The organism is Bacillus sp. TE9106W (genome assembly GCF_054062215.1).
The window spans coordinates 115,344-173,014 of the sequence record NZ_JBSSFA010000004.1 but is presented as its reverse complement, the minus strand read 5'-3'; the positions used below and the strand labels follow the sequence as shown (position 1 = coordinate 173,014).

Below are 57,671 nucleotides of genomic sequence, written 5' to 3'. Positions count from 1 at the left end.
AATAAAAGTTGGCATTTTAATTTACAAGTGCCACGTATTTTGCCTACAGAATTATATGAATTGCTAGAAACAAAGCTTAAGCAATCATTTTCTCATATTGCAAGAACAACATTTGCATTAGAAACAGAGAATAAACAATTTACTGAAGAAGAAGTGAGGGCGTATTGGCCACTTTGTACGGAACGAATTACATTTTCACCTATGTTTGCTTATTTAAAGAAGCAGCTTCCGCAGGTGAATGGAGTGAAGTTACTTATAAATGTGAATAATGAGCTGGAATCTACTGCTTTAAAGAAAAACGTTGCAAAACCAGTAGGGGATCAATACGAGGCTTTCGGATTCCCGCGTTTCCAGTTAGACACACATATACAGCAAAATACAGAAGAAATGCAAAAGTTTCGTGAGCAAACGCAACAAGAAGACCGTGAGCGTGTTATACAAGCTATGGAAGAAATGGCAAAGAAGCAAGCTGAAGAAAGCAGCGTTGTGCATGAAGGACCGATTACACTTGGGTATCTTATTAAGCCGGATGAAGAGATTACACCGATGCGAGAAATTCAAGATGAAGAAAGAAGAAAAACAGTTCAAGGATATGTCTTCCATGTGGAAACAAAAGAACTTCGTAGTGGACGTACGTTATTAACTTTAAAAATAACGGATTATACAGATTCTATTATGATTAAAATGTTCTCACGTGATAAAGAAGATATTCCAATGCTACAATCCTTGAAAAAAGGAATGTGGGTGAAGGCTCGTGGTTCTGTCCAAAATGATACATTTGTTCGAGATTTAGTAATGATTGCAAATGATATTAATGAAATAACAGGACCGTCTCGTAAAGATAAAGCACCAGAAGGTGAAAAAAGAGTAGAGCTTCATCTTCATACTCCAATGAGTCAAATGGATGCTGTTACTCCAGTTTCTAAGCTTGTTGCTCAAGCTGGTAAATGGGGACATGAGGCTATTGCGGTTACAGACCATGCTGTGGCTCAGTCGTTCCCGGAAGCATATTCTGCGGGGAAAAAGGCTGGAGTTAAAGTTATATACGGTGTAGAAGCGAATTTAGTTAATGACGGTGTACCAATAGCGTATAACGAAGCGCATCGTTTACTTGCAGAGGAGACGTATGTTGTTTTCGACGTTGAGACGACAGGTTTATCAGCTGTATACGATACAGTTATTGAATTAGCTGCTGTAAAAGTAAAAGGTGGCGAAATAATTGATCGCTTTGAATCTTTTGCAAATCCACATCAACCATTATCAGCAACGATCATTGAATTAACAGGTATTACAGATGATATGTTGACCGACGCACCAGAAGTAGATGAAGTGTTTAAAAAGTTTGAGGAATGGATGGGTGACCATACACTTGTTGCTCATAACGCAAGTTTTGATATGGGCTTTATTAACGTAGGATTTAAAAAAGCTGGTTTAGAAAAAACGAAAAATCCAGTAATAGATACGTTAGAGCTTGCACGATTTTTATTCCCAGAAATGAAAAATCATCGTTTAAATACGTTATGTAAAAAGATGGACATTGAATTAACTCAGCATCACCGTGCGATTTATGATACAGAAGCAACGGGATACTTACTAGTGAAAATGTTAAAAGATGTGATTGAAAAAGGTTTTGAATATCACGATCAATTAAACGATAGTATGGGACAAGGGGATGCATATAAGCGCGGGCGTCCAAGTCATATGACATTACTTGCTACATCGGATGTTGGATTGAAAAATTTATATAAACTTGTTTCATATTCTCATCTAAATTACTTTTACCGTGTACCACGAGTACCAAGATCACTATTAAAAAAATATCGTGAAGGTATTCTAGTAGGAACAGCTTGTGATAAAGGTGAAGTATTTGAGGCAATGATGCAAAAAGCTCCTGAAGAGGTAGAAGAAATTGCGCAGTTCTACGATTACATTGAAGTAATGCCACCAGAAGTGCTACGTCATTTAGTAGAGCGTGAACTTGTTCGGGATGAGGGGCAATTAAAAACAATTATTTCGAACTTAGTAAAACTAGGTGAGACGTTAGATAAACCAGTTGTCGCTACTGGAAACGTGCATTACTTAGATCCAGAAGATGCAATGTATCGCAAAATTTTAGTTAGTTCGCAGGGCGGAGCCAATCCGTTAAACCGACATTCATTACCACCTGTACATTTCCGTACAACCGATGAAATGTTAGAGTGTTTCTCATTCTTAGGTGAAGACGTAGCGAAAGAAATTGTCGTAACGAATACACAAAAGATTGCATCATTAATTGGCGATGTTCATCCAGTAAAAGATGATCTATACACACCAAAAATTGAAGGTGCAGATGATGAAACGCGTGATATGAGTTATAAAATGGCGCGTAGCATTTATGGTGAAGAGTTACCTGAAATTGTAGAAGCGCGTTTAGAAAAAGAATTAAAAAGTATCATCGGGCATGGATTCGCCGTAATTTATTTAATTTCACATAAGCTTGTGAAAAAATCGTTAGTAGATGGATATCTAGTAGGTTCGCGTGGATCGGTAGGTTCATCATTCGTTGCAACGATGATGGAAATTACAGAAGTAAATCCATTACCACCACACTATGTATGTCCGAAGTGTAAGCAATCAGAATTCTTTAATGATGGTTCTGTAGGTTCTGGTTTTGACTTACCGGATAAAGAATGTCCAACTTGTAATATTCCATATGTAAAAGATGGACATGACATTCCGTTCGAAACGTTCCTTGGATTTAAAGGAGATAAGGTACCCGATATCGATTTGAGTGCGACACGTTCTTAACTGAAAAGGTTAAGCACTAGCATCTGCTAGTAGAACTGCTATTCCGAAGTATGGAATGATGGGGTAACGGCCTGAAACATACTCACTGAAGCTACGGCAAGCGATAGCGATATTGCAAACATCAACATCGTTTGAAGCCCGTTAAAGTAGGCTGAAGTTCACCCTAACGTTAAGACGAGGAAAGGGAGGTAGAAACCTTCTGTGAATGATAGGTCTGGTGTCTATAAAATTCCTATGGTTAGAATCAGTAGAATCACTGGGACGAACCCTCGACTGACTTTTCGTGAATGTCACGTTATAGAAATGTAACGGGGTCCAAAGAGGACTTCCAAGTGTGGATGAGTAAGCGTTTGGTTATGAAAATCCATACTGTGTTACAGGCACAGTCAAGCTTGGCGGAATTTAGGGGGAACCTAAGGGAATTATGTACAGATAGGAATAGTGGAACGTGTGAAGCTTTCGACATAAGAGAAGGTTGCACTTCGATGACGATGGTATGTGGAAAGGCGAATGCTATAACACATTTTACGAAAGTGGCAGTAGTGCCGTAGTACCGCTTACTGAAATGCCGAAGATGACTGAATAACCAATAAGTCGGAGGATAAAAACATTTCAGAGGGAAGGGCACAAGTCGTTAACGTCGAAACAAAACCTACAAAAGTCAGATTCGTGTATGACTAAAGAGAAACGAAAACTTCATAAAGAAGTGATTAGTTGGCTGACTTAATGATTCAAAAATTAAGAAACAATGAATATTTTGGCTTACAATCAACTTTTGATAATCTTTATCAAGAAAGCAAAAAGGGTCGATATTTCAAAAGCATTTATGAGCTGATTGTTTCTGAAGAAAATATTCGATTAGCCTTTCGCAATTTAAAAAGCAACACGGGTAGTAAAACGAAAGGTACAAATGGACACACAATAAAGCATCTTAATAAAATAGATGCCGACAAGCTAATCAAATTAACGAAAAAGAGATTAGAAAACTACATGCCACATGCAGTAAGACGTGTGTTTATACCAAAGCCAAATGGAAAAATGCGACCTTTAGGGATTCCAACGATTGAAGACCGATTAATTCAGCAAATGTTCCTGCAAGTTTTGGAACCGATTGTTGAAGGGAAATTTCATCCACAAAGCTATGGTTTTCGACCAAAACGAAGCACTCATGACGCTTTAGCTAGGTGTTATCATATGGTCAATCACAGTCATCAACATTTTGTAGTGGACATAGATATTAAAGGTTTCTTTGATAACGTTAATCATAAAAAGCTAATGAGGCAACTATGGACAATTGGAATGCAGGACAAAAGAGTTTTATCTATCATCAAAAAAATGCTGAATGCGGAAATTACAGGTGAAGGCATTCCTGTTAAAGGAACTCCTCAAGGTGGTATTTTATCTCCATTGCTAGCCAATGTTGTATTAAATGAACTTGACTGGTGGGTGTCAAACCAATGGGAAACAAAATCGACGAGAGTGCCTTATAAATTGAAACGCAATAAAACGGATGCACTTAAAAAGACAAGGTTAAAACCGATGTATCTAGTAAGATATGCGGATGACTTTAAAATCTTCACAAATTCATACGAAAACGCTAGAAAGATTAAAATAGCGGTTGAAAAATGGCTCAAGGAAAGATTAGGTCTTGAGATAAGTGAAGAAAAAAGTAAAATCACAAACTTACGGAAAAACGGTACAGACTTTTTAGGGATTCGCTTTAGAGCAGTTCAGAAGGGAAATGCTAAAACTGGTTATATTGTAAATTCTAAAATGGACCCGAAAGCGAAAGATAAAGTATTGGGTGTCATTAGGCATCAATTAGTGAAACTAAGAAAAAGTCCTACTCCAGAAAAAGTAATGAACTTTAACTCGAACATTCTCGGTTTGCATAATTATTACAAAATTGCGACCAGAATTTCTCAAGATTTTAATGAGATAAGACATAAAGTTCATCCGAATATAAAATCATTGATGTTTAGAAACATCTTTGTTTATACAAAGGAAACGAACAATGTCATTGATAAATTTTATGGAGATTACAATTGTCCGAGATTTAAAAGTAATGGATTACTCGTTTATCCGATTGAAGCAATCCGACATGATATTCGAGGACAAAGGAAACCTGAATTCACAATTTATTGTGTAAAAGATAGGAAGTCCACCCATAAAGAATTAATACATGTGTCTGTGCGTGAAATCGAAATGTTTCGTAAAGGAATATATAAAGCAAAAAGTGTTCTGTATGAAAACAACCGCTTAAGTAAATATGTTGCTCAAAAAGGATGTTGTGGAATAACAGGAGAACGATTGACTCCTCATAATGCTATATGTCACCACATCAAGCCAACAGCTCAAGGCGGTAGTGATGAATATGATAACTTGATTATTATTAATAAGAAATATCATACGTTAATTCACAATAAAGACCCTCTTGCAAATAAAGGTTACAAAAAACTGTTAGCCAAGTTTGAAAAGAAAGCTTTAAATAAATTAAATAAGCTGAGAACGGAAGTAGGAAATCCAAAACTTAGCTTATAAACTTCGACAAAGTTAACGATGGAACGCCGTGTGAGTGTGAAAGCCTCACGCACGGTGTGGAGTGGGGGAAAAGCTGGAGATAATATCAAATGCTTACCTATCACTATATTTCTCCGGGGAATACCAACCACGTGCCCATAACTATACGAAAGTACTATTCGGTGAAGATTATGTATATCGTGCAGGAACGATTGGTACAGTTGCGGAAAAAACTGCTTATGGATATGTAAAGGGTTATGCAAATGATCATAACTTAACGATTCGAAATGCAGAAATTGACCGCTTAGTAGCAGGATGTACCGGTGTAAAACGTACAACAGGACAGCATCCAGGTGGTATTATCGTTGTGCCAGATTATATGGACATTTTTGATTTCTCACCAATACAGTATCCAGCAGATTCAATAGGTGCTGAGTGGAGAACGACACACTTTGACTTCCACTCTATTCATGATAATTTATTGAAGCTTGATATACTAGGACACGATGATCCGACAGTTATTCGTATGTTACAAGATTTAAGTGGTATTGATCCAAAAACAATCCCAACGGATGATCCAGAAGTAATGAAAATTTTCTCAGGGCCAGAATCGTTAGGCGTAACGGAAGAACAAATTAACTGTAAAACAGGTACACTTGGTATACCAGAGTTTGGTACGAAATTCGTAAGACAGATGTTAGAAGAGACGAAACCGACGACATTCTCAGAGTTAGTCCAAATTTCTGGATTATCACATGGTACGGACGTATGGCTTGGTAATGCAAACGAGTTAATTTATAACGGTACATGTACGCTGAGTGAAGTTATCGGTTGTCGTGATGACATCATGGTATATTTAATCTATCAAGGTTTAGACCCATCATTAGCCTTCAAAATCATGGAGTCAGTACGTAAAGGTAAAGGTGTACCAGAAGAATGGGAAGAGGACATGAAAAGTAATAATGTACCAGGTTGGTATATTGATTCATGTAAGAAGATTAAGTACATGTTCCCGAAAGCCCATGCGGCTGCTTACGTACTTATGGCCGTGCGTATCGCATACTTTAAAGTGCATTTCGCGCTTTTATTCTATGCGGCATACTTTACGGTTCGTGCAGATGACTTTGACGTAGAAGCGATGGCAAAAGGTTCAGCATCTATACGTGCAAGAATTGATGAAATTGCGCAAAAAGGTTTAGATGCAGCACCGAAAGAGAAGAGTTTATTGACGGTACTAGAAATGACACTTGAAATGTGTGAGCGTGGATACTCATTCCAAAAGGTGGATTTATATCGCTCACATGCAACAGACTTTATTATTGATGGAGACTCATTAATCCCTCCATTTAATGCGGTGCCTGGTCTTGGTACAAACGCAGCTTTAAGTATTGTGGAAGCACGTAAAAATGGAGAATTCTTATCAAAAGAAGACTTGCAGCAGCGTAGTAAGATTTCGAAAACAATTATTGAGTATTTAGATAGTCAAGGTTGTTTAGGTGATTTGCCGGATCAAAACCAGTTATCGCTGTTCTGATAGGTAGGAAAAGTCTTTGCAAATCAACATTTGGTATGGTATACTATTAACCGAGATAACCATGTCATGTATATTGTGTGAAAAGAAGAGTGGGGAAACCCACTCTTTCGTGTTACTATCTACATTTTATTGATGTGGAGAGGTAAGAAATTTCTGTCGTATATACATATTTTGTTACAAGTTTTACTTCTTAAATTTGGTAATACTAAGACAGATATTCCCTGCTTAACGGCAGGGGCTTTTGTTAGCTAACGAGAAAGAATAAGATAGACCGTTCTATGGACGGGGTCTTTTCTTGTGAATGGTACATGGCGGCAGGAAGGAGGCTGTTTATGGATAAGAAAGTCACAGAAGTTGTAGAAGCATTTGCGCAGCCAATCGTTGAAGAGTTAAATCTTGAACTTGTAGATGTAGAGTATGTGAAAGAAGGACAAGACTGGTTCTTACGCGTATTCATCGATTCTGAAAAGGGAGTCGACATTGAAGAATGCGGTGCGGTGAGTGAACGTTTAAGCGAAGCTTTAGATAAAGAGGATCCAATTCCTCATCTTTACTTTTTGGATGTGTCATCTCCTGGAGCAGAACGTCCATTAAAGAAAGAGAAAGACTTCCAGCAAGCGGTAGGAAAACAAGTGGCAATTAAAACATATGAGCCGATTGATGGTGAAAAGATGTTTGAAGGGAAAATGCTTTCCTACGATGGTACTACAATTACACTATTATTAACAATTAAAACACGTAAAAAAGAAATCCAAATTCCAATGGACAAAGTTGCAAATGCGCGACTTGCTGTTACGTTTTAGTTAGAAGGGGGATCTTCATGAGCACTGAGTTGTTAGATGCCTTGCTCGTATTAGAGTCAGAAAAAGGAATTAGCAAAGATATTATTATTGATGCGATTGAAGCAGCGTTAATCTCTGCTTATAAACGCAATTTTAACCAAGCACAAAACGTTCGTGTGAGCTTTAACCCACAAGTGGGAACAATCCAAGTTTTAGCACGTAAAGACGTTGTTGATAATGTGTTTGATCCACGTCTTGAAATTTCTGTTGAAGAAGCAAGACAAATTAATCCAAACTATCAAGATGGTGACGTACTAGAAATTGAAGTAACACCAAAAGATTTCGGTCGTATTGCAGCACAAACTGCAAAACAAGTTGTAACACAACGAGTGCGTGAAGCTGAGCGTGGTGTTATTTACTCTGAGTTTAGTGACCGTGAAGAAGATATCATGGTTGGTATCGTACAACGTCAAGATGCTCGTTTCATCTATGTAAGCTTAGGGAAAGTAGAAGCTTTATTACCTGTAAGTGAGCAAATGCCGAACGAACAGTACAAACCACATGATCGTATTCGCGTATTCATTACGAAAGTAGAAAAAACAACAAAAGGACCACAAATTTACGTATCACGTACACATCCTGGTCTTTTAAAACGTTTATTCGAAATGGAAGTTCCTGAAATCTATGATGGAACGGTTGAAATTCGTTCTGTAGCACGTGAGGCAGGAGATCGTTCTAAAATCTCTGTACATGCAGAGAACATTGATGTTGATCCAGTAGGTTCTTGTGTAGGACCGAAAGGACAACGTGTACAACGCATTGTAGACGAACTAAAAGGTGAAAAGATTGACATCGTTCGCTGGTCAAATGATCCAGTAGAATATGTTGCCAATGCTTTAAGCCCATCACAAGTTGTGAAAGTACTTGTAGATGAAGAAGAAAAAGCAACAACTGTTGTTGTTCCAGACCACCAACTGTCATTAGCTATCGGTAAACGTGGACAAAATGCACGTCTTGCAGCTAAATTAACAGGTTGGAAAATTGATATTAAGAGTGAGTCTGATGCGAAACAACTTGGTATTGTAACAGAAGAAGATAGCGTAGTCGCATTCGGATTCGATTCTGTTGAAGACGAAATCGAATAGAGGTGATGAGTATGAGCAATCGAAAAGTTCCGTTACGAAAATGTGTTGCAACGCAAGAAATGAAATCAAAACGAGAGCTCGTTCGCATTGTTCGTTCCAAAGAGGGAGAAGTGTCTATTGATTTAACTGGAAAGAAATCAGGACGAGGTGCTTATTTATCAAAAGATAAAGAAAGCATTCTTCAAGCTCAAAAGAAAAATGTTTTGGAACATCATCTAAAAGCGAAAATCGACAGTTCTCTTTATGAAGAGCTTCTTGAGCTTGTTGAGAAGGAGTCGAAATAAGTGTCCGATTGGAAATCGTTTTTAGGACTAGCAAACCGGGCTCGAAAAATTATTTCGGGTGAAGAACTCGTTTTAAAGGAAGTACGAAGTGGCAAGGCAAAACTTGTGTTGCTCTCTGAGGATGCGTCAGTAAATACTACAAAGCGTATCACGGATAAAACGACGTACTACAACGTACCAATGAGAAAGGTCGAAAATCGACAACAATTAGGGCATGCGATTGGGAGAGATGAGCGAGTCGTTGTAGCTGTGTTAGATGAAGGCTTTGCGAAAAAGCTGCGTAGCATGCTCGATACAAATTACCGGGGGTGAAGGTATGAGTAAAATTCGAGTGCATGAATATGCGAAAAAACATAATATCTCAAGTAAAGATCTTATGACAAAACTAAAAGAAATGAATATCGAGGTTTCGAATCATATGACAATGTTAGACGATGAAGTAGTAAACAAATTAGATAATGAGTATCAAGCTGAAAAACCTTCTGTTGCAGATGAGTTTGAAGTAGAAGAAAAAGTTGTTCGTAGTAAAAAGAACAGCAATAAGAAAAAGAAAAAAGGCAAAGGAAACGAAGACAAGCGTCAAGAGAACTTTGCTGGAAGACAACAAACACAAACTGTAGAAACACCAGATAAAATTACTTTCTCTGGAAGCCTTACAGTAGGTGACCTTGCTAAGAAATTAAGCAAAGAGCCATCTGAAATTATTAAAAAGCTCTTCATGCTTGGAATTATGGCAACAATTAACCAAGACTTAGACAAAGATACAATTGAGTTAATTGCTAACGACTACGGTATTGAAGTAGAAGAAGAAGTAATTGTTAGCGAGACTGAGTTTGAAACATTCATCGATGAGCAAGATGATGAAGAGAACTTAAAAGAGCGTCCAGCTGTAGTTACAATCATGGGACACGTTGACCATGGTAAAACAACATTACTTGACTCTATCCGTAACTCTAAAGTAACTGCTGGCGAAGCAGGTGGAATTACTCAGCATATTGGTGCATACCAAGTTGAAGTAAATGACAAGAAGATTACATTCTTAGACACACCTGGTCACGCGGCGTTTACAACGATGCGTGCTCGTGGTGCACAAGTAACGGATATTACAATCCTTGTTGTTGCAGCTGATGACGGTGTTATGCCACAAACAGTTGAAGCAATTAACCATGCGAAAGCAGCAGGAGTACCAATTATTGTTGCTGTGAATAAAATGGATAAACCAGCAGCAAATCCTGATCGCGTAATGCAAGAATTAACAGAATATGAATTAGTTCCAGAAGCATGGGGCGGAGACACAATTTTCGTACCAATTTCTGCAATTCAAGGTGAAGGAATTGACAACTTACTAGAAATGATTCTTCTTGTGAGTGAAGTAGAAGAATATAAAGCAAATCCAAACCGCTATGCAACTGGTACTGTAATTGAAGCACAGCTTGATAAAGGTAAAGGAACTATCGCGACATTACTTGTTCAAAACGGTACGCTTCGAGTTGGAGACCCAATCGTTGTTGGTACTTCATTCGGACGTGTTCGTGCAATGGTAAGTGATATTGGTCGTCGTGTAAAAGTTGCTGGTCCATCAACTCCTGTCGAAATTACAGGTTTAAACGAAGTGCCACAAGCGGGAGATCGTTTCATGGCATTCGCTGATGAGAAGAAAGCTCGTCAAATCGGTGAATCACGTGCGCAAGAAGCGTTACTTGCTCAACGTGGTGAAAAATCTAAATTAAGCCTTGAAGATTTATTCCAACAAATCCAAGAGGGCGATGTAAAAGAAATTAACTTAATTGTGAAAGCAGACGTACAAGGTTCTGTAGAAGCAATGGCAGCATCACTTCGTAAAATTGATGTTGAAGGTGTTAAAGTTAAAATTATCCATACAGGCGTAGGTGCGATTACAGAATCTGATATCATTTTAGCTTCTGCATCTAATGCAATTGTAATTGGATTTAACGTACGCCCAGATGTGAATGCGAAGCGTACAGCTGAATTAGAGAACGTTGATATTCGTTTACACCGCATTATTTATAAAGTAATCGAAGAGATCGAAGCAGCGATGCAAGGTATGTTAGATCCAGAATTCGAAGAAAAAGTAATCGGTCAAGCAGAAGTACGTCAAACGTTTAAAGTAACAAAAGTTGGAACAATCGCAGGTTGTTACGTAACAGACGGTAAAATTACACGTGATAGTGGCGTGCGTATTATCCGTGATGGCGTAGTAATTTTCGAAGGACAACTTGATACGTTAAAACGTTTCAAAGACGACGTAAAAGAAGTTGCACAAAACTATGAGTGTGGTATTACAATTGAGAGATATAATGATCTTAAAGAAGGGGACATTATTGAAGCATACATTATGGAAGAAGTGAAGCGATGATTATCGCTTCACTCTCATTCGAGTGTATGATTTACGATGTGCATTCTTTAAAAGAGAAACGAGCAATTTTGCAACGGGTGCTAACTCGTGTGAAACAGCGTTATAACGTAGCTGTTTCAGAAGTAGGGCATCAAGATGTATGGCAACGTACGGAAATTGCAATTGTTTCTGTATCCTCTAATCGTGTTATTTGTGAAAAAGAAATGAATCGTGTACTTGAGTACATCGATTCATTTCCTGAAATTGAACGTACGATAACACAATTGGAATGGTATTGAATGAGGTGAAGAGTTATGAAATTACGTGCAAACCGTGTAGGCGAGCAAATGAAAAAAGAATTAGGCGACATCATCAGTCGTAAAATTAAAGATCCACGTGTCGGATTTGTTACTGTAACAGATGTACAAGTGAGTGGAGATTTACAAATTGCTACAGTGTATATTTCTGTTTTAGGTGATGAAGAACAGAAAGAAAATACACTAAAAGGTTTAGCGAAGGCAAAAGGCTTCATTCGTTCAGAAATTGGCCAACGTATTCGTCTTCGTAAAACGCCTGAAATTTCCTTTGAATTTGATGAATCTATTGGATATGGTCATCGAATTGATACACTTTTACATGAAATTAATAAAGAAGGTAAACGTGAAGAATAATGGATAGACATTTGTCTATCCATTTTTTCAATGTAAAATAAGTTTTGAATAAGTATTATGAAAGAATTACGATGAGGTGAGCATATATGGAAGGTGTAGTATTATTACATAAGCCAAAAGGCATGACATCACACGATTGTGTATTTAAATTAAGAAAGATATTGCGTGAAAAACGAATTGGTCATACAGGAACATTAGATCCAGATGTAACAGGAGTATTGCCGATTTGTGTTGGGCGAGCAACAAAAATTGCACAATTTTTAACGAGTGAAACGAAAACATATGAAGGTGAAGTGACATTAGGGTTTTCAACAACAACTGAAGATGCTTCTGGTGAAGTTGTGGAAACGAAATATGTAGACCGTGTTATTACTCGTAAAGAAGTGGAAGAGGCTCTTGCGACATTAACAGGTACGATTGAGCAAATGCCTCCGATGTTTTCGGCTGTAAAAGTTAACGGGAAAAAATTATATGAATATGCAAGAGCAGGACAAGAGGTTGAACGTCCAGTTCGTACAATTACAATTCATGAATTTGTATTACTAGATGACCGTGAAGTGTTTGAAGGAGAAAATATTTCATTCCGTTTCCGTGTAACGTGTAGTAAAGGAACATATGTAAGAACATTAGCGGTAATGATTGGTGAAAAACTTGGTTTTCCATCACATATGTCTCACCTTGTAAGAACGGCTTCTGGTGAATTTTTATTAGAGGATTGCATATCATTTGAAGAAATTGAGGAAAACGTGCAAAATGGAACAGTAGAGTCTATCTTCATTTCAATTGATGAAGCATTAAGTAAATTCCCAAAAATGGTTGTAGATGAAAAGCAAGCAGAAAAAATAAAGAATGGTATGTTCTTAAAAAATGAATTGCAAATAACGGCGCCATTTATAACAGTGTTTGATAAAAACGATCGCTGCCTTGCAATTTATGAGCACCATCCAAAGCACCCTGGTATGCTAAAGCCGATGAAAGTACTTGTGAATAATCAAGAACTAAAGCTATAATGAATTATTGGAAGGATTATTACAGAAAAAGGTGAATTCAAGCGTGAAACTTATTCATTTAACTCATCCACATGAACAAAATAAATTAGAATTACCACCTACTGTAATGGCATTAGGATTTTTTGATGGCATTCATTTAGGACATCAATGTGTGATTCGAACTGCGAAACAAATAGCGGATGAAAAGGGATATAAAAGTGCAGTGATGACATTTTATCCGCATCCATCTGTTGTTTTAGGTAAAAAAGAAGCGCATGCCGAGTATGTTACACCAATGTGTGATAAAGAAAAAATAGTCGAGAGTTTAGGAATCGATATATTATATGTTGTTAAATTTGATGAATCATTTGCAGGCTTATTGCCGCAGCAATTTGTAGATGATTATATTATTGGTTTAAATGTAAAGCATGTAGTAGCAGGGTTTGATTATTCATATGGACGTTTAGGAAAAGGAAAGATGGAGACTTTACCATTTCATGCAAGAGGGGAGTTTACACAGACTGTGATTGAAAAAGTTGAATTTCAAGAAGAGAAAGTAAGTTCTACAGCATTACGAAAGTTAATTCGAAATGGCGAAATGGAGCAAATTCCATCTATTTTAGGTAGAGCATATACGGTAGGGGGAACGGTTGTACACGGTGATAAACGTGGACGTCAAATTGGTTTCCCAACAGCTAATGTAGGTTTAAGTGATGAGTATCTATTACCACCTGTAGGTGTTTACGCAGTGAGATTACAAGTTCACGGTGAATGGTACGACGGTGTATGTAATATTGGATATAAACCAACTTTTAAAGAAGATGAGCGTCAACTATCTATTGAAGTGCATTTATTTGAATTTAACAACGACATATATGATCAAAATGTTACGGTAGAGTGGCATATGCGTATAAGAGAAGAGAAGAAATTCAATGGCATTGATGAGTTAGTTGAACAAATCGCAAAAGATAAGAAAACAGCACAAGAATATTTTGCGAACGAAAAGAATATACTTGCTTTTTCAAATGAAAAGTAGTATTCTATGTTATGTACTTTATGACAACCATTGCTTGGCATTGCGACTCACCGACGCTTGCTAGGTAATCGGGGGTTTAATTAATAGGAGGTGAAATAGGATGGCTTTAACACAAGAGCGTAAAAATGAAATCATTGCACAATTTAGAACTCATGAGACTGATACTGGTTCTCCAGAGGTTCAAATTGCTGTCCTAACGGAGCAAATTAACACTCTAAACGAGCACTTACGTACTCACAAGAAAGATCATCATTCACGTCGTGGTCTATTAAAGATGGTTGGTAAACGTCGTAACTTACTAACTTACCTTCGTAATAGCGATATCACACGTTACCGTGAATTAATCACAAAGCTTGGCTTACGTCGATAGTCAAAGAAGCGGGAATATTCCCGCTTTTTTGTTAGGTAAAAATATATCTTCTACTCTTTATAGCTTACTTCATTTTCGGTAATACTAGAGGTAGAATATTGTGATATACTATCCATTTACATAGAAGAATTGAATACTTTAAATTGAGAGGGGTACTTAAATGAGTCAAGAAAAGCAAGTCTTCTCGATAGATTTAGCTGGTCGCCAGCTAACAGTTGAAACAGGTCAGCTTGCAAAGCAAGCGAACGGAGCAGTATTAGTAAGATATGGCGATACAGCGGTTCTATCTACAGCAACTGCATCAAAAGAAGCAAAAAATGTAGATTTCTTCCCACTTACAGTAAACTATGAAGAGCGTTTATATGCAGTCGGAAAAATTCCTGGCGGTTTCATTAAACGTGAAGGTCGTCCAAGTGAAAAAGCAATTTTGGCAAGTCGTTTAATCGACCGTCCAATTCGTCCGCTTTTCGCTGATGGTTTCCGTAACGAAGTACAAGTTGTCAGCATCGTAATGAGTGTTGATCAAGATTGTTCTTCTGAAATGGCAGCTATGCTTGGTTCTTCATTAGCATTATCGATTTCAGATATTCCATTTGAAGGTCCAATTGCGGGTGCAACAGTTGGTCGTATTAACGGCGAATTCGTTATCAACCCAACAGTAGAACAGCAAGAACAAAGTGATATTCACCTTGTTGTAGCTGGTACGAAAGATGCAATTAACATGGTTGAAGCAGGAGCAGATCAAGTGCCTGAGGAAACAATGTTAGAAGCAATTATGTTTGGTCATGACGAAATTAAACGTCTAATTGCATTCCAAGAAGAGATTGTACAAGCTGTAGGTAAAGAGAAATCAGAAGTGAAACTTTATGAAGTTGACGCTGATCTTAACCAAGCTGTACGTGAAATGGCTGAGAAGGATATGCATTCTGCAATTCAAGTACATGAGAAACATGCACGTGAAGATGCAATTAACGAAGTGAAAAAGCGTGTAATTGAGCATTACGAAGCGCAGGAAGCTGACGCTGATACTTTAGGACAAGTAAATGAGATTTTATATAAAATTGTAAAAGAAGAAGTACGTCGTCTTATTACAGTTGAAAAAATCCGCCCAGATGGCCGTAAAGGTGACGAAATCCGTCCATTAGCATCAGAGGTTGGCATTTTATCTCGTACACACGGTTCTGGTTTGTTCACTCGTGGACAAACACAAGCATTAAGTATTTGTACATTAGGTGCATTAGGCGATGTGCAAATTTTAGACGGTCTTGGTGTAGAAGAATCAAAACGCTTTATGCACCATTACAATTTCCCATCATTTAGTGTTGGTGAAACAAGACCGATGCGTGGACCAGGTCGTCGTGAAATCGGTCACGGTGCACTAGGAGAACGTGCTCTTGAGCCTGTAATTCCATCTGAAAAAGACTTCCCATACACAGTACGTCTTGTGTCTGAAGTATTAGAATCAAATGGTTCTACTTCACAAGCAAGTATTTGTGGTAGTACTTTAGCAATGATGGATGCTGGTGTTCCACTTAAAGCTCCAGTTGCAGGTATTGCAATGGGGCTAGTTAAAACTGGTGAGCATTACACAATTTTATCTGATATTCAAGGTATGGAAGATCATTTAGGTGATATGGACTTTAAAGTAGCAGGTACAGCACATGGTGTAACTGCATTACAAATGGACATTAAAATCGATGGTCTATCTCGTGAAATTTTAGAAGAGGCATTACAACAAGCGAAAGTTGGTCGTGTGCACATTCTAAATCATATGTTATCTGTTATTGCAGAGCCACGCACTGAATTATCAGCGTACGCTCCAAAGATTATTACAATGACAATTAACCCAGATAAAATCCGTGACGTTATCGGACCAAGCGGTAAACAAATCAATAAAATTATTGAAGAAACTGGCGTTAAAATTGACATCGAGCAAGATGGTACAGTATTCATTTCTTCAATAAATCAAGAAATGAACGACAAAGCTAAGAAAATTATCGAAGATATCGTTCGCGAAGTACAAGTAGGTGAAATCTACGAAGGAAAAGTGAAACGTGTTGAGAAATTCGGTGCTTTCGTTGAATTATTCAGCGGTAAAGATGGATTAGTTCACATTTCTGAACTTGCACTTGAGCGTGTAGGTAAAGTAGAAGACGTTGTGAAAATCGGTGATGTAATTACAGTTAAAGTTATCGAGATTGACAAGCAAGGTCGCGTGAATCTATCTAGAAAAGTATTGCTAAAAGAAGAGCAAGAAAAAGAAGCTGCTAAAGAAGAAAATAAACAAGAGCAGCAATAAGCAAAAGCCAGTTTAACTGGCTTTTTTTGTTATGTAAAAATATGATTTACATATATTTTTATGTCAGTATAGGTATAGTTTTCATTATAACGCTCAAATTAACAAAGATAAGAAGAAAAATGGTTTTTATATAGTTAATGGGAGGGTTTATATGAAAGCTCGTATATTGGCATACATATGTATATTCTTTTTATATGTCAGTGTAGGCTCTTATTCCGTTTTTGCACAGGATAACTTATATGAAGAAATTCAAAAGCATGCAAAACAATATGAGATTGCACCGCAAAATGCGATGATTGATAAGATATGGAAAGCAACACCAGGATATAATGGAAGACAAGTTGATATTGAAGCATCCTATAATAATATGAAGAAGTTAAAGAAATTTGATCAAAAACATCTTGAATTCAGGGAAGTATCGCCGAGTGTCCACTTAGAAGATTTATCACCAGCGCCAATTTATAGAGGGCATCCAAATAAAAAGATGGTGGGATTAACAATAAATGTGGCATGGGGAAATGAATATTTGCCTCGTATATTAGAGATATTGAAAAAACATGATGTGAAGGCAACTTTCTTTTTAGAAGGACGTTGGGTGAAAGAAAATTTACGATTTGCAAAAATGATTGTCGATGCAAAGCAAGAAGTCGGAAATCATTCTTATACACATCCGAATATGAAAACGCTATCGTCTGATGAAATACGAGATCAGTTACAAAAAACAAATCGAATGATCGAAGCAGCTACGAATCAACAGGTGAGATGGTTTGCTCCACCGAGTGGAAGCTTTCGGGATGAAGTCGTGAAAATTGCAGATGATTACCAAATGGGAACGATTATGTGGACTGTCGATACAATCGATTGGAAGCGACCTGAGCCAGATGTACTATTGCAGAGAGTAATGAGAAAAATACATCCAGGTGCTATCGTATTAATGCACCCTACTTCGTCAACAACAGAAGCTTTAGACACAATGATTACAAAATTGAAGGAACAAGGATATAAAGTAGGGAATATAACAGAATTACTGGATGAAAAACGTGTGGATTAAATACATTTGCATGACATTCATCCTTAAACTTGTTATCATTAAATAATAGCATTTATTTAGAGAAACTGGCAGTAGGAGGAAAGTTTTTGATTAAAAAATATACTTGTAAAAATGGTGTAAGAATAGTTATGGAGAATATACCAACTGTAAGATCGGTTGCGATTGGTATTTGGATCCATGCAGGATCAAGAAATGAAAATGAAAAAAACAACGGGATTTCTCACTTTTTAGAGCATATGTTCTTTAAGGGGACGGAAACTCGTAGTGCACGCGAAATTGCAGAATCATTTGATAGCATTGGTGGACAAGTGAATGCTTTTACTTCAAAAGAATACACTTGTTACTATGCAAAAGTGCTAGATGAGCATGCTAAATATGCTTTAGATGTATTAGCAGATATGTTCTTTAATTCAACATTTGATGAAGAAGAATTGAAAAAAGAGAAGAATGTCGTATGTGAAGAAATTAAAATGTACGAAGATGCTCCAGATGATATTGTGCATGATATGTTAACGAAAGCAACATATGAAACGCATCCGCTTGGATATCCTATTTTAGGAACAGAAGAAACGCTTAATACGTTTACAGGTGATACGCTACGCCAATATATTAAAGATCATTACACACCTGAAAATGTAGTTGTATCAATTGCAGGAAATATTGATGAAGCCTTTTTACAAACGGTAGAGCAATATTTCGGTAGTTATGAAGGAACGACAAACCGTGAACAAGTACATAGCCCAATTTTCCACTTTAATAAGGTAGCACGTAAAAAGGAAACAGAACAAGCTCATTTATGTTTAGGATATAAAGGCTTACAAATGGGACACGAAGATATTTATAACTTAATTGTATTAAATAACGTTTTAGGCGGTAGTATGAGTAGCCGTTTATTCCAAGAAGTACGTGAGCAACGCGGGTTAGCTTACTCAGTGTTTTCTTACCATTCTTCTTATGAAGATACAGGTATGTTAACGCTGTATGGTGGAACAGGTAGCCAACAATTAGATACACTGTATGAAACAATGCAAGAAACATTAGAAACATTGAAAAATACAGGTATTACAGAAAAAGAGCTTATTAATAGTAAAGAGCAATTAAAAGGAAACTTAATGTTAAGTTTAGAAAGTACGAATAGCCGTATGAGCCGTAATGGTAAAAATGAATTGCTACTTCGTAAGCATCGTTCACTTGATGAGATTATTGAAAGTGTAAACACTGTAACAAAAGAAAATGTAGATGAATTAATTCGTAACATGTTTACAGATGAATTCTCTGCAGCATTAATTAGTCCAGATGGAAAACTTCCAAAAGGAATAAAACTATAATTGCTATATATGATTTAAAAATAACCGTATCTCTTTTAAACGAGATACGGTTATTTTTTGTGGATATATAGAATAGGTACTAATTATGGATAACTTAAATGAATAATTTTGGTAGGGGGAGAGTATATGCGATTAAGTGAATTAAGTGGTAAAGAGATTGTAAATTTAGAAAGAGCAGAAAAAATGGGAGTTTTAGGTTATGTGGATTTAGAGATTGATGAGAAGGATGGCCGAATACAGACTCTTATTATACCTGCTGGAAAATGGGGAGGGTTTAAAAAGGAACCACAAGAAATAAGAGTAGCGTGGAATCAAATAAAGAAAGTCGGGCATGATATGATCCTTTGTGAAATTATGAATCGTTCAAATTTGAAGTGAAAGATGGCCATTTTGGTCATCTTTTTTTGTTCATTCTTTTCTGAGTAAAAACTCAAATGAATTGAGCTTTACCCAGCAATCAATTGCTCGTATCATGTCCTCTCACATGCGGAATTTTGAAGTGGGGATCTTCCTGCATACAAAGAGCGGGATAAATCATACGTGCTTTTTGTTTTTCAATCACCTAAAACTCGTACATTACATATGATGTGGAGGAAAAAGAAAAAGTAGGCACTTTTCTTATAAATGACAGAAAAAGAAGGTGAATTAGGGAATGTTGACTGAGATGCATATTGCTGTCATAGGAGGAGATGCAAGACAGCTAGAAGTAATTCGCAAGCTCGTTGAATTGGATGCGAAACTTTCATTGATAGGGTTTGATCAGTTAGATCATGGCTTCACAGGGGCAGCAAAAGAAAGTATACAAAATTTAGATTTCACTTCTTTAGATGCAATTATTTTGCCAGTTGCAGGTACAAATGCTAAGGGAGAAGTAGATACTATTTTTTCAAACGAAAAAGTTTCTATAACGAAAGAACAAATTGAAAATACACCAGAACATTTTACTATATATTCAGGTATTGGTACGCCTTACTTGGAAAATCTCATATCTACTACAAACCGCAAACTTATTAAATTATTTGATCGTGATGATGTGGCAATCTACAATTCTATTCCAACTGTAGAAGGTACATTAATGATGGTAATTCAACATACCGACTATACGATTCATGGTTCTAATGTAATGGTTTTAGGATTTGGTAGAACAGGGATGAGTGTTGCCAGAGCATTTCAATCATTAGGAGCCCATGTCAAAGTTGGAGCAAGACGATCGGAACATATTGCACGTATTACAGAAATGATGTTTTCTCCTTTCCATATGCAGAACATTGAGAAAGAAGTAGGGAATATCGATATTGTCATTAATACAATTCCGCATCTCGTTGTGACGGCAAATGTTATTTCAAAAATGCCGGCTCATACGTTAGTAATTGATTTGGCTTCTAAACCAGGTGGTACCGACTTTAGATATGCGGAAAAAAGAGGAGTCAAAGCGCTGTTAGCACCTGGATTACCAGGTATTGTTGCTCCAAAAACAGCCGGACAAATTTTAGCGAATGTTCTTTCTCAGTTACTGGCAGAAGACGTAATCGCAAGAAAGGAGAATGGGGAATGAATTTAAAAGGGAAAAGAATAGGGTTTGGTTTTACTGGTTCACATTGTACGTACGAAGAAGTAATGCCTCATTTAGAAAAATTAATTGCTGAGGGAGCAGAAGTACGTCCTGTTGTTTCTTACACTGTTCAATCAACAAATACGAGATTTGGAGAAGGGGCAGAGTGGATTAAAAAGATTGAAGAAGTAACAGGATTTAAAGCAATTAATTCAATTGTTGGCGCAGAACCATTAGGACCTAAAATTCCACTAGATTGTATGGTAATTGCACCGCTCACAGGAAATTCTATGAGTAAATTTGCAAATGCAATGACAGACTCTCCAGTACTAATGGCAGCGAAAGCGACGCTAAGAAATGGCAAGCCTGTCGTATTGGCTGTTTCGACGAATGATGCTTTAGGATTAAATGGCGTCAACCTCATGCGCCTAATGGCCACAAAAAACATCTACTTCGTCCCATTCGGTCAAGATGCACCAGAGAAAAAACCAAACTCAATGGTAGCTCGCATGGAGCTGCTTGAAGATACAGTGTTAGAAGCTCTGCAAGGTAAGCAATTGCAACCGGTTGTCGTAGAAAAATTCAGATATATGAATTAAAAAACGAAAAAAAACGGACAATTTTTGATGAAACCATCATTCTTACTGTAGAATATGATAAAATTAACGTTATTAAGATTAGAAGGGGTATTCTATACTCCTTCTGATTCTAAGTTATAGAAGGATTGGTATCTAGAAAGGGGCATAGTGATGGAAAAGCAAAAAACTTTTCATGTCGCTGTAGTTGGAGCAACCGGCGCAGTTGGTGAACAAATGTTAAATACTTTAGAGAAACGAGAATTTCCAATCGGGAAGTTAACGTTACTTTCATCTAAACGATCTGCAGGTAAGAAACTTGTATTTAAAGGCGAAGAATTTACAGTTCAAGAGGCAACTCCTGAAAGTTTTGAAGGAGTAGATATCGCACTATTTAGTGCAGGTGGATCTGTATCAAAACAATTAGCGCCAGAAGCAGCAAAACGCGGTGCGATTGTTGTTGATAATACAAGTGCATTCCGTATGACAGAAAACGTGCCACTTGTTGTACCTGAAGTAAATGAAAACGACTTAAAAGAACATAATGGTATTATTGCAAATCCAAACTGTTCTACAATTCAAATGGTAGTAGCTCTTGAGCCAGTTCGTCAGCAATATGGTTTAAAACGAGTAATCGTTTCCACATATCAAGCTGTATCAGGTGCTGGTGCGGCAGCGATTGAAGAACTTCATGAACAATCACAAGCAATCTTAAATGGCGAAGAAGTGAAGGCGAATGTTTTACCTGTATCAGGTGATAAGAAACATTTCCCAATTGCTTTCAACGCGATTCCACAGATTGATAAGTTCCAAGATAATGGATTTACGTTTGAAGAAATGAAAATGATTAATGAAACGAAAAAAATTATGCATATGCCTGAATTAGAAGTAGCGGCAACATGTGTACGTTTACCAGTTGTATCAGGTCACTCTGAGTCTGTTTACATTGAAGTAGAAAAAGAAGGCGTAACAGTAGAAGAATTAAAGAGCTTACTTGCAAATGCGGAAGGTATCGTTCTGCAAGATAATCCAGAAGAGCAGCTATATCCAATGCCAGCTACTGCAGTAGGTAAAAACGAAGTATTCGTGGGAAGAATTCGTAAAGATTTAAATAACGATAAAGGATTCCATCTTTGGGTCGTATCTGATAACTTATTAAAAGGCGCAGCATGGAATTCTGTTCAAATTGCAGAGCGCTTAGTAAAATTACAATTAGTGTAAGCGGCTAAGAGAAGGTGCAAAATATGAAAATTATTGTTCAAAAATTTGGTGGTACATCTGTACGTGATGAAAATGGACGTAAGCATGCGCTTCATCATATAAAAAAATCGCTAGATGCGGGTTATAAAGTAGTTACTGTTGTATCTGCTATGGGCCGTAAAGGTGAACCATATGCAACGGATACGTTGTTAAGTCTTGTAAATCAAGAGGAATCTCATATTTCTAATCGTGAGCAAGATTTATTATTATCATGCGGAGAATTAATCTCAGCAATCGTCTTCTCTAATATGTTAAATGAGAACGGTATAAAAGCAGCAGCGTTAAATGGTGCACAAGCTGGTTTTGTAACAAATGATGATTTTACGAATGCTAAGATTATTGAAATGAATTGCGATCGTATACATGAAGAGTTAGAAAATGTAGATGTAATCGTCGTTACAGGATTCCAAGGGCAAACGAAAAAAGGTGATACGACAACACTTGGACGCGGAGGTAGTGATACTTCAGCTTCAGCGTTAGGTGTTGCGCTTCATGCTGAATATATCGATATCTTCACAGATGTAGAAGGTGTTATGACTGCGGATCCTCGCATTGTAAAAGATGCACGTCATCTTCAAACTGTAACGTATAACGAAATTTGTAACATGGCTTACCAAGGTGCAAAAGTCGTTCATCCACGTGCAGTGGAAATTGCGATGCATGCGAAAGTACCACTTCGTGTACGCTCTACGTATTCTGATAGTGAAGGTACGCTTATTTCAGCATCTGACGGTGCTACAAAAGGCCGTGATGTAGAAGAACGTCCTGTTACAGGTATCGCACATGTATCAAATGTAACGCAAATTAAAGTGCTTGCAAAAGAAACGGCATATGATTTGCAGCAGCATGTGTTTAAAGAAATGGCAAATGAAGGAATAAGTGTCGATTTAATTAACATTTCACCTACTGGAGTAGCTTATACGGTGAGTGATAATGTATCAAATCGTGCAGTTGAATTATTACAGAATCTTGGATATGAGCCGATTGTGACAGAGCATTGTGCAAAAGTATCTATTGTAGGAGCTGGAATGGCAGGATACCCAGGGGTTACTGCAAAAATCGTTACAGCTTTAGCTGAAAAAGGTATTCAAATTCTGCAATCAGCAGATAGTCATACGACAATTTGGGTTCTTGTAAAAGAAACTGATTTAGTGGAGGCTGTAAATGCATTACATAGTGCGTTTGAGCTTTCAAAAGAAAAGCAACTGGAACAATAAGGAGTGAGACCATGATAGATTTTGGGACAATTGCAACCGCGATGGTAACACCGTTTGATATAAACGGTAATATCGATTTTGCAAAGACAACGAAATTGGTAAATTATTTAATTGATAACGGTACAACAGCAATCGTGGTAGGAGGAACGACAGGTGAATCTCCTACATTAACTTCAGAAGAAAAAGTAGCGTTATATCGCCATGTCGTATCTGTTGTCGATAAAAGGGTGCCCGTAATCGCTGGAACAGGTAGTAATAATACGCATGCTTCTATTGACTTAACTAAAAAGGCAACAGAGGTTGGTGTTGATGCAGTAATGCTAGTAGCACCGTATTATAACAAACCGAGTCAAGAAGGAATGTATCAGCACTTTAAAGCAATTGCTGAAAGCACGCCGCTTCCGGTTATGCTATATAATGTTCCAGGACGATCTATTGTACAAATCTCCGTTGATACAGTTGTTCGTTTATCAGAAATAGAAAACATTGTTGCGATTAAAGATGCAGGCGGCGATGTGTTAACAATGACAGAAATCATTGAAAAAACAGCGGACGACTTTGCAGTATACAGCGGTGATGACGGTTTAACGCTACCAGCTATGGCAGTTGGAGCGAAAGGTATCGTTTCTGTAGCATCTCATGTTATTGGAAATGAAATGCAAGAAATGATTGCAGCATTCCAAGCAGGAGAATTTAAGAAGGCGCAAAAATTACATCAATTACTTGTAAGAGTAACGGATTCATTATTTATGGCGCCAAGCCCAACTCCAGTAAAAACAGCGTTACAAATGGTTGGATTAGATGTAGGTTCTGTACGTTTACCACTTCTTCCATTAACAGAAGAAGAAAGAGTAACGTTACAATCTGTTATGCAATCTATCCCTCGTTAATAAAAAATGACCTAGTGTAGAACTAGGTCATTTTTTATTTGTATGAAAATTTTTTCCTCTCTTTTCTTATCTTACCTATATGTGTTTTTATAAGATCATTAACCAGTTCTTCATTATATATTGCAACATGTAAAAGAAAATAATTGTAATCCTTTAAAGGAATTAAAAAGTCATAGTTATTATAGAATGAACACTTATATAAACGTAATAAAATACCAACTCTATTTTTCGAAGTAATTGCTTCAAATATGACGTAATTCATAAAAAAACTTCATTTTATAAGTATTTTTGTTCAATTCTAGAAAAATAAGTCTTGAAAATCCGTATTATGAAATTAATTTAGAGTATTTATAGCTATTTCTTCAAAAAAATATGGAGTACAAAGTCGGAGTAAATATAAAGGACATGTGTTCGATATGTTTGTTGGAAATCCGTTCTTTTCCTTTTTCTTTCGCACGATTTAACTTGTGTTCTATTTCTTGTATCAGGTATAATATGGCTAAGTAGCTTAGTACGGGTATGCTTAGCAAAATTGGTAAAAATTATAATTTGATTACATTTTCATATCATATCGAATAAGATATTTGATTTATATAATGAAAGAGAGGTGAAACCTGGTTTAAAAAATAAACAAGGACATGATATCGCATAACGGTAAGGACATTCGTCTTGGACGGTGAATATATGGTGGTTGTAGAGTTTCCCCTGGTGTCTCTACGATTTTAGTGAAATCAGTGTTTGAAAGATTTTTAAACCAGGCAACAACATGAAGAGAAAAGAGAATGAGTCTGTTAAAGTATTTGCTCTTGGTGGAGTAGGTGAAATCGGGAAAAACATGTACTGTGTTGAAATTGATTCTGAAATCTTTATTGTAGATGCAGGGTTAATGTTCCCGGGAGATGAAATGTTTGGAATTGATATCGTTATTCCTGATATTACATATTTAGTGGAAAACCAAGAGCGAGTAAAAGGTTTATTTATTACTCACGGTCATGAAGATCATATTGGTGGTATTGTTTACGTACTTCGTAAATTATCTATTCCAGTGTATGCAACGAAATTAACAGTAGGACTTATACAAGAAAAACTTGGCGAAGCGGGTATGTTAGGCCGTGTAGACCTAAAAACAATCGATTCAAATTCAACAGTAGAATTTAATACTACAACGGTGTCATTCTTTGGAACGACACATAGTATTCCAGATTCTGTTGGTGTTTGTTTCCATACATCAAAAGGTGCGATCGTATATACGGGAGACTTTAAATTCGATCAAACTCCAATTGGAAATAGTGGAGCAGATCTTGGAAAAATGGCTCAAATCGGAAATGAAGGCGTACTATGCCTATTATCTGATAGTACAAATGCTGAGCGTCCAGGCTATACAGGTTCTGAAAAAGAAGTTGGTGTAGAAATTTCTAAAGTATTCTACGGCGCAGAAGGACGTATTATCGTTGCTTCATTTGCATCGAATGTACATCGTATTCAACAAGTATTTGATGCAGCTGCTGAAACAGGACGAAAAGTCGCGGTTGTAGGACGTAGTATGGTGAAAGTAGTAGATATCGCAAGACGCCTTGGTTATTTAGATGTTCCAGAAGGTATGGTTATTTCACTACAAGAAGTAGACAATTTCCCAGAGAAAAAGGTAGCTATTTTAACGACAGGTAGCCAAGGCGAACCGATGGCAGCCCTTTCTAGAATGGCGAAGCAAGCTCATAAACAAATTTCAATTCGTAAAGGTGATACGGTTATTATTGCGGCTTCTCCAATTCCGGGTAATGAAATATCTGTATCGAAAATTATTGACTTGTTATTTAGAGCTGGAGCTGAAGTTGTTTATTATGGTGAAAGAAAAGTTCACGTTTCAGGTCATGGTAGCCAAGAAGAATTAAAACTAATGTTAAACTTAATGAAACCGAAATATTTTGTACCCGTACATGGTGAGTTTCGTATGCAAAAAGCACATGCATACTTAGCTGAAGATGTAGGTATTGCAAGAGAAAATATCTTTATCGTAGAAAAAGGCGATGTAATTGGTTTTGGTGACGATGAAGCAAATTTAGTTGGTAAAGTGCAAGCGGGCAATGTATTAATTGATGGATTAGGTGTAGGTGACGTTGGTAATATCGTTCTTCGAGATAGAAAAATGTTATCTCAAGATGGAATATTAGTAGTTGTTGTAACACTTGGTAAAGATGAAAAGAAAATTATCTCTGGTCCAGAGATCATTTCACGTGGATTTGTATATGTTCGTGAATCAGAAGCGTTAATTGACCGTTCTACAGAGATTGTACGTATGATTGTTGAGCAATCAATTAAAGAATATTCAATTGAATGGTCTATGTTAAAACAAAATATTCGTGAATTATTAGGACAGTTCTTGTACGAAGAGACAAAGAGAAAACCTATGATTTTACCGATTATTATGGAAGTATAAAAAAGATCACCTTTACGGGTGATCTTTTTTCTTTTTAAACTCTATCGAATGAAATTTATAACTTAAGAAATAATAGTGATATACGAGTGAAAGGGGATGCGATATGACAGAACGTGATCGTTATACAAATGAAGAGAAAGAGGCTGAACCGAAAGAAACTGGAAAAGAAGCTTCAATAGTGGAAAAAATTCAACAGCTTGGACAAACGAATGTACCGCAAATGAATGAATCACGTATTCATTGTTTAACAATTGTTGGACAGGTGGAAGGTCATGTTCAGTTGCCGCCGCAAAATAAAACAACAAAATATGAGCATATTATTCCACAAATTGTTGCGATTGAACAAAATCCGAAAATTGAAGGTTTGCTTTTAGTGTTAAATACAGTTGGAGGTGACGTTGAAGCTGGGCTAGCAATTTCTGAGATGGTCGCTTCACTTTCAAAACCGACAGTATCTTTAGTTTTAGGCGGAGGGCATTCTATCGGTGTACCGATTGCCGTTTCTACAGACTATTCATTTATTGCGGAAACTGCGACGATGACAATTCATCCGATTCGTCTAACAGGTCTTGTTATAGGTGTGCCGCAAACATTTGAGTATTTAGATAAAATGCAAGAAAGAGTCATTCGATTTGTGACGAAGCATTCAAAAGTAACGGAAGATCGTTTTAAAGAGCTTATGTTTGCGAAAGGGAATTTAACGCGAGATATTGGTACGAATGTAATTGGTGGAGATGCAGTGAAGTATGGTCTTATAGATGATGTCGGTGGTATCGGAAATGCGATTCGAAAATTAAACGAATTAATAGATGCTCGCGCGGATGATAGTACAGAAGGGACAATGTTACAATGATTTTATATACAATTATGCCAGAACAACTCGTGTATCCAGCCGATTATTCGCAATGTGAAAGTCAAAAAGTCGTAAATATAAACGGTGTTGAATTAATGGTTTCTGAAGAAGAACATGGGTATTATTCTATTGTACGTGTGTTAAGTACCGATCCGTTTCACTACTTAGAATTTGAGCCGGGACAGAAAATAACCTTTTAGCAAAAAGAAGGATTTTGTTTAGAAGCTATGGTATAATATAAAAAACAAGACGGTTGAGCAGCCATGAGAGGGCTGCTTTCTTCTGTTTATTTAACATTTTACAGGAAGTGTAAAAATAGAAGAGATAAAGACCTGAAAAAATAGAGAAAACAAACATATAAGCAGAGTTTTTTAGGAAGTTTTACTTATATGTAGAACACGAGGTGAAGAAATGGCAAAACAAAAGCAAAGAGGGACGAAGGCAAAGGCAAGACGTACGATAAAGCCAACTTTGTATTATGAAATCGTCGGTTTAACTCTTTTTGCACTTTCAATCATTACGATTTTACAGCTAGGCGTTGTAGGGAAATCGTTTGTGTTATTTTTTCGCTTCTTCTTTGGTGAGTGGTACATAATTGGTGTGTTAGGTGTAATAGCTTTATCAGTTTCATTCGTTATAAAACGTGGATGGCCGAACCTTTTAAATAAACGGTTAATCGGTTTTTATTTAATAGTATTGGCGATATTAATGTTTAGTCATATTACATTATTTAACCTTCTTACGAAAGATGGAGCAGTGCAAAATACTTCTGTTATTGTGAGTACGAAAGATAATTTCTTTCTTGAAATGAAGAAAGGCCCAGATAGTGTTCATTTAGGTGGTGGCATGTTTGGTGCGCTTATGTTTGCGACATGTTACTTCTTATTTGACGAAGTAGGAGCTTATATTATTGGTATTATTTTAGTTATTCTCGGTATACTTTGTATAACAAATAAGCATATTGGAGAAGTATTAGCTCCAGTTGGTAGAATCCTTAGAAGTCAATTTCAAGTGATGCAAGGGGACTATAAAGACTGGAGAGCGAAAAGAACGGCTGAACAAACAGAAAAGAAAAAAACAACAAGAAGCACAAGGAGCAAACGTGCTACAGAACAAGAAGAAATTATTGAGCCGATGGAAGAAATTTCAATTGATCCTCCGATTATTTCAAATTTCACTGAGAATTATCCAGTAAATGAGCAAGAAGATAAACGAATTGAAGTAGAGCAAGAAGAGTTAATCACTTCACCGTTTATTGAAGAGGCTCCACCAGTTGAAGAGCCGAAGAAAAAGCGTGGAGAAAAAATCGTTGAATCGCTAGAGGGTGAAACACAAGCACCTCCTATGCAATTTTCAAATGTAGAAAATAAAGATTATAAGCTTCCTGCACTTGATATATTGAAGTTTCCAAAGAATAAGCAAGTTACAAATGAAAATGCGGAAATTTATGAGAATGCTCGTAAATTAGAACGTACTTTCCAAAGCTTTGGAGTGAAAGCGAAAGTAACAAAAGTACATAGAGGTCCTGCAGTTACAAAATATGAAGTGTATCCTGATATGGGAGTAAAGGTAAGCAAAATTGTCGGTTTAAGTGATGATTTAGCACTTGCTTTAGCTGCGAAAGATATTCGTATTGAAGCACCTATTCCCGGGAAATCAGCTGTAGGAATTGAAGTTCCGAACTCAGAAGTTTCTATGGTAACGCTTAGAGAAGTTCTTGATTCTAAAGCTAACAATCATCCAGAAGAGAAGTTGCTGATTGGTCTTGGACGAGATATTACAGGTGAAGCTGTATTAGCCCGCTTAAATAAAATGCCCCATTTACTGGTGGCCGGTGCGACAGGTAGCGGGAAAAGTGTATGTATTAACGGTATTATTGTTAGTATTTTAATGCGTGCAAAGCCGCATGAAGTAAAATTAATGATGATTGATCCGAAAATGGTAGAGTTAAATGTATATAACGGTGTGCCTCATTTATTAACACCAGTTGTAACTGATCCGAAAAAAGCATCACAAGCGTTGAAAAAAGTTGTAAGTGAAATGGAGCGTCGTTATGAGTTATTTGCTCATAGTGGCACGCGAAATATTGAAGGATATAATGATTATATAAAAGAGCATAATAATCAATCGGAAGCGAAACAACCGGAATTACCTTATATTGTCGTAATTGTGGATGAGTTAGCAGATTTAATGATGGTTGCTTCGTCGGATGTAGAGGATGCGATTATGCGTCTAGCGCAAATGGCTCGTGCTGCCGGTATTCATTTAATTATTGCAACGCAACGTCCATCAGTTGATGTAATTACGGGAGTTATTAAAGCGAATATTCCGTCACGTATTGCATTCGCTGTATCATCTCAAACAGATTCTCGTACAATTCTTGACGGCGGTGGTGCAGAGAAACTGCTAGGTCGTGGGGATATGCTATTTATACCAATTGGTGCATCGAAGCCTGTACGTGTACAAGGGGCGTTTTTATCAGATGATGAAGTTGAGAGAGTTGTAGAATATGTTATTGGTCAGCAAAAAGCGCAATATCAAGAAGATATGATCCCGCAAGATGTTCCTGATACGAAGCAGGAAGTAGAAGATGAATTATATGATGAAGCAGTTCAGCTCGTAGTGGAAATGCAAACAGCCTCTGTTTCTATGTTGCAACGTAGGTTTAGAGTTGGTTATACCCGTGCTGCCCGATTAATTGATGCAATGGAAATGAATGGTGTAGTAGGACCGTATGAAGGTAGTAAACCACGAGAAGTGCTCATTAATGATGTACAAGAAAAAAGTTCATAAAAAAAGCCTAATTGTTTTTACAATTAGGCTTTTTTATATGCTGGTTTTGTTATATACTATATTCAGCGTTAAAGAAAGGGCTTACATTTGAGGTGGTTCTTTAGAATACGAATACTTTTGTGTGGTTTTTTGTGAACGTTCGATATTTAATGTAGAAAAATGTTAAATTTTGTTGACACGTATGGGAGCAAGTGGTAAGATTACTTCGAAAAGAATCACTGCCTCATATAATCTTGGAGATAAGGTCCATAAGTTTCTACCTGGCAACCATGAATTGCTAGACTATGAGGGGAAAAGTGTGTAACAAAGGATGTAAGAGATCTTTGTGCCGAACTTTTTCTCGCTATGAGGAATGTTTATGGTGCAAAGTTTTTTTTATGCAGTAAAGAGTGAAAATTTCATCTTAAAAAATTATTAATATTTATTCGACAATTATGTTTATTTTTAGTGTGTAGCAATTTTTATTATGTTGTAAGTTGAAAAAAGAGAAAAGAAGTCTTACATCAGAGGTCGAATAATTGAAATGCGGGGGAGTCTTATGTCAGTAAAATCCGATAGTCGTCACCTATATTTACGGGTGATTGATCACATCAAAGAAAAGATTAAAGATGGGGCTTACAAAGAAAGGCAAAAGTTGCCATCAGAGTTTGATTTAGCGAAAGAACTTGGCGTAAGTAGAGCGACTTTAAGGGAAGCGCTGCGTATTTTAGAAGAAGAAAATGTTGTCATTCGTAGACATGGTGTAGGAACATTTGTAAATGCAAAACCGCTATTTTCTTCTGGGATTGAACAACTTTCTAGTATTACAGATATGATTTCTAGTGTGGGGAAAACACCAGGAACTATCTTTTTATCATCATCTACAACAAGTTTAACAGAAGAAGAAAAAGAGAAGTTTAATAGTGAAGATGGTTTTAATGCAGTGATGATTGAGCGTGTGCGTACAGCAGATGGGGAACCTGTTGTATATTGTATCGATAAACTTGCAAAAGAAATCTTGCCAGATTTATCGGGATACAACGAAGAATCATTGCTTACAGTGATACATAACAATACGCACAAACGTATCACATACGCAGTTGCTCATATTGAGCCAATTGGCTATCATCCGAAAATCTCACCGATTTTAGAATGTGAACCGGAAACGGCACTGCTAGTATTAAAACAAATGCACTATGATCAAAATGATGAGCCAATCTTATATTCTATCAATTACTTTAGAGCTGATAAGTTTAGCTTCCACGTACTAAGAAAACGTATGTAGGTAAGTTCCTTTTTAGGGAGGTGACAGCAAGAAGTTAGGGACAGCAGCGTATAAAAAATAGACAAATCATTTCAGGAGGGGTTTCTAGTATGAAGAAAAAAACAGGTCTTTTATTATCATTAACATTAGCAGCAAGTGCGGTTTTAGGTGCGTGTGGTAACTCGGATAAAGCGAGTAGCGACAAAAAAGAGTTTAAAGTTGGTATGGTTACAGATGTTGGGGGCGTTGATGACAAATCATTTAACCAATCAGCTTGGGAAGGTTTAACGAAGTTCGGTAAAGACAATGACTTAAAGAAAAATGAAGGATATCGTTATCTTCAATCAAGTAAAGACGCGGATTATATCCCAAATTTAACGAAATTTGCGAAAGATCATTATAACACAACATTTGGTATTGGTTACTTGATGGAAAAATCAATTGCAAAGGTAGCTGAACAATATCCGAAAGAGCAATTTGCGATTGTAGATACAGTTGTAGAAAAGCCAAACGTAACAAGTATTACATTTAAAGACCACGAAGGTTCATTCCTAGTTGGTGCTGTAGCAGCAATGACGACAAAATCAAATAAAGTTGGCTTTGTTGGTGGCGTGAAGAGTCCATTAATTACAAAATTTGAATCAGGTTTCAAAGCTGGTGCAAAAGCAGTAAACCCAAATATTGAAATCGTATCGCAATATGCTGATGCATTTGATAAGCCGGAAAAAGGATCAGTATTAGCTTCAGCAATGTACGGTGGAGGCGTTGACGTAATTTATCATGCATCTGGTGCAACTGGTAACGGTGTATTCACAGAAGCGAAAAACCGCAAGAAAAAAGGTGAAAATGTTTGGGTAATCGGTGTTGACCGTGACCAAAATCAAGAAGGTATGCCTGAAAACGTAACTTTAACTTCGATGGTAAAACGTGTTGATGTTGCAGTAGCAAAAGTAGCACAAGAAGCGAAAGATGGTAAGTTAAAAGGCGGTAAAGTAGAAGAGTTTGGTTTAAAAGATGATGGCGTTGGTATTGCGAAAACAACTGATAATGTGAAAAAAGTAAACCCAGAAATTTTAACTAAAATAGAAGATTTTGAGAAGAAAATTACTGCTGGTGAAATTAAAGTACCTGCAACTGACGAAGAATATAAAACATATGAAGCTTCTCTAAAGAAATAATAATAGAGAAATAGCAAAGGTTAGTTCGTAGAACTAACCTTTGCATATATAAAAATACTTTTAATAGAGTGTAATTAGGGAGTGTTCCCTGCTAAAAGGAGGAACAAAATGGAATACGTAATTGAGATGAACAATATTACAAAAGTATTCCCAGGCATTGTAGCGAATGACGATATTACGCTGCAAGTAAAACAGGGAGAGATACATGCTTTACTTGGAGAAAATGGTGCAGGGAAATCAACGCTGATGAATGTGCTGTTCGGTTTGTATCAACCAGAACAGGGAGAAATCAAAATTAAAGGGAAACCTGTTGAAATTACGAATCCGAATATAGCAAATGACCTTGGTATTGGGATGGTCCATCAGCATTTTATGCTTGTTCATAATTTTACAGTTACAGAGAATATTATTCTTGGAAATGAGCCGAAGAAAAACGGAAAAATTGCTGTTGAAGAGGCTGCAAAAGAAATTAAGCAATTATCGGAACAGTACGGTTTAGCTGTTGATCCACATGCGAAAATTGAAGATATTTCTGTTGGGATGCAGCAAAGGGTTGAAATATTAAAGACTCTTTATCGTGGTGCGGAGATTTTAATATTTGATGAGCCAACCGCGGTGTTAACTCCTCAAGAAATTCATGAGTTGATTCAAATTATGAAAAAGCTTGTGCAAGAGGGGAAATCTATCATTCTTATTACACATAAGTTAAAAGAAATTATGGAAGTTTGCGATCGTTGTACGATTATTCGTAAAGGTAAGGGGATTGGTACTGTTAATGTAGTGGAAACTGATGAGCATAAACTTGCAGAGTTAATGGTCGGACGTCAAGTGAATTTTAAAACAGAAAAAATAGAAGCTAAACCAAAGGAAGAAGTACTATCTATTGCAAACCTAATTGTTCATGATACGCGCAAGTTACCTGCTGTAAAAGGCCTTGACTTAACTGTTCGTGCAGGAGAAATCGTTGGGATTGCAGGGATTGATGGAAATGGTCAAAGTGAATTAATAGAGGCGATTACTGGTTTACGAAAAGTTGAGTCAGGTTCTATTGCAATTAAAGGAAAAGAAATAACAAATTGGCCTGTTCGAAGAATAACAGAAGAGGGGATTGGTCATATTCCTGAAGACCGTCATAAACACGGACTTGTTCTCGATTTTTCTGTTCGGGACAATATTGTATTACAAACATACTATAAAAATCCATTTTCAAAGAAAGGGATTTTAAATTTTAGTAAAATCACACAAAAAGCAAAAGCGCTTATTGAACAGTTTGATGTACGTACACCTAGTGAACAAACGTTAGCTCGCGCTCTATCTGGTGGAAACCAACAAAAGGCAATTATTGCACGTGAAGTAGATCGTAATCCAGATTTATTAATTGCAGCGCAGCCAACCCGTGGTTTAGATGTAGGTGCCATTGAATTTATTCATAAAAAATTGATTGAGCAGAGAGATAATGGTAAGGCAGTATTGCTTTTATCTTTAGAGCTAGATGAAATTTTAAATGTAAGTGATCGAGTTGCTGTTATATATGAAGGGAAAATTGTAGCAATTGTGGATGCAAAAGAGACAAACGAACAACAGCTTGGATTATTAATGGCCGGCGGGACAGGGAAAGAGAAGGTGAACACAAATGGCTAAAAAGTTTTTAACAGAGCGAACAATTAATATTTTAGTACCTGTGTTATCCGTAGTTTTCGGTTTACTTGTTGGTGCCATTGTAATGTTAGTTAGTGGATATGATCCGATTGTTGGATATGCTGCGCTTTGGGAAGGAATGGTTGGAAATCCACAAGCTATCGGTGAGACGTTGCGTACGATGATTCCGCTTGTATTAGCTGGTCTCTCAGTAGCATTTGCATTTCGTACAGGTCTTTTCAATATTGGGGTGGAAGGACAGTTATTAGTTGGGTGGCTCGCTGCTGTTTGGTTTGGATATGCAGTGTCGTTACCAGCAATTTTGCATATTCCGCTATCTATTTTAGTGGCGGCAATTGCCGGCGGTTTATGGGGTTTTATACCCGGATATTTAAAAGGAAAGCTTAAAGTAAATGAAGTAATTGTTACAATTATGATGAACTACATTGCACTTTATGTTACGTATGACCTTATTAAACGTTTTATTCATGAAGGTAATGAGAAGTCTTATGATGTACAAGCAAGTGCTTCGTTAGCTTCTGAGTGGTTATCTTCATTGACAGATGGATCGCGTTTGCACTGGGGAATTGTTGTAGCTATTATCGTTGCAATTGTAATGTGGTTCTTATTAGATAGAACAACGTTAGGGTATGAATTAAAGTCGGTTGGTTTTAACCAAAATGCCTCTCAATATGCAGGGATGAAAGTATCGCGTAATGTTGTATTATCAATGACAATTGCTGGTGCTTTTGCTGGAATTGGTGGAGCTATGGAAGGATTAGGGACATTCCAAAGTATGACGGCGATGTCGTCGTTTACTGGTATCGGATTTGATGGGATTGCGGTAGCGCTTCTAGGAGGAAATAATCCATTTGGTATATTATTAGCAGCTTTACTGTTCGGTGGTTTGAAAAGTGCAGCTCCACAAATGAATTTTGAAGCAGATGTACCTTCTGAGTTAATTAACGTTATTATTGCATGTATTATTTTCTTTGTTGCGTGCAGTTATGTTTTACGCTGGGCACTTACACGCATGAGCAAGGAGGGAAAATAAATGAGCTTTTTAGATATTTTAGCCATTCTTGTGACGGGTACGTTATATACGGCAGCGCCACTTATTTTTACGGCGTTAGGTGGAGTGTTCAGTGAACGTTCTGGAGTTGTAAATATAGCGTTAGAAGGTTTAATGTTATTTGGTGCATTTATTGGTATTGTTACAACGTTATTAATGGGTGATACGTGGGGATCGATGACTCCTTGGATTGCGCTATTATTAGCAGCGATTGGTAGTGGCTTATTTGCACTTCTTCACGCAGTAGCATCTATTACATTCCGCGCAGATCAAGTAGTGAGCGGGGTAGCGATTAACTTCTTAGCTCTTGGTTTAACAGTATTTGCGATTAAGAAAATCTTTGGCAAAGGACAAACTGATTTCATTCAATACCGTATTGAAAAAATCGATGTTCCGGGTCTTTCGGATATTCCAGTAATCGGAAAAATCTTTTTCTCAAATGTACCGTTAACATCGTATATTGCTATTATTTTAGCGTTTGTCGTTTGGTATGTCATTTATAAAACGCCGTTTGGCCTTCGTCTTCGTGCGGTTGGAGAACATCCAATGGCAGCAGATACGATGGGGATCAATGTATATAAAATGCGTTATATTGCAGTTGCTATATCTGGAATGTTTGCCGGAGTTGGTGGAGCAGTCTTCGCTATGTCGATTTCTGGTAATTTCTCGGGTGCTACAATTACGGGACAAGGTTTCTTAGCGCTAGCAGCTATGATTTTTGGTAAATGGAATCCACTTGGTGCTCTTGGAGCGGCTCTGTTCTTCGGGTTTGCTCAATCACTAGGAATAACAGGTGGTACAATCCCTGTACTAAAAGAAATTCCAAGTGTATTCTTAACAATATTACCATATGTATTCACAATATTAGCACTTGTTGGTTTTGTAGGTCGTTCTGAAGCTCCGAAAGCATTAGGAACTCCTTATGAAAAAGGAAAACGATAAGTATAAAAAAGCTCGCACATTAGTGCGGGCTTTTTTACATAGACTATATTTAATACGGAATTTTACTATGTTCCTTACATATTACAGTTTTTAGAAAGGGCCTAATGTAAGTATAGTGAGGAAGAAAAGTTGATTTTTCATTTCTAAAAACTGTATATTGAAGAGGAATATTCCTATATACGTAAAGGAGGGCTATAAATGAAACTGATGGAACAACAGTTACATGAGTTAGGTGGTTTGCGAGTACATATTATTCCAACTGATAAATATAAAACAAATACATTTGTATTTCGTTTGAAAGCACCTTTAAATGAGGAGACGGTGACAGAGCGTGCCCTATTGCCATACGTATTGCAAAGTGCGACAGAAAAGCTTCCTTCTGTAATTCGTCTTCGTCAATATTTAGAAGAATTATATGGATCTTCTTTGGCAGTAGATGTAAGTAAAAAAGGAGAAGATCATATCATCTCTATTTATGTAGACATTGCAAATGAAGTATATTTACATGATGCACCACCGTTATTTGAAAAAGCGCTTTCTATGTTGTCAGATATCGTTTTACATCCAGCAACAGAGGGGAATGGTTTTCTGCCTTCTATTGTAGAAAGTGAAAAGAGAGCGCTCTTGCAACGAATTGAAGCGACTTATGATGATAAAATGCGTTATGCAAACGAGCGTTTAATTGAAGAAATGTGCAAAGTAGAACCGTATCGTTTAAGCGCAAATGGGAAAAAAGAGAGTGTTTCTTCTATTACAAATGAAAGTTTGTATCAATATTATCAAAAAGTATTAGCTGAAGATGAAATGGATCTATACATTATTGGTGATATTTCAGAAAATGCAGTTGATCTTGTAAGTAAGTATTTTTCTATTTCAGCGCGTCCTGTGAGGGAAAGAAATGTACTTCTTCATAAGAGAAATAATGAAGAAAAAGAAGTTGTGGAAAAACAAGAATTAAAACAAAGTAAATTACACATCGGTTATCGTACGTTTATTACGTATAAAGACGAAGATTATTTTGCACTGCAATTGTTTAATGGATTGTTTGGAGGATTTTCTCATTCGAAGTTATTCGTTAATGTTCGTGAAAAAAATAGTTTAGCGTACTATGCAGCATCCCGCTTTGAAAGTCATAAAGGCTTATTGTTTGTTATGTCAGGAATTGAAGCGAAAAATTATGAAAAAGCTGTTGAGATTATTAAAGAGCAAATGCTTGCAATGCAAAATGGTGATTTTTCTGAAGAAGAGATGCATCAAACGAAAAGTGTCATTCAAAATCAAATATTAGAAGCAATTGATACACCGCGCGGATTTGTGGAAATGCTGTATCATGGTATTATTTCAGACCGTACGCGTCCGGTTGAAGAATGGCTTACAGGCATTGAAAGTGTGACGAAAGAAGAGATTGTGAAGGTTGCTAAAAATATTGAACTAGATACAATTTACTTTTTACACGGAACGGAGGGAGAATAAATGGAGAAAATTGTTTATGAGCAATTAAAAGAGACACTCTATTATGAAAAACTTCCTAATGGATTAGATGTATATATTTTACCGAAGCAAGGGTTTAATAAAACATTTGCAACGTTTACGACAAAATATGGTTCTGTGGATAATACATTCATACCACTAGATAAAGAAGAAATGATTCGTGTGCCTGATGGGATTGCTCATTTCCTTGAGCATAAATTATTTGAAAAAGAAGATCATGACGCTTTCCAATTGTTTAGTAAACAAGGGGCATCGGCAAATGCTTTCACATCTTTCACAAGAACAGCTTACCTTTTTTCATGTACATCAAATGTAGAACAAAATTTAAATACATTGTTAAACTTTGTACAAGAGCCTTACTTCTCTGAAAAAACCGTTGAAAAAGAGAAGGGTATTATTGGGCAAGAAATTCAAATGTATCAAGATAATCCAGATTGGCGCTTATATTTTGGATTAATTGATAGCTTGTTTGTAAAGCACCCGATTAAAATTGATATTGCAGGGACGATCGAGTCTATTAGTAAAATTACGAAAGACCTACTATATGAATGTTATGAAACGTTTTATCATCCAAGCAATATGTTAATGTTTGTTGTAGGTGCAATTGATCCAGAGAAAACGATGGATTTGATACGTGAAAATCAAGCGAAAAAAGATTATAAAAACCAACCAGAAATAGTACGTTCATTCGAAGAAGAACCAGATGAGGTAAATGAAAAGAAGAAAATTATTTCAATGCCTGTACAAACTCCGAAATGTTTAGTTGGTATTAAAGCGACAAACTTAAAAGAAAAAGGGGAAGCCCTTTTAAAACAAGAAATTGCGCTTACGTTACTTTTAGATTATTTATTTGGGAAAAGCTCCGTTCATTACGAATCTTTATATAATGAAGGGCTCATTGATGATTCGTTCTCGTATGATTATACAGAAGAGAATAACTTCGGTTTTGCAATGGTTGGCGGCGATACGAAGCAACCTGATGAGCTGGAAGAGCGTTTGAAAGGTATTTTATTAAATACAAATTATGATCAATTAGATGAGGCGGCATTAGAACGAGTAAAGAAAAAGAAAATAGGTGGCTTTTTACGTTCCTTGAATTCACCGGAATATATTGCAAATCAATTTACACGATATGCGTTTAATGAATCGAGTCTGTTTGATGCATTGACTGTATTAGAAAGTCTAACGGTTCAAGATTTACAAGAAGTAGCTCAATTACTATTATCAGAAGAGAAAATGAGTGTTTGCCAAGTTTTACCGAAAAAATAAAAGGTTTTATAATAATCCCCTCATCTTATCATTGATAAATTGTAAGATGAGGGTATTATTTATTTGTAGGGAAACGATTTTTTTGAGACAAGAGAGGAATTGTATGAAAAAGTATGCATTAGTAACTGGAGGAAGCGGAGGGATTGGCTCTGCTATTTCAAAACAATTAATTCAAGATGGATATACAGTATATGTTCATTATAATAACAGTGAAGAGAAAGTGAATGAGTTGCAGAAAGAATGGGGTGAAGTAATTCCTGTTCAAGCGAATTTAGCTTCTACTGATGGGGCAGAGCAATTGTGGAAACAAATTGAACATCCGCTTGATGTTATCGTATATGCAGCTGGGAAGAGTATTTTTGGACTCGTAACAGATGTAACGAACGATGAATTGAATGATATGGTAGAACTTCAAGTAAAGAGTATCTATAAATTATTATCGATGGCATTGCCAGCTATGATTCAACGGAGAAGCGGTAATATTGTACTTGTTTCGTCTATATGGGGACAAATTGGCGCGTCATGTGAAGTGCTTTATTCGATGGTAAAAGGTGCGCAAAATTCATATGTGAAAGCTTTAGCAAAAGAGGTTTCATTAAGTGGAATAAGAGTGAACGCGGTGGCGCCAGGTGCAATTGAAACGGAAATGTTAAACGTATTTTCAGAAGAGGATAAGAATGAAATTGCGGAAGAGATTCCGTTAGGACGATTAGGATTACCGGAAGAAGTAGCAAAAACTGTGTCATTTCTCGTATCACCAGGTGCATCTTATATAACTGGACAAATTATTGGAGTAAATGGCGGGTGGCATTGCTAAAAATTTCTTACATAAAAAATGAAAAACTGTACAAATTAAGCATGATTCTATTACTAAGTAGTGAGGTGCTTACACATGTCAGTTTTAGATAATTTTGATCAATGGAAGAGCTTTTTAGGAGAACGTTTAGAACAAGCGCAAGGAAAAGGTCTTGATGGTGGTGCTGTATCAGATATGGCATTTCGTGTTGGTGATTATTTAGCAAATGAAGTAGAAGCACGCAACGATCAAGAGAAATTATTAGCTGAACTTTGGAAAGTTGCTGACGAACAAGAGCAACATACAATCGCAAACTTAATGGTAAAGTTTGTACAACATAAGTAAAAAATAGAGAGGAGATTCTCCTCTCTATTTTTTTTGTATAATAATTGAAAGGGATAGATTATACATTTAGCTTCCCTATTAAGGGGAAATCATATAATATAGTACGTAGGTGTAAAGTAAGCAAGGGGAGTGATCTTGGATGATTGAATGGTATTTTGAATATGAAATACATAAAAACCGACCTGGCTTGCTTGGTGACGTTTCTTCGTTAATCGGTATGCTTGGCATTAATATTGTCACAATTAATGGTGTAGATAATGCACGACGTGGATTACTCCTTATGTGTGATAATCAAGAGCAAATCTCTAGACTTGAATCAATTTTAAATACGATGGATAACATAACGGTAACGAAATATCGTCCGCCAAAGCTAAGAGATAAGCTAGCGGTTAGACATGGTAGGTACATACAACGAGATGCAGATGATAAGAAGACATTTCGGTTTGTGCGTGATGAATTAGGGTTACTTGTAGACTTTATGGCTGAAATAATGAAAAAAGAAGGTCATAAACTAATTGGTATACGAGGAATGCCTCGTGTTGGAAAAACAGAATCCATTGTTGCTGCAAGTGTTTGCGCAAATAAAAGATGGTTATTTGTATCATCTACTCTTATTAAGCAAACTGTTCGTAGTCAATTGATTGAAGACGAGTATAGCGACGACAATATTTTCATCTTAGATGGAATCGTGTCAACAAAGCGTGCTAACGAAAGGCATTGGCAGCTTGTTCGTGAAATTATGAGGTTGCCTGCAACGAAAGTTGTGGAACATCCTGACGTATTTGTGAGTCAGTCAGAATACACATTGGATGATTTTGATTATATTATCGAGTTGCGTAACGATTATGATGAAGAAATTCAATATAATTTAGTAGATGAAATTGAGCAAGGTACGCAAAATAATTTCTCTATGTTTGACTTTTAAAGAAATATTGAGGTGTTAGTAGTGACAGAATTAGGACAAAAGCTGAAAGAAGCAAGAGGAACGAAAGGCTTGTCTATTGATCAGCTGCATGAGATTACAAAAATTCAAAAACGCCATTTAGTAGCAATTGAGGAAGGCAATTATGATGTATTGCCAGGAGCTTTTTATGCGCGTGCATTCATTAAACAATACGCAGATGCGGTTGGATTAAATGGAGAGGAACTACTTGTAGAATATCAGAGTACGATACCACAATCTGAAAAACGTGACGTTCCACAAGTATCAACAGGACAAAAAACGCAAGAAACAATGCAAAAATCTTCATCATGGCCAATTGCAGATCACATGCCGAAAATTTTAGTTGCGCTGTTAGTAATCGCAGTTGGAGTGGTAATTTGGTTTGTTTTTCAAGCGTTAACTGGAAAAGATGATGAGAAAGTTCCGAATACTCAAAGTGAGAAAATTGAAGTTAAAAAAGCGGAAAACTCTCCGTTAGATACGAAGAAAGATGAAGTGAAAGCGGAAGAGCCGAAAAAAGAGGAACCAAAGAAAGAAGAACCGAAGAAAGAGGAACAACCAGCACAGCCAACTGGACAACAAGAAGTGAAAGTAGTTGGGACAACTGGTAAAGTATCTACTTTGGAAATTCATAATAATAAAACATTAGAACTGGAAATATCGGGTAAAGGTGCGAGTTATGTAGATGTTAAAGATGATGCGGGTAACGAAGTTTTAAACACTACAATACAAGATGGTCAAACAGAAAAACGAGATTTATCAACAGCAAAAGAAGTGCGACTTAATATTGGAAATGCAACGAATGTTGAAGTTAAACTGAATGGCCAAGTGGTCGCTTATCCATTGGATCCAGAAAAAGAACTTCACCAAAGATTGGTGATAAAAAACCAAGGGATAGAGCAACCTGCACAATAACAGTCATCGCTTCGATGACTTTTTTCAATGAACAAATGTTTTTGATATGATGGAGGAATAGCTGTGAATTTACCAAATAAAATTACAATATCTAGAATCTTCTTAATTCCAATTTTTATGGTAATTATGTTAGCACCCTTTGATTGGGGTTCATACAGAATTGGTGATGTTGATTTACCAATTCAACATTTAGTAGGAGCACTTATCTTTATTGTTGCTTCGGCTACAGATTGGATTGATGGACATTACGCAAGAAAGTATAATCTTGTAACGAATTTAGGAAAGTTCCTTGACCCGTTAGCTGATAAATTACTTGTTTCAGCAGCACTTATCACGTTAGTTGAGATGCAATACGTACCTGCTTGGATCGTTATTGTCATTATAAGCCGTGAGTTTGCGGTAACTGGTTTACGTCTTGTACTTGCTGGAACAGGGGAAGTAGTTGCGGCAAATCAACTAGGGAAAATTAAGACATGGACACAAATCATCGCGATTGCGGCATACTTATTACACGATGTACCTTTAAATTTAATCCATATTCCAGTTGCTGATATCTTTATATGGATTGCATTAATTTTTACTGTTATTTCAGGATGGGATTATTTCTGGAAAAATAGAGCTGCTTTTGTAAACTCAAAATAGAAGTTTATGGGGGAATTGGGATGAACGCTGAAATCATTGCGGTTGGAACAGAATTATTACTTGGACAAATTGCAAATACGAACGCCCAGTTTTTGTCTGAAAAGTTAGCTTCAATTGGAATTAACGTGTACTACCATACTGTAGTTGGTGATAATAACAAGCGACTGCAGCAGGCGATTGAAGTTGCAGAGGAACGTGCGGATATGCTCATTTTCACAGGTGGATTAGGACCGACAAAAGATGATTTAACGAAGGAAACAATAGCGTCTAGCTTAGCGGAAGAGCTTGTATATGATGAAAAGGCATTAGCATCAATAAGCGATTACTTTAAGCGAACAGGTCGAGAGTTCACGGAGAATAATAAAAAGCAGGCGCTCGTTTTGGATGGAGCAACTGTATTTGCAAATGATCACGGTATGGCACCTGGTATGGGATTAAATAAGAACGGAAAAGTTTATATTTTATTACCAGGACCACCGAAAGAAATGAAACCAATGTATGTAAGTTATGTGGAGCCTTTTTTACGTAACTTTACAACAGGAGAAAACATTTATTCTCGCGTGCTTCGCTTTTTCGGAATTGGGGAATCTCAATTAGAGGTGAAAGTTCAAGATTTAATTGATGGACAAACGAATCCGACAATTGCCCCGCTTGCGAATGATGGAGAAGTGACATTACGTTTAACTGCTAAACATCAAAATGTTGATGAAGCAGAGAAACTCATTCAGCATGTGGAAGATTTGATTTTAGAAAGAGTAGGAGAATTTTTCTACGGGTATGACCAAGAGTTTCTGCATTATAAGGCGATAGAGTTATTGAAGAAAAAAGGATTAACTTTAGCGTGTGCGGAAAGTTTAACAGGTGGTCTCTTCGGTAATCAAGTAACAGAAAGTGCTGGTGTGTCTTCCGTATTTAAAGGCGGTGTCATTTGTTATCATAATGATGTGAAGCAACATGTTTTACATGTACCTGAGGAAGTGTTGTCTACTGACGGTGCTGTTAGTAAAGAATGTGCTCGTTATCTTGCTGAAAATGTTAAAGAATTATTAAAAGTGGATATCGGAATTAGTTTCACTGGGGTAGCAGGACCGGATGCTTCAGAACATAAAGAACCGGGAACAGTATTTGTTGGATTGGCGATTAAAGATGAACCAACTGTAGTCTTTCCTCTTAATTTAAGTGGAAGTCGCCAACAAATTAGAGAACGCTCAGCGAAATATGGATTTTATCATTTATATAAAAAGCTAGAAGAAATATAAGTTTCTTCTAGCTTTTTTTAATGGTTAAATGTAGTTTTATTTAATGGAAAATAAAAAAACGAATAAATGTTCGATTTTTGTTGGCAAATTGAATTGAAAATAGGTATAATAAGATTAGCAATTCAGTTAAGGAGGAATTTTGAATGAGTGATCGTCAAGCAGCGTTAGATATGGCGTTAAAACAAATAGAGAAGCAATTCGGTAAAGGTTCAATTATGAAATTAGGAGAACAAGCGGAGCGTAGAGTTTCTACGGTTTCTAGTGGTTCTTTAGCACTTGATGTGGCACTAGGGGTAGGCGGATACCCACGCGGCCGTATTATCGAAATTTACGGACCTGAAAGTTCAGGTAAAACAACAGTTTCATTACATGCAATTGCAGAAGTACAGCGCCAAGGTGGACAAGCAGCGTTCATCGATGCTGAGCATGCAATGGATCCTGTATATGCACAAAAACTAGGTGTTAACATCGATGAATTACTATTATCACAACCTGATACAGGGGAGCAAGGTTTAGAAATCGCAGAAGCACTTGTACGAAGTGGCGCGGTTGATATTATCGTAATTGACTCTGTAGCAGCTCTTGTACCGAAAGCTGAGATCGAAGGAGACATGGGTGACTCACACGTAGGTCTACAAGCGCGTTTAATGTCTCAAGCGCTTCGTAAACTTTCAGGTGCAATTAATAAATCAAAAACAATTGCAATCTTTATTAACCAAATTCGTGAAAAAGTTGGGGTTATGTTCGGAAATCAACTACAAGTTGCTTAATCAGAATGTAGTACTTGAATCTTTATTTGTCTTCTTCATTTAAGTCTTTATAAGGGATTTCTTATAAGGAGAGATTAAAGTGGCAGTGACAATTGGAAATAGAACTTATCGAAATATAGAACAATGGCAAGTGGATTTTATCGTGACACATGCGGAGAGAAAATTAAAAGATATAGGTAAAGAAATTAATCTTGATGAAAGGCGAGTAGGTGAAATATTAAAGTTACTCGGAATTAAAAGAACCAGACATAGGAAGATTTACTTACCTAAAACCGCAGAAGTTGAACATGAGTTGAAAAATCCATATTTATCACATGTTGAAATTGCTGTTAAGTATGGCGTATCCGATACATGTGTTGCTAAAAGGAGAAAAGAGCTTAATGTAAAGGTCAGAAAGAAAAATTATGATACTTTACTGGAACAACAGGTTGAACAGATATTGTTAAACTTAGATTTGGCGTTCATTAAGCAAAAAAGAATCGATAAGTGGTCTATTGATTTCTACTTGGGTAGAAAATATTGTTTAGATGTTCATGGGAAATGGGCACACTCACTCAAAAAAATAAAAGAACGAGATAAAAGAAAACTTTTATTTATGGAAAAGAGCTGCTATAAATATCTTGTTATACATGAAGAAGAGCTAGCAAATAAAGAAAAAGTCGCACAAAAGATTAAGGAGTTTACCATGGGTTTCCCTTGCTAGTGATAGCATGTTAAAAAACCTTGTGAACCTTATTGCCTAAGGGTGTAACTATTCATATAGTTGCTAACGGTGAAGCCCACCATTATTTAGGGTAATACCGTGCCAAGCTCCATATTTATATGGGGAAGGTGTAGAGACTACCGAAAAGGACTTTTTGTTAACTGAGTAGGGTACGGCAGATGATAGGCTACTGCTGGAAGTGCAAGGCTCTCTGTAAAGAGATGAAGAGATAGTCCGGACTATAGAGATGGAAAATCTATAGATAGTGCCAGAAACAACTCCAGGTGGTCGTGCGTTGAAATTCTATTCAACTGTTCGTCTTGAAGTGCGTCGTGCGGAGCAATTAAAGCAAGGTAACGACATCGTTGGTAATAAAACAAAAGTAAAAGTAGTTAAAAATAAAGTGGCACCACCATTCCGTGTTGCGGAAGTTGATATTATGTACGGAGAAGGTATTTCAAGAGAAGGCGAGATCTTAGATATGGCTTCTGAACTTGATATCGTTCAAAAGAGTGGTGCTTGGTACTCTTATAATGAAGAACGCTTAGGACAAGGTCGTGAAAATTCGAAGCAGTTTTTAAAAGAAAATACGGATTTAAGAGAAGAAATTGCCTTCTTTATTCGTGAGCATCACGGAATTAGCGAAGATTCTGGTGCTGAAGGTATGGAAGATCCAAATCTTCTTGATTAAAAATAAAAGACACGGCTTCGTGTCTTTTATTTTTGTATCATTATGAAAGCGTTCTATATCGTTGGAGATAAAATATTTAATCTACCTAAAAGATTATGTATAAAGAAGGATATATGCACGTTTTACATGAATAAACTGGAATTTACTAAGGTTTTCCAGGATAATATGCTGTCTGCTTTTTAAATTCATATATGAATTAGGACTGAAGGTAAAGAAAGTAAAAGTAGACAACGCTTGACAATGAAAATTGCGATAGATACAATGAGAATGTATATTTTTTCTTATATACGAAACACTCTTCTCAAGAAGAGAAGTAATATTCGGAGTAAGACTTAAATCTTGCCGAAATAATAATATGACATTTTAATTGTGAAATGAAGAAAGTCCCTTAAAAAAGCGGGACGACGGTCTTTGCTGTATGTTGGTATTCAATGTACATGCCGACAGTCTTTTTTCATTCATAGCAAGGGGAGGTGAAATCATGAGTAGTACAGTTTGGATACTCATCTCCATTTTGCTTGCAACAGTCGGTGCAGTTGTTGGCTTTTTTGTTCGAAAGTCTATTGCTGAAGCGAAGATTAATGGTGCAGCCAATGAAGCGAAACGTATTCTAGACGAAGCGAATCGTGAGGCTGAAGCACTTAAGAAAGAAGCGCTATTAGAAGCAAAGGATGAAATTCATACACTTCGTACAGAAGCTGAATTAGAAATTCGTGACCGTAGAAGCGAATTACAAAAACAAGAAAATCGTTTAATGCAAAAAGAGGAGAACCTTGATCGTAAAGACGAAACGCTCGATAAACGCGAGCTACAGTTAGAAAAGAAAGAGGATTCTCTTGTAGCGAGACAACAACAGATTGAAGAGTTGGAAAGCAAAGTGGGAGAGTTAGTTCAAAAGCAACAAACAGAATTAGAGCGCATTTCCAATCTGACACGCGAACAAGCGAAAGCAATTATTCTTGGTAAAGTAGAAAGTGAAGTTTCTCATGAAATTGCCGTAATGGTAAAAGAAAGTGAAGTTCGTGCGAAAGAAGAAGCAGATAAGAAAGCGAAAGAGATTTTATCTCTTGCAATGCAGAGATGTGCAGCTGATCATGTTGCTGAAACAACCGTTTCGGTTGTAAATCTTCCAAATGACGAAATGAAGGGACGTATTATCGGACGTGAAGGTCGAAATATTCGTACGTTAGAAACGTTAACAGGTATTGACCTAATTATCGATGATACACCAGAAGCGGTTATCCTTTCTGGATTCGACCCAATTCGTCGTGAAACAGCTCGTATCGCTCTTGATAAACTGGTACAGGACGGACGTATTCACCCAGCGCGTATTGAAGAGATGGTCGAAAAATCAAGACGTGAAGTGGACGAGTATATTCGTGAAGTCGGAGAGCAAACAACGTTTGAAGTGGGTGTTCACGGTTTACATCCAGATTTAATTAAGATTTTAGGTCGTTTAAAATACCGTACAAGTTACGGACAAAACGTCTTAAAACATTCTATGGAAGTTGCATATTTAACTGGACTTATGGCAGCAGAGCTTGGTGAGGATGAAAAACTAGCAAGACGTGCTGGTCTATTACATGATATCGGTAAAGCGATTGACCATGAAGTAGAAGGTAGCCACGTTGAAATTGGTGTTGAACTCGCAACGAAATATAAAGAGCATCCTGTAGTTATAAACAGTATTGCATCTCACCATGGAGACACAGAACCAACTTCTATCATTGCAGTTTTAGTTGCAGCAGCAGATGCATTATCAGCTGCAAGACCTGGAGCTCGTAGTGAAACACTTGAGAACTATATTCGTCGTCTTGAAAAGTTAGAAGAGATTTCAGAGTCTTATGAAGGCGTAGAAAAATCTTTCGCAATTCAAGCAGGACGAGAAGTTCGTATTCTGGTAAAACCAGATACAATTGATGATTTAGAAGCTCATCGTTTAGCTCGTGATATTCGAAAACGTATTGAAAATGAACTGGATTACCCAGGACATATTAAAGTAACTGTTATTCGTGAAACACGTGCAGTGGAATACGCAAAATAAAGTGGTGAAACACCACTTTATTTTTTTGTGTTGGAATGGGTTAAAATAAAGGAAATTAGTTATATCTAGCATACAAGTGAAACAAACTTATACTAAATATATTGTAAGGAAATCACTTGAAGCTATAGTAATAAAAAAATGTAGTACATAGGAAGGGTAAGACATATGAGAATATTATTTGTTGGAGATGTAGTAGGATCTCCTGGTAGAGGTATGATTCAACAATACGTACCGGCACTAAAGAAAAAATATACACCTACAGTAACTATTATTAATGGAGAAAATGCAGCAGGTGGCCGTGGAATTACGGAAAAAATATACCGAAACTTTTTAGAATGCGGAGCACAAGCGGTTACACTAGGAAATCACGCTTGGGATAACCGTGAAGTATTTGAATTTATTGATGATGCAAAATACCTTGCAAGACCAGCTAACTTCCCAGAAGGAACTCCAGGAAAAGGGCTTATTTTTGTGAACTGTAACGGAACAGAAGTTGCAGTTATTAACTTACAAGGACGTACATTCCTTCCTCCAATTGATTGTCCATTCCGTAAAGTGGATGAATTAATTAACATTGCGAAAAAACGTACGAATATTATTTTTGTTGATTTCCATGCGGAAACGACAAGTGAAAAACAAGCGTTAGGTTGGTATGTAGATGGTCGTGCTACAGCGGTAGTAGGTACACATACGCATGTTCCTACAGCAGATAATCGCATTTTACCGAGCGGAACGGCATATATCACAGATGTTGGTATGACAGGACCGTACGATGGTATTTTAGGTATGGACCGAGAAGCAGTATTGAAGAAGTTTTTAACAAACTTACCAGTGCGATTTGAAGTGACAAATGGTAGAACACAATTAAGTGCAGTGCTAATTGATGTGGATCCTAATACAGGAAAAGCTAAGAAAATTGAGCGTATCTTAATTAATGATGATCAACCATTTTTTGAGTAATTCTCATTAAAATTTAGATAAGTTATTATTTTTTAATTTTTTAGAAAAATTACAGAAAATTAGCAGGAATACGTGTCATTCCTCGTGAATATAAGTTAAAGTGAAATAATTGCTAATACTTTTTATAGAAACGAGGAGGAAACGCGGAATGGAAATATTAAAAGTTAAAGCAACGTCGGTCCCTAATTCTGTAGCTGGTGCACTTGCAGGTGTTATTCGCGAACGCGGAACAGCAGAAATTCAAGCCATTGGTGCAGGTGCATTGAACCAAGCGGTAAAGGCAGTAGCAATTGCAAGAGGATTTGTAGCGCCTAGTGGTTTGGACCTGATTTGTATCCCAGCGTTTACGGATATTATGATTGATGGGGAAGAACGTACAGCAATAAAATTAATTGTAGAACCTCGTTAAGTTTAAACAACCTGTTTGCAGTATGCAAACAGGTTGTTTTTATAATGGAGGAATGAAAATGAAAATTTTTGATGCTCATTGTGATGTGCTTCTTCAGTTATGGAGTGCACAAGGGAAAAAGGATTTTAAACACGATCCGCAATTACATATTACATTTGAACAGTTAAAGAGAAGAAAAGGAAGTATACAATGTTTTGCTATATATGTGCCAGAAACAGTGGCATATGAAAACCGATTTGAAGTAGCATTGCAAATGGTAGATATTTTTTATAATGAAATTTTATCCCTACCGGGTGTGAAGTTTATTCAGACAAAAGATGATATTAACATGTTAAAACAGGACGAGATTGGGGCGATATTGACACTAGAAGGATGCGAAGCAATTGGAAAAGATGCAATGAAATTACGGTTGTTGTATCGCCTAGGAGTACGTTCTTTTGGACTAACATGGAATTATGCCAATCTATTAGCTGATGGTGCGTTAGAGACACGTGGGGCGGGTTTAACGACTTCTGGTAAACATGTTGTACAAGAACTGAATGCGTTACATGTATGGACTGATGTGTCTCATCTGAATGAAAGAAGTTTTTGGGATGTGATGGAAATTGCAAAAAATCCTATTGCTTCCCACTCAAATTGTATGAAACTTTGCGAGCACCCACGTAATTTAAACGATGAACAACTTAAAGCTCTTATAAAGCGAAATGGCATGATCGGTGTCACTTTTGTACCACAGTTTCTAACAAATGAAAAACAAGCGAATGTAGCAGATATAATAAGACATATCGAATATATTTGTTCATTAGGTGGAGAGAATAATATAGGGTTTGGTTCAGATTTTGATGGGATATTAGAAACAGTTGTAAATGTATCAGCGTATCGAGATTATGAAAATGTAATGAATGAGCTTTGTAAACACTATGCTGCATCTACTGTAGAGCGATTTTTATATGATAATTTTGTTGAACATATAAGCTTTTAAGATTTTTGTTTTAAAAATCCAGAAAAATTAGAATTAATTCATTTTATATTATTGCTTTTTTTAAGACCTAATACTAGAATGAAAAACAAAATAGCTTTATACTAAAGATTCAGGGAAATCAGAAGAGGCATAATTTGCGTCCATTGTAGTTTATTTGCATAAAAAATGCTAAACTATTACTGTAAAAAAATACACTACAATGAATGCAGCCAAAAGGGGTGTAGGAGATGATTAGTCAACTTTCATGGAAAGTTGGAGGCCAACAAGGTGAAGGAATTGAAAGTACAGGAGAAATCTTCTGTATTGCATTAAACCGATTAGGATATTACCTATACGGTTACCGCCACTTCTCATCACGTATTAAAGGCGGCCATACAAATAATAAAATTCGTGTAAGTACAACAGAAGTACGCGCGATCTCAGATGATTTAGATATTTTAATTGCTTTTGATCAAGAAACAATTGATTTTAACTTCCACGAACTACGTCCAGGTGGAATTGTAGTTGCAGATGCGAAATTTAATCCGACAATACCTGACAATACAGATGTAAATCTATATGTGATACCGTTTACAGATATTGCTTCAGAATTAGGTACATCGTTAATGAAAAACATGGTTGCTGTTGGGGCATCAAGTGCGGTATTAGGATTAGATGAAACAGCTTATTTAGATGTTGTTGAAGAAATCTTTGGTCGTAAGGGAGAGCAAGTTGTTCAAAAGAACATGGACGCAATTAAGCGTGGCTCTCAATATATGAAAGAGTTACTAGGTGAGAAAGTAAACATGATGCAGCTTGAAAAAGCTGATGGTCAGAAACGCATGTTTATGATTGGAAACGATGCAATCGCATTTGGTGCAGTAGCTGGTGGTGCTCGCTTTATGTCTGCATATCCAATTACACCTGCATCTGAAATTATGGAATACTTAATTAAAAAATTGCCAAAAGTCGGCGGCACAGTAATCCAAACTGAGGATGAAATCGCAGCTTGTACAATGGCAATTGGTGCAAACTATGCTGGTGTTCGTACATTAACTGCATCTGCTGGTCCGGGTCTATCTTTAATGATGGAAGCGATCGGTTTAGCGGGTATTACAGAAACACCATTAGTAATTGTTGATACACAACGTGGTGGTCCAAGTACAGGATTACCAACGAAACAAGAGCAGTCTGATTTAATGGCAATGATTTACGGTACGCACGGTGAAATTCCAAAAATCGTAATGGCGCCAAGTACAGTAGAAGAAGCTTTCTATGATATTGTAGAAGCGTTTAACTTATCTGAAGAATATCAAGTACCTGTTATTTTCTTAACTGATTTACAGCTTTCTTTAGGGAAACAAACGGTAGAACCACTTAAGTTAGATAAAGTGGAAATTCGTCGTGGTAAGCTTGATTTAGAAGTGGAATTACCAGAACGTGAAAATAAAGCATACTTCAAGCGTTATGAAGTAACAGAAGATGGCGTTTCACCACGTGTTTTACCTGGTATGAAAAATGGTGTTCACCATGTTACAGGTGTAGAACATGATGAAACTGGTAAACCATCTGAATCAGCAATAAACCGTAAAGATCAAATGGACAAACGTTTCCGTAAAATGGAGAACTTGAAGTTTAATACCCCTGTTTATAAAAATGTTAAGCATGAAGAAGCAGATGTATTGCTTGTTGGATTTAACTCAACTCGTGGTGCGATCGAAGAAGCGATGGAGCGCTTAGAACAAGAGGGTATGAAAGTAAACCATGCTCATGTGCGTTTAATTCACCCGTTCCCAACAGCTGAAATCGATCCACTTGTGAAAAAAGCGAAGCGTGTTGTAGTGGTAGAAAACAATGCAACAGGTCAACTTGCTAACATTATGAAAATGAATCTTGGTAACGGTGAGAAAATTTCTAGTCTTTTAAAATATGATGGGAACCCATTCTTGCCGAAAGAGATTTACAACGAATGCAAAAAAGGGGTTGTATTAAATGGCAACATTTAAGGACTTTCGTAACAGTGTAAAACCAAACTGGTGCCCAGGTTGCGGAGACTTCTCGGTGCAAGCTGCAATTCAACGTGCGGCAGCTAACGTTGGCTTAAACCCAGATGAACTTGCTGTTATTTCTGGTATCGGCTGTTCAGGTCGTATTTCAGGTTATATTAATTCATATGGTGTGCATAGTATTCATGGTCGTGCCCTTCCAATTGCACAAGGTGTGAAAATGGCAAACCGTGATTTAACAGTTATCGCATCAGGTGGTGACGGTGATGGATTTGCGATTGGTATGGGACATACAATCCATTCTATTCGTCGTAACATTGACATTACGTACATCGTAATGGATAACCAAATTTACGGATTAACAAAAGGGCAAACTTCACCACGTAGTGAAGCTGGATTTAAAACGAAAAGTACACCACAAGGTTCTATTGAACCGTCACTAAATGTTATGGAAATGGCTTTAACAGCTGGTGCAACATTTGTGGCGCAAAGCTTTTCAAGTGATTTAAAAGAATTAACACAAATTATTGAAGCTGGTATTAATCATAAAGGATTTTCATTAATTAACGTGTTCAGCCCATGTGTTACTTACAATAAAGTAAATACTTACGATTGGTTTAAAGAGAATTTAACAAAACTAAGTACAGTAGAGGGATATGATCCGTCTAATCGCATGATGGCTATGCAAACCTTAATGGAAAATAACGGATTAGTAACAGGTTTAATTTATCAAAATACAGCGCAACCTTCATACCAAGAACTAGTAAAAGGCTATAGTGAGAAGCCTTTAGTGCAATCTGATTTAAATATGGATCAGAAAATGTTTGATGAGCTTGTTGCTGAATTTATGTAATGTAAGAAGAGGAGGTTGCCATTTGGCAACCTTTTTTAATAAGTAAAAATATAAGGTAGTTTTATTTACTTAGAAAATTCAGAATGGTAAAATAATATATAAATCGTTGTATGAAAATTGCATGTTCATTAACTAGGAAATGTAATAATAGGATAAGCCTTCTTCTTTGTAAAAATTGGCGAAACGCTTCATACTATGGTAATGTTTATAGGGATAAAGCAATATGCTTTTGAGTAGGACAAAAGAAATACAAAAAGGGAATGTCTATTTGTGTGGGGAAGACTTCATTCTTATAGATGATTAGATTGATTACTCAAGTTTCAAAGGACAAGTTATCTCTCAAGCTATCTAACCATTTTTGAGGTGGGTCTAAGCACATTAAAATGGACTATAGAGTGTGTATAGTTAAGGGTGAAAGGAGATTACCAATGAACGAGCAACAACGATTAGCAAGTCAACAAGTGAATTCCTCTACGAAAAAAGAAGAGAAAGATTATAGCAAATACTTTGAAAGTGTATACCAACCACCTTCCTTAAAAGAGGCGAAAAAGCGAGGGAAAGAAGAAGTTAAAATTGAACGGGATTTTGGCTTGCCTGAAGAGTTTCGTAATTTCGGTACAGGAAGAAAGTTCTATATTCGTACATATGGTTGTCAAATGAATGAGCATGATACAGAAGTAATGGCTGGTATTTTTACTGCACTGGGGTATGAACCAACCTTTTCAACTGAAGACGCAGATGTAGTATTATTAAATACTTGTGCCATCCGTGAAAATGCTGAAAATAAAGTGTTCGGTGAACTAGGTCATTTAAAGGCACTAAAAAGACGAAATCCAGACCTTTTAATTGGTGTATGTGGTTGTATGTCTCAAGAGGAATCTGTTGTAAATAAAATTATGCAAAAAAATCAGCATGTAGATATGGTGTTTGGAACGCATAATATTCATAGATTACCGTACATTCTAAAAGATGCAATGTTCTCGAAGGAGACGGTAGTTGAAGTTTGGTCCAAAGAAGGAGACGTAATTGAAAACCTTCCGAAAGTACGCCGTGGTGATATTAAAGCTTGGGTAAATATTATGTATGGCTGTGATAAGTTCTGTACATATTGTATCGTACCGTATACACGCGGAAAAGAGCGAAGCAGACGTCCAGAAGACATTATCCAAGAGATTCGTCATTTAGCTGCGAATGGTTATAAAGAAATTACGTTACTTGGACAGAACGTAAATGCATATGGTAAAGACTTTGAAGATATAGAATACGGTCTTGGCGATTTAATGGACGAACTCCGTAAAGTTGATATTGCCCGTATTCGTTTTACAACGAGCCATCCACGCGATTTCGATGATCACTTAATTGAAGTGCTTGGAAAAGGCGGAAACTTAGTAGAACATATTCACTTACCAGTTCAATCTGGAAGCACAGAAATGTTAAAAATTATGGCGCGTAAATATTCACGTGAGCATTATTTAGAGCTTGTAAGAAAAATTAAAGAAGCAATTCCAAACGCGGTATTAACAACTGATATTATCGTCGGTTTCCCGAATGAAACAGATGAGCAATTTGAAGAAACGATGTCGTTATATCGTGAAGTAGGATTTGATACTGCCTTTACCTTTATTTATTCTCCGCGTGAAGGTACACCAGCTGCAAAAATGAAAGACAATGTACCGATGGAAGTAAAGAAAGAACGTCTTCAACGCTTAAATGCATTAGTAAATAAATTGGCAATTGAAAAGAATGATCGTTATAAAGGTCAAATTGTAGAAGTGTTAGTTGATGGGGAAAGTAAAAATAATCCAGAAGTACTTGCAGGTTATACTCGTACGAATAAACTTGTAAACTTCGTTGCTCCAAAGTCTTTAATTGGTCAGCTTGTGAAAGTAAAAGTAACGGATGCAAAAACTTGGTCTCTTAACGGAGAATTAGTTGAAGAGCCGATTGAGGTGGAATAATAGATGAAAGTATATTCGAAAGATGAAATTGTTGAGCAAGCGAAAGAATTAGCAAAAATGATTTCTGAAACAGAAGAAGTTGATTTCTTTAAGAAAGCAGAGGCGCAAATTCATAAAAATGAAAATGTAAAGCGCGCAATTGATGAAATTAAAGCATTGCAAAAACAAGCAGTAAACTTGCAACATTACGGGAAATGGGAAGCTTTGAAAAAAGTAGAAGCTGAAATTGATGCCTTGCAAGATAAGTTAGATAGTATCCCAGTTGTACAAGAATTTAAATCTTCACAAACATATGTAAATGACTTACTACAGCTAGTTGCAAGTACGATTTCTAACAACGTAACAGATGAAATATTAATTTCAACTAATGGCGATGTATTAAAGGGTGAAACGGGCGCAGCGGTAGAAAGTAAAAAAGGAAATTGTGGTTGTTAAAGAGATGTCGAATTGACATCTCTTTTTTTAGTGGATTAAACGTAAGTTCTTCTCAAAAAAAGAATGACACATTCCGCTATTGTCACGCATATGATTAAGTGAATAGTGATTGAGGAGGGTTACGAATGTCCGAATTTAGAGAGATTATTACAAAAGCAGTGGTTGGAAAAGGACGTAAGTATACAAAGTCAACGCATACATGTGAATCGAATAATGAGCCAACAAGTATTTTAGGGTGCTGGGTAATTAACCACTCGTATGAAGCAAGAAAGAATGGAAAACATGTGGAAATTGAAGGTTTCTATGATGTGAACACATGGTATTCATTTGATGGCAATACAAAGACAGAAGTTGTAACAGAACGTGTGAACTACACGGATGAAGTAAGTATTGGCTATCGTGATAAAAACTTTTCTGGTGATGATTTAGAAATTATTGCTCGTGTCATTCAGCCGCCAAATTGTTTAGAAGCTCTTGTATCACCAAATGGTAATAAAATTGTTGTAACGGTAGAACGTGAATTTGTAACAGAAGTAGTTGGCGAAACGAAAATTTGTGTAAGTGTAAACCCTGAAGGTTGTGTAGAATCAGACGAAGATTTCCAAATCGATGATGATGAGTTTGAAGAGTTAGATCCGAACTTTATCGTTGATGCAGAAGAAGAGTAATAGAAAGCTAGGGAGAAGTTCTTCCTAGCTTTTTACTTTACATAAGTGATGCTTGAATGAACATGAATCCTAATGAAATGTGCTATAATGAAGAAAGACTCCTGAAATAGGAGATATGGATGTCCGTGAAATGTGACATATATGAATATAGATTATTATGTAAGAATTATGGAGGAGAAGTATGACGCAATATACCCCTATGATACAGCAATATTTAAAGGTTAAGGCAGACTATCAAGATGCCTTTTTATTTTTCCGCTTAGGTGATTTTTATGAAATGTTCTTTGAGGATGCGGTTAAAGCAGCCCATGAACTTGAAATTACATTAACGAGCCGAGACGGTGGTAGTAGTGAACGTATACCGATGTGCGGTGTACCGTATCATGCGGCTAAAAACTATATTGAACAACTTGTTGAAAAAGGATATAAAGTAGCGGTTTGTGAGCAAGTAGAAGATCCAAAAACAGCTAAAGGTGTAGTGCGCCGTGAAGTCGTACAATTAATTACGCCAGGAACGATGATGGAAGGGCGTACAATTGATGAAAAAGAAAATAACTTCTTAGCCGCATTAACACATTTTGAAGATGGGTCATATGCGTTAGCTTGTAACGATTTAACGACTGGACAAAATACAGTAACGTTATTGACTGGTTCAGTGGAAGATATTTTATTAGAAGTGTATGCAACTGGTTCGAAAGAAATTGTTGTAGATTCTTCCTTTTCAAAAGATAAATTAAACAAGTTAACGGAA

General features: G+C 36.7%; 48 protein-coding genes, 4 pseudogenes and 1 riboswitch (2 of these 53 cut by a window edge). All 52 genes and pseudogenes read left to right on the top strand.

The annotated features are described in order from the left end of the window. Positions 1 to 2,772: pseudogene (locus ACVWY7_RS09830) on the top strand (PolC-type DNA polymerase III); its annotated part reaches 126 nt to the left of the window's first position; the annotation flags it as partial. A gap of 729 nt (positions 2,773 to 3,501) precedes the next feature. Beyond that, positions 3,502 to 5,328, top strand: coding sequence for a group II intron reverse transcriptase/maturase (gene ltrA, locus ACVWY7_RS09825; RefSeq protein ID WP_000774443.1), 1,827 nt, complete (start codon positions 3,502 to 3,504; stop codon positions 5,326 to 5,328). Between the two features lie 97 nt (positions 5,329 to 5,425). Then, positions 5,426 to 6,841: pseudogene (locus ACVWY7_RS09820) on the top strand (PolC-type DNA polymerase III); the annotation flags it as partial. Positions 6,842 to 7,173: 332 nt separating this feature from the next. Then, positions 7,174 to 7,644, top strand: coding sequence for a ribosome maturation factor RimP (rimP, locus tag ACVWY7_RS09815; RefSeq protein ID WP_000359097.1), 471 nt, complete (start codon positions 7,174 to 7,176; stop codon positions 7,642 to 7,644). Positions 7,645 to 7,661: 17 nt separating this feature from the next. Next, entirely contained in the window at positions 7,662 to 8,768 is a 1,107-nt protein-coding gene (gene nusA / locus ACVWY7_RS09810; RefSeq protein WP_000102609.1) for a transcription termination factor NusA, read from the top strand. An 11-nt stretch (positions 8,769 to 8,779) separates the two neighbouring features. After that, entirely contained in the window at positions 8,780 to 9,052 is a 273-nt protein-coding gene (rnpM, locus tag ACVWY7_RS09805) for an RNase P modulator RnpM (RefSeq protein WP_000071128.1), read from the top strand. Further along, positions 9,053 to 9,364: a YlxQ family RNA-binding protein gene (locus ACVWY7_RS09800; protein ID WP_001286523.1), complete on the top strand. Its 312-nt coding sequence runs from the start codon at positions 9,053 to 9,055 to the stop codon at positions 9,362 to 9,364. 4 nt (positions 9,365 to 9,368) lie between these two features. Next, the gene (gene infB, locus ACVWY7_RS09795) at positions 9,369 to 11,429 is read left to right on the top strand and encodes a translation initiation factor IF-2 (RefSeq protein ID WP_000036341.1); all 2,061 of its coding nucleotides are present in this window, start codon (positions 9,369 to 9,371) and stop codon (positions 11,427 to 11,429) included. After that, positions 11,426 to 11,707, top strand: coding sequence for a DUF503 domain-containing protein (locus ACVWY7_RS09790; protein ID WP_000582364.1), 282 nt, complete (start codon positions 11,426 to 11,428; stop codon positions 11,705 to 11,707). The genes infB and ACVWY7_RS09790 overlap by 4 nt, the downstream gene beginning before the upstream one ends. Positions 11,708 to 11,722: 15 nt before the next feature. Then, positions 11,723 to 12,079: a 30S ribosome-binding factor RbfA gene (gene rbfA / locus ACVWY7_RS09785; protein WP_000776441.1), complete on the top strand. Its 357-nt coding sequence runs from the start codon at positions 11,723 to 11,725 to the stop codon at positions 12,077 to 12,079. An 86-nt stretch (positions 12,080 to 12,165) separates the two neighbouring features. Further along, positions 12,166 to 13,089 carry a tRNA pseudouridine(55) synthase TruB gene (truB, locus tag ACVWY7_RS09780; RefSeq protein ID WP_000399357.1) on the top strand — a complete coding sequence of 308 codons (924 nt, stop codon included), beginning with the start codon at positions 12,166 to 12,168 and terminating at the stop codon, positions 13,087 to 13,089. Between the two features lie 43 nt (positions 13,090 to 13,132). Further along, positions 13,133 to 14,104 (top strand): bifunctional riboflavin kinase/FAD synthetase, encoded by a 972-nt coding sequence (gene ribF, locus ACVWY7_RS09775; protein ID WP_073524631.1) that lies wholly within the window; start codon positions 13,133 to 13,135, stop codon positions 14,102 to 14,104. Positions 14,105 to 14,204: 100 nt separating this feature from the next. Continuing rightward, positions 14,205 to 14,474 (top strand): 30S ribosomal protein S15, encoded by a 270-nt coding sequence (gene rpsO, locus ACVWY7_RS09770; protein WP_001229392.1) that lies wholly within the window; start codon positions 14,205 to 14,207, stop codon positions 14,472 to 14,474. Positions 14,475 to 14,634: 160 nt separating this feature from the next. Next, positions 14,635 to 16,773 (top strand): polyribonucleotide nucleotidyltransferase, encoded by a 2,139-nt coding sequence (pnp, locus tag ACVWY7_RS09765; protein ID WP_000076750.1) that lies wholly within the window; start codon positions 14,635 to 14,637, stop codon positions 16,771 to 16,773. A 151-nt stretch (positions 16,774 to 16,924) separates the two neighbouring features. Beyond that, entirely contained in the window at positions 16,925 to 17,824 is a 900-nt protein-coding gene (locus tag ACVWY7_RS09760; protein WP_073524629.1) for a polysaccharide deacetylase family protein, read from the top strand. Positions 17,825 to 17,910: 86 nt separating this feature from the next. Continuing rightward, positions 17,911 to 19,152, top strand: a complete 1,242-nt coding sequence (locus ACVWY7_RS09755; protein WP_000592993.1) for a M16 family metallopeptidase — start codon at positions 17,911 to 17,913, stop codon at positions 19,150 to 19,152. A gap of 126 nt (positions 19,153 to 19,278) precedes the next feature. Continuing rightward, complete coding sequence (locus tag ACVWY7_RS09750) at positions 19,279 to 19,530, top strand: YlmC/YmxH family sporulation protein (protein WP_073524627.1); 252 nt, start codon at positions 19,279 to 19,281, stop codon at positions 19,528 to 19,530. A gap of 274 nt (positions 19,531 to 19,804) precedes the next feature. Then, positions 19,805 to 20,707, top strand: coding sequence for a dipicolinic acid synthetase subunit A (gene dpaA, locus ACVWY7_RS09745; protein WP_073524613.1), 903 nt, complete (start codon positions 19,805 to 19,807; stop codon positions 20,705 to 20,707). Beyond that, positions 20,704 to 21,303: a dipicolinate synthase subunit B gene (gene dpaB / locus ACVWY7_RS09740; RefSeq protein WP_001049480.1), complete on the top strand. Its 600-nt coding sequence runs from the start codon at positions 20,704 to 20,706 to the stop codon at positions 21,301 to 21,303. The genes dpaA and dpaB overlap by 4 nt, the downstream gene beginning before the upstream one ends. Before the next feature lie 150 nt (positions 21,304 to 21,453). Next, the gene (gene asd, locus ACVWY7_RS09735; protein WP_000414849.1) at positions 21,454 to 22,500 is read left to right on the top strand and encodes an aspartate-semialdehyde dehydrogenase; all 1,047 of its coding nucleotides are present in this window, start codon (positions 21,454 to 21,456) and stop codon (positions 22,498 to 22,500) included. Positions 22,501 to 22,523: 23 nt separating this feature from the next. Continuing rightward, entirely contained in the window at positions 22,524 to 23,756 is a 1,233-nt protein-coding gene (dapG, locus tag ACVWY7_RS09730) for an aspartate kinase (protein WP_000692473.1), read from the top strand. Between the two features lie 11 nt (positions 23,757 to 23,767). Continuing rightward, positions 23,768 to 24,646, top strand: a complete 879-nt coding sequence (gene dapA / locus ACVWY7_RS09725; protein ID WP_000564761.1) for a 4-hydroxy-tetrahydrodipicolinate synthase — start codon at positions 23,768 to 23,770, stop codon at positions 24,644 to 24,646. Positions 24,647 to 25,412: 766 nt separating this feature from the next. Beyond that, a complete protein-coding gene (locus ACVWY7_RS09720) occupies positions 25,413 to 27,083 on the top strand; it encodes a ribonuclease J (protein ID WP_000823085.1) in 1,671 nt (556 codons plus the stop codon). Between the two features lie 103 nt (positions 27,084 to 27,186). Continuing rightward, positions 27,187 to 27,936, top strand: coding sequence for a translocation-enhancing protein TepA (tepA, locus tag ACVWY7_RS09715; RefSeq protein WP_000139813.1), 750 nt, complete (start codon positions 27,187 to 27,189; stop codon positions 27,934 to 27,936). Then, complete coding sequence (locus ACVWY7_RS09710; protein WP_000605026.1) at positions 27,933 to 28,136, top strand: YlzJ-like family protein; 204 nt, start codon at positions 27,933 to 27,935, stop codon at positions 28,134 to 28,136. The genes tepA and ACVWY7_RS09710 overlap by 4 nt, the downstream gene beginning before the upstream one ends. 211 nt (positions 28,137 to 28,347) lie before the next feature. After that, the gene (locus ACVWY7_RS09705) at positions 28,348 to 30,729 is read left to right on the top strand and encodes a DNA translocase FtsK (protein WP_001118785.1); all 2,382 of its coding nucleotides are present in this window, start codon (positions 28,348 to 28,350) and stop codon (positions 30,727 to 30,729) included. A gap of 203 nt (positions 30,730 to 30,932) precedes the next feature. Beyond that, positions 30,933 to 31,034, top strand: a riboswitch (purine riboswitch). 233 nt (positions 31,035 to 31,267) lie between these two features. Next, positions 31,268 to 31,993, top strand: coding sequence for a GntR family transcriptional regulator (locus ACVWY7_RS09700; RefSeq protein WP_000114176.1), 726 nt, complete (start codon positions 31,268 to 31,270; stop codon positions 31,991 to 31,993). An 89-nt stretch (positions 31,994 to 32,082) separates the two neighbouring features. After that, a complete protein-coding gene (locus ACVWY7_RS09695) occupies positions 32,083 to 33,150 on the top strand; it encodes a BMP family lipoprotein (RefSeq protein WP_000730593.1) in 1,068 nt (355 codons plus the stop codon). 108 nt (positions 33,151 to 33,258) lie between these two features. Next, on the top strand, positions 33,259 to 34,791 hold the full coding sequence (locus ACVWY7_RS09690; protein ID WP_073524611.1) for an ABC transporter ATP-binding protein: 1,533 nt from the start codon (positions 33,259 to 33,261) through the stop codon (positions 34,789 to 34,791). After that, positions 34,784 to 35,842 (top strand): ABC transporter permease, encoded by a 1,059-nt coding sequence (locus ACVWY7_RS09685; protein ID WP_001074497.1) that lies wholly within the window; start codon positions 34,784 to 34,786, stop codon positions 35,840 to 35,842. The genes ACVWY7_RS09690 and ACVWY7_RS09685 overlap by 8 nt, the downstream gene beginning before the upstream one ends. After that, positions 35,843 to 36,802 (top strand): ABC transporter permease, encoded by a 960-nt coding sequence (locus ACVWY7_RS09680; RefSeq protein WP_073524609.1) that lies wholly within the window; start codon positions 35,843 to 35,845, stop codon positions 36,800 to 36,802. It begins immediately after the preceding gene. Positions 36,803 to 37,000: 198 nt separating this feature from the next. Beyond that, positions 37,001 to 38,275, top strand: coding sequence for an EF-P 5-aminopentanol modification-associated protein YfmF (gene yfmF / locus ACVWY7_RS09675; RefSeq protein WP_062923046.1), 1,275 nt, complete (start codon positions 37,001 to 37,003; stop codon positions 38,273 to 38,275). After that, a complete protein-coding gene (yfmH, locus tag ACVWY7_RS09670; RefSeq protein ID WP_071736931.1) occupies positions 38,276 to 39,562 on the top strand; it encodes an EF-P 5-aminopentanol modification-associated protein YfmH in 1,287 nt (428 codons plus the stop codon). Between the two features lie 103 nt (positions 39,563 to 39,665). After that, positions 39,666 to 40,379 (top strand): elongation factor P 5-aminopentanone reductase, encoded by a 714-nt coding sequence (gene ymfI / locus ACVWY7_RS09665; RefSeq protein ID WP_033682641.1) that lies wholly within the window; start codon positions 39,666 to 39,668, stop codon positions 40,377 to 40,379. Between the two features lie 75 nt (positions 40,380 to 40,454). Beyond that, positions 40,455 to 40,703: a DUF3243 domain-containing protein gene (locus tag ACVWY7_RS09660; protein ID WP_000114454.1), complete on the top strand. Its 249-nt coding sequence runs from the start codon at positions 40,455 to 40,457 to the stop codon at positions 40,701 to 40,703. 139 nt (positions 40,704 to 40,842) lie between these two features. Then, the gene (locus ACVWY7_RS09655) at positions 40,843 to 41,628 is read left to right on the top strand and encodes a DUF3388 domain-containing protein (RefSeq protein ID WP_000574107.1); all 786 of its coding nucleotides are present in this window, start codon (positions 40,843 to 40,845) and stop codon (positions 41,626 to 41,628) included. A gap of 21 nt (positions 41,629 to 41,649) precedes the next feature. Then, positions 41,650 to 42,561: a helix-turn-helix domain-containing protein gene (locus ACVWY7_RS09650; RefSeq protein WP_000137488.1), complete on the top strand. Its 912-nt coding sequence runs from the start codon at positions 41,650 to 41,652 to the stop codon at positions 42,559 to 42,561. A 63-nt stretch (positions 42,562 to 42,624) separates the two neighbouring features. Beyond that, positions 42,625 to 43,203 (top strand): CDP-diacylglycerol--glycerol-3-phosphate 3-phosphatidyltransferase, encoded by a 579-nt coding sequence (pgsA, locus tag ACVWY7_RS09645; protein ID WP_001052971.1) that lies wholly within the window; start codon positions 42,625 to 42,627, stop codon positions 43,201 to 43,203. A gap of 20 nt (positions 43,204 to 43,223) precedes the next feature. After that, on the top strand, positions 43,224 to 44,462 hold the full coding sequence (gene cinA / locus ACVWY7_RS09640; RefSeq protein ID WP_000990714.1) for a competence/damage-inducible protein CinA: 1,239 nt from the start codon (positions 43,224 to 43,226) through the stop codon (positions 44,460 to 44,462). A 143-nt stretch (positions 44,463 to 44,605) separates the two neighbouring features. Continuing rightward, a pseudogene (gene recA / locus ACVWY7_RS09635) lies at positions 44,606 to 45,214 on the top strand (recombinase RecA); the annotation flags it as partial. Positions 45,215 to 45,311: 97 nt separating this feature from the next. Then, on the top strand, positions 45,312 to 45,935 hold the full coding sequence (locus ACVWY7_RS09630) for a PDDEXK family nuclease (RefSeq protein ID WP_000301534.1): 624 nt from the start codon (positions 45,312 to 45,314) through the stop codon (positions 45,933 to 45,935). 268 nt (positions 45,936 to 46,203) lie between these two features. Beyond that, positions 46,204 to 46,626 (top strand): annotated as a pseudogene (locus ACVWY7_RS09625) (recombinase RecA); the annotation flags it as partial. A 481-nt stretch (positions 46,627 to 47,107) separates the two neighbouring features. Continuing rightward, the gene (gene rny, locus ACVWY7_RS09620; RefSeq protein ID WP_000099773.1) at positions 47,108 to 48,670 is read left to right on the top strand and encodes a ribonuclease Y; all 1,563 of its coding nucleotides are present in this window, start codon (positions 47,108 to 47,110) and stop codon (positions 48,668 to 48,670) included. 165 nt (positions 48,671 to 48,835) lie between these two features. After that, on the top strand, positions 48,836 to 49,630 hold the full coding sequence (locus tag ACVWY7_RS09615) for a TIGR00282 family metallophosphoesterase (protein ID WP_001221095.1): 795 nt from the start codon (positions 48,836 to 48,838) through the stop codon (positions 49,628 to 49,630). A 148-nt stretch (positions 49,631 to 49,778) separates the two neighbouring features. Further along, a complete protein-coding gene (spoVS, locus tag ACVWY7_RS09610; protein WP_000404341.1) occupies positions 49,779 to 50,039 on the top strand; it encodes a stage V sporulation protein SpoVS in 261 nt (86 codons plus the stop codon). Between the two features lie 58 nt (positions 50,040 to 50,097). Continuing rightward, positions 50,098 to 51,021: a dipeptidase gene (locus ACVWY7_RS09605; protein WP_000688033.1), complete on the top strand. Its 924-nt coding sequence runs from the start codon at positions 50,098 to 50,100 to the stop codon at positions 51,019 to 51,021. 227 nt (positions 51,022 to 51,248) lie between these two features. After that, positions 51,249 to 53,006: a 2-oxoacid:acceptor oxidoreductase subunit alpha gene (locus tag ACVWY7_RS09600; protein ID WP_000625428.1), complete on the top strand. Its 1,758-nt coding sequence runs from the start codon at positions 51,249 to 51,251 to the stop codon at positions 53,004 to 53,006. Next, the gene (locus tag ACVWY7_RS09595) at positions 52,993 to 53,859 is read left to right on the top strand and encodes a 2-oxoacid:ferredoxin oxidoreductase subunit beta (RefSeq protein ID WP_000190154.1); all 867 of its coding nucleotides are present in this window, start codon (positions 52,993 to 52,995) and stop codon (positions 53,857 to 53,859) included. Before ACVWY7_RS09600 ends, ACVWY7_RS09595 begins: the two co-directional genes overlap by 14 nt. A gap of 428 nt (positions 53,860 to 54,287) precedes the next feature. After that, the gene (gene miaB / locus ACVWY7_RS09590; protein ID WP_001005404.1) at positions 54,288 to 55,817 is read left to right on the top strand and encodes a tRNA (N6-isopentenyl adenosine(37)-C2)-methylthiotransferase MiaB; all 1,530 of its coding nucleotides are present in this window, start codon (positions 54,288 to 54,290) and stop codon (positions 55,815 to 55,817) included. Between the two features lie 3 nt (positions 55,818 to 55,820). Continuing rightward, complete coding sequence (locus ACVWY7_RS09585; RefSeq protein ID WP_000870462.1) at positions 55,821 to 56,252, top strand: RicAFT regulatory complex protein RicA family protein; 432 nt, start codon at positions 55,821 to 55,823, stop codon at positions 56,250 to 56,252. A gap of 125 nt (positions 56,253 to 56,377) precedes the next feature. Beyond that, positions 56,378 to 56,920 carry an outer spore coat protein CotE gene (gene cotE, locus ACVWY7_RS09580; protein WP_001288800.1) on the top strand — a complete coding sequence of 181 codons (543 nt, stop codon included), beginning with the start codon at positions 56,378 to 56,380 and terminating at the stop codon, positions 56,918 to 56,920. Between the two features lie 181 nt (positions 56,921 to 57,101). After that, positions 57,102 to 57,671: the 5' portion of a DNA mismatch repair protein MutS gene (gene mutS, locus ACVWY7_RS09575; RefSeq protein ID WP_000196032.1), read on the top strand. It continues 2,103 nt past the right edge of the window; 570 of the gene's 2,673 nt are visible here — the first part of the coding sequence; its start codon is at positions 57,102 to 57,104; its stop codon lies off the right edge, out of view.

Excerpts from the sequence above, each read along its gene's own strand:
- rimP (WP_000359097.1), top strand. The coding sequence starts at position 7,174 with ATGGATAAGAAAGTCACAGAAGTTGTAGAAGCATTTGCGCAGCCAATC.
- nusA (WP_000102609.1), top strand. The coding sequence starts at position 7,662 with ATGAGCACTGAGTTGTTAGATGCCTTGCTCGTATTAGAGTCAGAAAAA.
- rnpM (WP_000071128.1), top strand. The coding sequence starts at position 8,780 with ATGAGCAATCGAAAAGTTCCGTTACGAAAATGTGTTGCAACGCAAGAA.
- infB (WP_000036341.1), top strand. The coding sequence starts at position 9,369 with ATGAGTAAAATTCGAGTGCATGAATATGCGAAAAAACATAATATCTCA.
- ACVWY7_RS09790 (WP_000582364.1), top strand. The coding sequence starts at position 11,426 with ATGATTATCGCTTCACTCTCATTCGAGTGTATGATTTACGATGTGCAT.
- rbfA (WP_000776441.1), top strand. The coding sequence starts at position 11,723 with ATGAAATTACGTGCAAACCGTGTAGGCGAGCAAATGAAAAAAGAATTA.
- truB (WP_000399357.1), top strand. The coding sequence starts at position 12,166 with ATGGAAGGTGTAGTATTATTACATAAGCCAAAAGGCATGACATCACAC.
- rpsO (WP_001229392.1), top strand. The coding sequence starts at position 14,205 with ATGGCTTTAACACAAGAGCGTAAAAATGAAATCATTGCACAATTTAGA.
- pnp (WP_000076750.1), top strand. The coding sequence starts at position 14,635 with ATGAGTCAAGAAAAGCAAGTCTTCTCGATAGATTTAGCTGGTCGCCAG.
- ACVWY7_RS09760 (WP_073524629.1), top strand. The coding sequence starts at position 16,925 with ATGAAAGCTCGTATATTGGCATACATATGTATATTCTTTTTATATGTC.
- ACVWY7_RS09750 (WP_073524627.1), top strand. The coding sequence starts at position 19,279 with ATGCGATTAAGTGAATTAAGTGGTAAAGAGATTGTAAATTTAGAAAGA.
- dpaA (WP_073524613.1), top strand. The coding sequence starts at position 19,805 with ATGTTGACTGAGATGCATATTGCTGTCATAGGAGGAGATGCAAGACAG.
- dpaB (WP_001049480.1), top strand. The coding sequence starts at position 20,704 with ATGAATTTAAAAGGGAAAAGAATAGGGTTTGGTTTTACTGGTTCACAT.
- asd (WP_000414849.1), top strand. The coding sequence starts at position 21,454 with ATGGAAAAGCAAAAAACTTTTCATGTCGCTGTAGTTGGAGCAACCGGC.
- dapG (WP_000692473.1), top strand. The coding sequence starts at position 22,524 with ATGAAAATTATTGTTCAAAAATTTGGTGGTACATCTGTACGTGATGAA.
- dapA (WP_000564761.1), top strand. The coding sequence starts at position 23,768 with ATGATAGATTTTGGGACAATTGCAACCGCGATGGTAACACCGTTTGAT.
- ACVWY7_RS09720 (WP_000823085.1), top strand. The coding sequence starts at position 25,413 with ATGAAGAGAAAAGAGAATGAGTCTGTTAAAGTATTTGCTCTTGGTGGA.
- tepA (WP_000139813.1), top strand. The coding sequence starts at position 27,187 with ATGACAGAACGTGATCGTTATACAAATGAAGAGAAAGAGGCTGAACCG.
- ACVWY7_RS09710 (WP_000605026.1), top strand. The coding sequence starts at position 27,933 with ATGATTTTATATACAATTATGCCAGAACAACTCGTGTATCCAGCCGAT.
- ACVWY7_RS09705 (WP_001118785.1), top strand. The coding sequence starts at position 28,348 with ATGGCAAAACAAAAGCAAAGAGGGACGAAGGCAAAGGCAAGACGTACG.
- ACVWY7_RS09700 (WP_000114176.1), top strand. The coding sequence starts at position 31,268 with ATGTCAGTAAAATCCGATAGTCGTCACCTATATTTACGGGTGATTGAT.
- ACVWY7_RS09695 (WP_000730593.1), top strand. The coding sequence starts at position 32,083 with ATGAAGAAAAAAACAGGTCTTTTATTATCATTAACATTAGCAGCAAGT.
- ACVWY7_RS09690 (WP_073524611.1), top strand. The coding sequence starts at position 33,259 with ATGGAATACGTAATTGAGATGAACAATATTACAAAAGTATTCCCAGGC.
- ACVWY7_RS09685 (WP_001074497.1), top strand. The coding sequence starts at position 34,784 with ATGGCTAAAAAGTTTTTAACAGAGCGAACAATTAATATTTTAGTACCT.
- ACVWY7_RS09680 (WP_073524609.1), top strand. The coding sequence starts at position 35,843 with ATGAGCTTTTTAGATATTTTAGCCATTCTTGTGACGGGTACGTTATAT.
- yfmF (WP_062923046.1), top strand. The coding sequence starts at position 37,001 with ATGAAACTGATGGAACAACAGTTACATGAGTTAGGTGGTTTGCGAGTA.
- yfmH (WP_071736931.1), top strand. The coding sequence starts at position 38,276 with ATGGAGAAAATTGTTTATGAGCAATTAAAAGAGACACTCTATTATGAA.
- ymfI (WP_033682641.1), top strand. The coding sequence starts at position 39,666 with ATGAAAAAGTATGCATTAGTAACTGGAGGAAGCGGAGGGATTGGCTCT.
- ACVWY7_RS09660 (WP_000114454.1), top strand. The coding sequence starts at position 40,455 with ATGTCAGTTTTAGATAATTTTGATCAATGGAAGAGCTTTTTAGGAGAA.
- ACVWY7_RS09655 (WP_000574107.1), top strand. The coding sequence starts at position 40,843 with ATGATTGAATGGTATTTTGAATATGAAATACATAAAAACCGACCTGGC.
- cinA (WP_000990714.1), top strand. The coding sequence starts at position 43,224 with ATGAACGCTGAAATCATTGCGGTTGGAACAGAATTATTACTTGGACAA.
- rny (WP_000099773.1), top strand. The coding sequence starts at position 47,108 with ATGAGTAGTACAGTTTGGATACTCATCTCCATTTTGCTTGCAACAGTC.
- ACVWY7_RS09615 (WP_001221095.1), top strand. The coding sequence starts at position 48,836 with ATGAGAATATTATTTGTTGGAGATGTAGTAGGATCTCCTGGTAGAGGT.
- spoVS (WP_000404341.1), top strand. The coding sequence starts at position 49,779 with ATGGAAATATTAAAAGTTAAAGCAACGTCGGTCCCTAATTCTGTAGCT.
- ACVWY7_RS09605 (WP_000688033.1), top strand. The coding sequence starts at position 50,098 with ATGAAAATTTTTGATGCTCATTGTGATGTGCTTCTTCAGTTATGGAGT.
- ACVWY7_RS09600 (WP_000625428.1), top strand. The coding sequence starts at position 51,249 with ATGATTAGTCAACTTTCATGGAAAGTTGGAGGCCAACAAGGTGAAGGA.
- ACVWY7_RS09595 (WP_000190154.1), top strand. The coding sequence starts at position 52,993 with ATGGCAACATTTAAGGACTTTCGTAACAGTGTAAAACCAAACTGGTGC.
- miaB (WP_001005404.1), top strand. The coding sequence starts at position 54,288 with ATGAACGAGCAACAACGATTAGCAAGTCAACAAGTGAATTCCTCTACG.
- ACVWY7_RS09585 (WP_000870462.1), top strand. The coding sequence starts at position 55,821 with ATGAAAGTATATTCGAAAGATGAAATTGTTGAGCAAGCGAAAGAATTA.
- cotE (WP_001288800.1), top strand. The coding sequence starts at position 56,378 with ATGTCCGAATTTAGAGAGATTATTACAAAAGCAGTGGTTGGAAAAGGA.